At 69.7% G+C, this 56,024-nt stretch carries 48 protein-coding genes (1 of these 48 running past the window's edge); 18 read left to right on the top strand and 30 right to left on the bottom strand.

The window, feature by feature from the left end:
• Positions 1–219 carry the final stretch of a S1C family serine protease gene (locus tag ACFOD4_RS19850; RefSeq protein ID WP_379599283.1) on the top strand. It extends 762 nt beyond the left edge of the window, so the window shows 219 of its 981 coding nt (coding positions 763–981); the start codon falls outside the window, past its left edge; the stop codon is at positions 217–219.
• Between the two features lie 30 nt (positions 220–249).
• On the opposite strand, the gene glpD is transcribed toward ACFOD4_RS19850, so the two are convergent.
• Genes glpD through ACFOD4_RS19815 form a run of 7 tightly spaced genes read right to left on the bottom strand, consistent with a single transcriptional unit; the run spans position 250 to position 6,956 of the window.
• A complete protein-coding gene (glpD, locus tag ACFOD4_RS19845) occupies positions 250–1,743 on the bottom strand; it encodes a glycerol-3-phosphate dehydrogenase (protein ID WP_379599281.1) in 1,494 nt (497 codons plus the stop codon).
• Positions 1,743–2,582 carry a phosphonate ABC transporter, permease protein PhnE gene (phnE, locus tag ACFOD4_RS19840; RefSeq protein ID WP_379599278.1) on the bottom strand — a complete coding sequence of 280 codons (840 nt, stop codon included), beginning with the start codon at positions 2,580–2,582 and terminating at the stop codon, positions 1,743–1,745. The genes glpD and phnE (ACFOD4_RS19840) overlap by 1 nt, the downstream gene beginning before the upstream one ends.
• On the bottom strand, positions 2,579–3,364 hold the full coding sequence (gene phnE / locus ACFOD4_RS19835) for a phosphonate ABC transporter, permease protein PhnE (RefSeq protein ID WP_379599276.1): 786 nt from the start codon (positions 3,362–3,364) through the stop codon (positions 2,579–2,581). Before phnE (ACFOD4_RS19835) ends, phnE (ACFOD4_RS19840) begins: the two co-directional genes overlap by 4 nt.
• Positions 3,361–4,161 carry a phosphonate ABC transporter ATP-binding protein gene (gene phnC, locus ACFOD4_RS19830; RefSeq protein WP_379599274.1) on the bottom strand — a complete coding sequence of 267 codons (801 nt, stop codon included), beginning with the start codon at positions 4,159–4,161 and terminating at the stop codon, positions 3,361–3,363. Before phnC ends, phnE (ACFOD4_RS19835) begins: the two co-directional genes overlap by 4 nt.
• Before the next feature lie 20 nt (positions 4,162–4,181).
• A complete protein-coding gene (phnD, locus tag ACFOD4_RS19825; RefSeq protein WP_379599272.1) occupies positions 4,182–5,273 on the bottom strand; it encodes a phosphate/phosphite/phosphonate ABC transporter substrate-binding protein in 1,092 nt (363 codons plus the stop codon).
• Positions 5,270–6,118 carry an HAD-IIB family hydrolase gene (locus ACFOD4_RS19820; protein ID WP_379599270.1) on the bottom strand — a complete coding sequence of 283 codons (849 nt, stop codon included), beginning with the start codon at positions 6,116–6,118 and terminating at the stop codon, positions 5,270–5,272. Before ACFOD4_RS19820 ends, phnD begins: the two co-directional genes overlap by 4 nt.
• Positions 6,119–6,161: 43 nt before the next feature.
• Complete coding sequence (locus ACFOD4_RS19815; protein ID WP_379599268.1) at positions 6,162–6,956, bottom strand: DeoR/GlpR family DNA-binding transcription regulator; 795 nt, start codon at positions 6,954–6,956, stop codon at positions 6,162–6,164.
• A 354-nt stretch (positions 6,957–7,310) separates the two neighbouring features.
• Here ACFOD4_RS19815 and ACFOD4_RS19810 point away from each other — a divergent pair, with 354 nt between their 5' ends.
• The 3 genes from ACFOD4_RS19810 to ACFOD4_RS19800 are packed head-to-tail and all read left to right on the top strand — an operon-like array spanning position 7,311 to position 12,197.
• Entirely contained in the window at positions 7,311–9,353 is a 2,043-nt protein-coding gene (locus ACFOD4_RS19810; RefSeq protein ID WP_379599266.1) for an ATP-binding protein, read from the top strand.
• A gap of 56 nt (positions 9,354–9,409) precedes the next feature.
• Positions 9,410–11,734, top strand: coding sequence for an ATP-binding protein (locus ACFOD4_RS19805; protein ID WP_379599264.1), 2,325 nt, complete (start codon positions 9,410–9,412; stop codon positions 11,732–11,734).
• Between the two features lie 7 nt (positions 11,735–11,741).
• The gene (locus ACFOD4_RS19800) at positions 11,742–12,197 is read left to right on the top strand and encodes a response regulator (protein ID WP_379599262.1); all 456 of its coding nucleotides are present in this window, start codon (positions 11,742–11,744) and stop codon (positions 12,195–12,197) included.
• A gap of 66 nt (positions 12,198–12,263) precedes the next feature.
• Here the strand turns inward: ACFOD4_RS19800 and ACFOD4_RS19795 are convergent, their stop codons facing one another.
• Positions 12,264–13,520 (bottom strand): MFS transporter, encoded by a 1,257-nt coding sequence (locus tag ACFOD4_RS19795; RefSeq protein ID WP_379599260.1) that lies wholly within the window; start codon positions 13,518–13,520, stop codon positions 12,264–12,266.
• 241 nt (positions 13,521–13,761) lie between these two features.
• The gene (locus ACFOD4_RS19790; RefSeq protein WP_379599258.1) at positions 13,762–14,676 is read right to left on the bottom strand and encodes an MBL fold metallo-hydrolase; all 915 of its coding nucleotides are present in this window, start codon (positions 14,674–14,676) and stop codon (positions 13,762–13,764) included.
• 322 nt (positions 14,677–14,998) lie between these two features.
• Here ACFOD4_RS19790 and ACFOD4_RS19785 point away from each other — a divergent pair, with 322 nt between their 5' ends.
• Genes ACFOD4_RS19785 through ACFOD4_RS19775 form a run of 3 tightly spaced genes read left to right on the top strand, consistent with a single transcriptional unit; the run spans position 14,999 to position 16,827 of the window.
• Positions 14,999–15,667 carry a peroxiredoxin gene (locus tag ACFOD4_RS19785; RefSeq protein ID WP_379599256.1) on the top strand — a complete coding sequence of 223 codons (669 nt, stop codon included), beginning with the start codon at positions 14,999–15,001 and terminating at the stop codon, positions 15,665–15,667.
• The gene (locus ACFOD4_RS19780) at positions 15,664–16,032 is read left to right on the top strand and encodes an ArsR/SmtB family transcription factor (protein ID WP_379599254.1); all 369 of its coding nucleotides are present in this window, start codon (positions 15,664–15,666) and stop codon (positions 16,030–16,032) included. The genes ACFOD4_RS19785 and ACFOD4_RS19780 overlap by 4 nt, the downstream gene beginning before the upstream one ends.
• 3 nt (positions 16,033–16,035) lie before the next feature.
• The gene (locus ACFOD4_RS19775) at positions 16,036–16,827 is read left to right on the top strand and encodes a sulfite exporter TauE/SafE family protein (protein ID WP_456316915.1); all 792 of its coding nucleotides are present in this window, start codon (positions 16,036–16,038) and stop codon (positions 16,825–16,827) included.
• 50 nt (positions 16,828–16,877) lie between these two features.
• On the opposite strand, the gene ACFOD4_RS19770 is transcribed toward ACFOD4_RS19775, so the two are convergent.
• The 3 genes from ACFOD4_RS19770 to ACFOD4_RS19760 form a co-directional block, all read right to left on the bottom strand.
• On the bottom strand, positions 16,878–18,173 hold the full coding sequence (locus ACFOD4_RS19770; RefSeq protein WP_379599252.1) for a CaiB/BaiF CoA transferase family protein: 1,296 nt from the start codon (positions 18,171–18,173) through the stop codon (positions 16,878–16,880).
• 8 nt (positions 18,174–18,181) lie between these two features.
• A complete protein-coding gene (locus tag ACFOD4_RS19765; protein WP_379599250.1) occupies positions 18,182–19,177 on the bottom strand; it encodes a Bug family tripartite tricarboxylate transporter substrate binding protein in 996 nt (331 codons plus the stop codon).
• 115 nt (positions 19,178–19,292) lie between these two features.
• The gene (locus ACFOD4_RS19760; RefSeq protein ID WP_379599248.1) at positions 19,293–20,183 is read right to left on the bottom strand and encodes a LysR substrate-binding domain-containing protein; all 891 of its coding nucleotides are present in this window, start codon (positions 20,181–20,183) and stop codon (positions 19,293–19,295) included.
• A 160-nt stretch (positions 20,184–20,343) separates the two neighbouring features.
• Between ACFOD4_RS19760 and ACFOD4_RS19755 the strand changes: the two genes are divergently transcribed.
• On the top strand, positions 20,344–21,234 hold the full coding sequence (locus tag ACFOD4_RS19755; protein WP_379599246.1) for a hydroxymethylglutaryl-CoA lyase: 891 nt from the start codon (positions 20,344–20,346) through the stop codon (positions 21,232–21,234).
• Here the strand turns inward: ACFOD4_RS19755 and ACFOD4_RS19750 are convergent.
• The 3 genes from ACFOD4_RS19750 to ACFOD4_RS19740 all read right to left on the bottom strand — a co-directional run bounded on the left by ACFOD4_RS19750 (position 21,231) and on the right by ACFOD4_RS19740 (position 24,747).
• Positions 21,231–22,151, bottom strand: a complete 921-nt coding sequence (locus ACFOD4_RS19750) for an NAD(P)-dependent oxidoreductase (RefSeq protein ID WP_379599244.1) — start codon at positions 22,149–22,151, stop codon at positions 21,231–21,233. The two genes, ACFOD4_RS19755 and ACFOD4_RS19750, sit on opposite strands and share 4 nt — an antisense overlap.
• On the bottom strand, positions 22,148–23,734 hold the full coding sequence (locus tag ACFOD4_RS19745; RefSeq protein ID WP_379599242.1) for an ABC transporter substrate-binding protein: 1,587 nt from the start codon (positions 23,732–23,734) through the stop codon (positions 22,148–22,150). Before ACFOD4_RS19745 ends, ACFOD4_RS19750 begins: the two co-directional genes overlap by 4 nt.
• Before the next feature lie 266 nt (positions 23,735–24,000).
• Complete coding sequence (locus ACFOD4_RS19740) at positions 24,001–24,747, bottom strand: TetR/AcrR family transcriptional regulator C-terminal domain-containing protein (RefSeq protein WP_379599240.1); 747 nt, start codon at positions 24,745–24,747, stop codon at positions 24,001–24,003.
• 173 nt (positions 24,748–24,920) lie between these two features.
• Here ACFOD4_RS19740 and ACFOD4_RS19735 point away from each other — a divergent pair, with 173 nt between their 5' ends.
• From ACFOD4_RS19735 to ACFOD4_RS19720, 4 genes are all read left to right on the top strand, one after another.
• Entirely contained in the window at positions 24,921–26,303 is a 1,383-nt protein-coding gene (locus ACFOD4_RS19735) for an aminotransferase family protein (protein WP_379599238.1), read from the top strand.
• 25 nt (positions 26,304–26,328) lie between these two features.
• Positions 26,329–27,921, top strand: coding sequence for an ABC transporter substrate-binding protein (locus ACFOD4_RS19730; protein ID WP_379599236.1), 1,593 nt, complete (start codon positions 26,329–26,331; stop codon positions 27,919–27,921).
• A complete protein-coding gene (locus ACFOD4_RS19725) occupies positions 27,918–30,092 on the top strand; it encodes a N,N-dimethylformamidase beta subunit family domain-containing protein (RefSeq protein ID WP_379599234.1) in 2,175 nt (724 codons plus the stop codon). The genes ACFOD4_RS19730 and ACFOD4_RS19725 overlap by 4 nt, the downstream gene beginning before the upstream one ends.
• A 76-nt stretch (positions 30,093–30,168) precedes the next feature.
• Positions 30,169–31,131, top strand: a complete 963-nt coding sequence (locus ACFOD4_RS19720; RefSeq protein WP_379599232.1) for an alpha/beta hydrolase fold domain-containing protein — start codon at positions 30,169–30,171, stop codon at positions 31,129–31,131.
• 16 nt (positions 31,132–31,147) lie between these two features.
• Here ACFOD4_RS19720 and ACFOD4_RS19715 read toward each other — a convergent pair whose 3' ends face one another.
• The 4 genes from ACFOD4_RS19715 to ACFOD4_RS19700 all read right to left on the bottom strand — a co-directional run bounded on the left by ACFOD4_RS19715 (position 31,148) and on the right by ACFOD4_RS19700 (position 35,446).
• A complete protein-coding gene (locus ACFOD4_RS19715) occupies positions 31,148–32,749 on the bottom strand; it encodes an ABC transporter substrate-binding protein (protein ID WP_379599230.1) in 1,602 nt (533 codons plus the stop codon).
• Positions 32,750–32,894: 145 nt separating this feature from the next.
• Positions 32,895–33,911, bottom strand: a complete 1,017-nt coding sequence (locus ACFOD4_RS19710) for a Bug family tripartite tricarboxylate transporter substrate binding protein (RefSeq protein ID WP_379599228.1) — start codon at positions 33,909–33,911, stop codon at positions 32,895–32,897.
• Between the two features lie 66 nt (positions 33,912–33,977).
• Entirely contained in the window at positions 33,978–34,736 is a 759-nt protein-coding gene (locus tag ACFOD4_RS19705; protein WP_379599226.1) for an SDR family NAD(P)-dependent oxidoreductase, read from the bottom strand.
• Entirely contained in the window at positions 34,733–35,446 is a 714-nt protein-coding gene (locus tag ACFOD4_RS19700) for a GntR family transcriptional regulator (RefSeq protein ID WP_379599224.1), read from the bottom strand. The genes ACFOD4_RS19705 and ACFOD4_RS19700 overlap by 4 nt, the downstream gene beginning before the upstream one ends.
• Positions 35,447–35,543: 97 nt before the next feature.
• Here ACFOD4_RS19700 and ACFOD4_RS19695 point away from each other — a divergent pair, with 97 nt between their 5' ends.
• Positions 35,544–36,566, top strand: a complete 1,023-nt coding sequence (locus ACFOD4_RS19695) for a ketopantoate reductase family protein (protein ID WP_379599222.1) — start codon at positions 35,544–35,546, stop codon at positions 36,564–36,566.
• Between the two features lie 17 nt (positions 36,567–36,583).
• The gene (locus ACFOD4_RS19690; protein WP_379599220.1) at positions 36,584–37,492 is read left to right on the top strand and encodes a polysaccharide deacetylase family protein; all 909 of its coding nucleotides are present in this window, start codon (positions 36,584–36,586) and stop codon (positions 37,490–37,492) included.
• A gap of 38 nt (positions 37,493–37,530) precedes the next feature.
• Here the strand turns inward: ACFOD4_RS19690 and ACFOD4_RS19685 are convergent, their stop codons facing one another.
• From ACFOD4_RS19685 to ACFOD4_RS19665, 5 genes are all read right to left on the bottom strand, one after another.
• Positions 37,531–40,788: an EAL domain-containing protein gene (locus ACFOD4_RS19685; protein WP_379599218.1), complete on the bottom strand. Its 3,258-nt coding sequence runs from the start codon at positions 40,786–40,788 to the stop codon at positions 37,531–37,533.
• 309 nt (positions 40,789–41,097) lie between these two features.
• A complete protein-coding gene (locus tag ACFOD4_RS19680; RefSeq protein WP_379599216.1) occupies positions 41,098–44,379 on the bottom strand; it encodes a DEAD/DEAH box helicase in 3,282 nt (1,093 codons plus the stop codon).
• A 184-nt stretch (positions 44,380–44,563) separates the two neighbouring features.
• Complete coding sequence (locus tag ACFOD4_RS19675) at positions 44,564–45,286, bottom strand: haloacid dehalogenase type II (RefSeq protein WP_379599214.1); 723 nt, start codon at positions 45,284–45,286, stop codon at positions 44,564–44,566.
• A 121-nt stretch (positions 45,287–45,407) separates the two neighbouring features.
• Positions 45,408–46,388 (bottom strand): tripartite tricarboxylate transporter substrate binding protein, encoded by a 981-nt coding sequence (locus ACFOD4_RS19670; RefSeq protein ID WP_379599212.1) that lies wholly within the window; start codon positions 46,386–46,388, stop codon positions 45,408–45,410.
• Positions 46,389–46,456: 68 nt separating this feature from the next.
• Positions 46,457–47,401, bottom strand: coding sequence for a fumarylacetoacetate hydrolase family protein (locus tag ACFOD4_RS19665; RefSeq protein ID WP_379599210.1), 945 nt, complete (start codon positions 47,399–47,401; stop codon positions 46,457–46,459).
• A gap of 34 nt (positions 47,402–47,435) precedes the next feature.
• Here ACFOD4_RS19665 and ACFOD4_RS19660 point away from each other — a divergent pair, with 34 nt between their 5' ends.
• Entirely contained in the window at positions 47,436–48,125 is a 690-nt protein-coding gene (locus ACFOD4_RS19660; RefSeq protein ID WP_379599208.1) for a FadR/GntR family transcriptional regulator, read from the top strand.
• Positions 48,126–48,309: 184 nt separating this feature from the next.
• On the top strand, positions 48,310–48,639 hold the full coding sequence (locus ACFOD4_RS19655; RefSeq protein ID WP_379599206.1) for an NIPSNAP family protein: 330 nt from the start codon (positions 48,310–48,312) through the stop codon (positions 48,637–48,639).
• Positions 48,640–48,733: 94 nt separating this feature from the next.
• On the opposite strand, the gene ACFOD4_RS19650 is transcribed toward ACFOD4_RS19655, so the two are convergent.
• The 6 genes from ACFOD4_RS19650 to ACFOD4_RS19625 are packed head-to-tail and all read right to left on the bottom strand — an operon-like array spanning position 48,734 to position 55,021.
• Positions 48,734–49,723, bottom strand: coding sequence for a Bug family tripartite tricarboxylate transporter substrate binding protein (locus ACFOD4_RS19650; protein ID WP_379599205.1), 990 nt, complete (start codon positions 49,721–49,723; stop codon positions 48,734–48,736).
• A gap of 58 nt (positions 49,724–49,781) precedes the next feature.
• A complete protein-coding gene (locus ACFOD4_RS19645) occupies positions 49,782–50,921 on the bottom strand; it encodes a mandelate racemase/muconate lactonizing enzyme family protein (RefSeq protein WP_379599203.1) in 1,140 nt (379 codons plus the stop codon).
• Positions 50,918–52,093 (bottom strand): mandelate racemase/muconate lactonizing enzyme family protein, encoded by a 1,176-nt coding sequence (locus tag ACFOD4_RS19640; RefSeq protein ID WP_379599201.1) that lies wholly within the window; start codon positions 52,091–52,093, stop codon positions 50,918–50,920. Before ACFOD4_RS19640 ends, ACFOD4_RS19645 begins: the two co-directional genes overlap by 4 nt.
• On the bottom strand, positions 52,090–53,082 hold the full coding sequence (locus tag ACFOD4_RS19635) for a hydroxyacid dehydrogenase (protein ID WP_379599199.1): 993 nt from the start codon (positions 53,080–53,082) through the stop codon (positions 52,090–52,092). Before ACFOD4_RS19635 ends, ACFOD4_RS19640 begins: the two co-directional genes overlap by 4 nt.
• 3 nt (positions 53,083–53,085) lie before the next feature.
• A complete protein-coding gene (locus ACFOD4_RS19630) occupies positions 53,086–54,225 on the bottom strand; it encodes a mandelate racemase/muconate lactonizing enzyme family protein (protein ID WP_379599197.1) in 1,140 nt (379 codons plus the stop codon).
• A 37-nt stretch (positions 54,226–54,262) separates the two neighbouring features.
• On the bottom strand, positions 54,263–55,021 hold the full coding sequence (locus tag ACFOD4_RS19625) for a FadR/GntR family transcriptional regulator (RefSeq protein ID WP_379599196.1): 759 nt from the start codon (positions 55,019–55,021) through the stop codon (positions 54,263–54,265).
• A gap of 245 nt (positions 55,022–55,266) precedes the next feature.
• Between ACFOD4_RS19625 and ACFOD4_RS19620 the strand changes: the two genes are divergently transcribed.
• Both ACFOD4_RS19620 and ACFOD4_RS19615 read left to right on the top strand, forming a co-directional pair.
• Complete coding sequence (locus ACFOD4_RS19620) at positions 55,267–55,506, top strand: hypothetical protein (RefSeq protein WP_379599194.1); 240 nt, start codon at positions 55,267–55,269, stop codon at positions 55,504–55,506.
• Positions 55,503–56,024, top strand: a 522-nt coding sequence (locus ACFOD4_RS19615) for a hypothetical protein (RefSeq protein WP_379599192.1), incomplete at its 3' end; no start/stop codon positions are given. The genes ACFOD4_RS19620 and ACFOD4_RS19615, both read left to right, overlap by 4 nt.

The following is a 56,024-nucleotide window of genomic DNA, read 5'->3' as shown; positions in this document are numbered from 1 at the left end:
GGGCCGGGCGACCGGGCCGGGTTGCGCAAGGGGGATATCGTGCTCGCCGTGGGGCGTGACGTGCCGGCCGATGAGGCCAGCTTCTTCCGGGCCGTGTGGGCGCGGGGGGAGGCGGGAACCGATATTCCCCTGCTGCTGGAGCGCGACGGCGACCGGTTCGAGGTCCATGTCACCTCCGGCGACCGGCATCGCTTCCTGAAGGCGGCACCGTTGCAGTAGGCGGGGGCCGAACCTCCGCCCCCGCAGGGATCAGGCTGCGTGGCTGGCCACGGTGAACGCCTCGGCAAAGGACAGCCGCTCGCCCTGGCTCATGTGCAGGCCCCGCTTGCTGCGACGCCACAGCGCGTCATCCGCGCTTCGCACCCATTCCTTGTCCACCATCCAGGCCAGCTCGCGTTCGGTGATGCCGCCGCCAAGATCGCGGCCCAGCGCGGCTGCCGAGCGCGCATGGTCCAGAACGGCATCCAGCTCGGCGCCGTAGCAGCGGAACAGGCGCCCCAGCGTCGCCGCATCCAGAAAGGGGAAGCGCCGCCCCGCCTCGCTCAGGTACTGTGCCGGCGTCAGCCCGCCAAGGTCTCCGCCCGGCAAGGTGCTGCCGGCGGTCCAGGGCCTGCCGCCCTTGCCAAGCGCCGCGCAGAGCTGCGTGGCCGCATCCTCTGCCAGCCGGCGGAAGGTGGTGATCTTGCCGCCAAAGACGGACAACATCGGCGCAGCGCTACGGTCGAGTTTCAGCACATAGTCCCGCGTCACGGCCGAGGGGTTCTCCGCCCCGTCGTCATGCAGCGGGCGCACGCCCGAATAGGTCCACACAATATCGCGCGGCGAAACCGCCCGGCGGAACTGCCGCGACACGGCATCGCAGAGATAGGTCGCCTCCTCGTCGGTGCAGCGCGGTGGGCCGGAGGCGGGATCGTGCGGCACGTCCGTGGTGCCGATCAGGGTGAAGCGTCCCTCGTACGGGATCACGAAAACGACGCGGCGATCGTGGTTCTGCAGGATGTAGGCCTGGTCGCCCTCATACAGCCTGGGGACGATGATGTGGCTGCCGCGGACCAGACGGATGCGGTCCGGCGCGGGAATGCCCGCACCGTCCAGCGCCTGCATGACCCAGGGACCCGCCGCATTGGCGATGGCGCGGGCCCGCACGGTCTCCGTCCGGCCTTCTGGCCCCGTCAGCGTCGCCGTCCACCCCTGCGCGTCCCGGCTGGCGCCGGCGAAGCTGGTACGGACCCGGATCTCGGCTCCGCGCAGGGCGGCATCGCGGGCATTCAGCACCACCATGCGCGAATCCTCGATCCACGCATCCGAATAGGCGAAGCCATGGCTTGCCGCGCCGTTCAGCGGTGCGCCCCAGGGATGGTTGCGGAAGTTTAGCGCCTCGCTGCCCGGCAGCGTCACCCGCTTCGCCAGGTGGTCGTACAGGAAAAGCCCCGCGCGCAGCATCCAGCGCGAGCGCATGTCCGGCACATGGGGAAGCACGAAGCGCATCGGCCAGACGATATGCGGCGCGAGGCGCAGCAGCACCTCGCGTTCGGCCAGTGCCTCCCGCACCAGGCGGAACTCGCGGTGCTCCAGATAGCGGAGCCCGCCATGCACCAGCTTTGACGAGGAGGACGAGGTGGCGCCGCCCAGGTCGCCGCGCTCCACCAGCATCACGGACAATCCGCGGCCGGCGGCATCGCGCGCGATGCCGGCGCCGTTGATGCCGCCGCCGATGACCAGGAGATCCACCGCGTCGCGCATCAGATCAGCCTCGCCCGAATACGGGTGACAATGACTTCGGCCAGCAGCACAACGACCAGGATGGCGAGCAGCACCGTCGCCACCCGGTCCCACTGGAAGAAGTTGATGGCGTCGTCCAGCACCAGGCCGATGCCGCCGGCACCGACCAGGCCGAGAACGGCGCTTTCGCGCACATTGATGTCCCAGCGGAACAGCGCGATGCCCCAGAAGGCCGGCTGCACCTGCGGCCAGACGCCCTTGAGCATCTCGGCACCCCAGGGCGAGCCTGCGGCGCGCAGCGCTTCCCGCGGACCAGGGTTGGTTTCCTCAAGCGCCTCGGCCAGCAGCTTGCCGACGAAGCCGACGGAGCGGAAGGCGATGGCGAAAACGCCCGCCGCAGCGCCAGGGCCGAAGATGGCGACGAAGAGCAGCGCCCAGACCAGCGAGTTCACCGAGCGCGACGCCACCAGCCCGAACTGCGCCGCGACGTTCAGCGGCCGGATCGTGCAGACATTGCGCGCGGCCATCAGCGCCAACGGCACGGCCAGAACAAAGCAGAACACGGTGCCGAGCGTCGCGATGTGAAGCGTCTCGATCAGCGCGTTGTGCACCTCCGGGTAGTAGTGCGCGAGGTTGGGCGGCCACATGCGCACCAGCATGTCGGCCATCTGTTCCGGCGCATCGACCAGGAACTCGGGGATGATGTCGATGCTGCGCACCGCCCACACCACGGCGGCGACGCAGAGGAGCCAGACCAGCCAGCGCGAAACGCGCTGCGCCGGGGTGAAGCGGTGCCATTCGCGCCGCAATGGCGCCACGGGGTCGCCGCCCTGAGGCGGTGTCATGGTCATGCTGTTCATCGCAGGGCCGCCCGGACACGGCCGGAGATGATCTCGGCCAGGAAGATGAGGGCAATGATGGCGAGCAGGATCGCGGCGACGAAGTCGTAGTCGAAGCGCTTGAACGCCGCGAACAGCGTGCCGCCGATGCCGCCGGCGCCAACAATGCCGACCAGGGTCGAGTTTCGCAGGTTGCTGTCGAGCTGGTAGAGGCAGAAGCCGATGAAGCGCGATGCCACCTGCGGCAGCACCGCGTAGGCCAGCACCTTCATCACGCTGGCACCCGTGGCGCGGATCGCCTCGACCTGCTTCATCGAGATTTCCTCGATGGCCTCAGCGAACAGCTTGGCGATGAAGCCGACGGAGGCCACCACCAGCGCCGCCGTGCCGGCCAGCGCACCGAAGCCGATGGCCTTCACGAACAGGATGGCGACGATCACGTAGTGCAGCGAGCGGCAGATCGCGATGATCCCCCGCACAGGCGCCGAGATCCACACCGGCGACAGGTTCCGCGCGGCCAGCACGCCGAGCGGCAGCGAGATCGCGATGCCGATGGCCGAGGCCAGCACGGCGATCTGCAGGCTTTCCAGCATGCCTTCCAGCAGCAGCTGCCAGCGCTCGAAATTCGGCGGCACCATGCGGCCCAGCAGCCGCGCGCCTTCACCGAGACCGTGCGCGAGGCGGTCTCCGCTCAAGCCCAATCGGCTGGACGCCCACACCGTGTAGGCTGCAAGCGCCAGCAGCGCGATGCGCATCGGCCAATTCGGCGCGAAGGCGGCGCGTTGTGGAGAGGTGGTGCTCACAGCCAGTCCTCGCCGCCGTAAATGGCGCGCAGGTGGTGTGCCTCGAGCTTCTCGGGCGGACCGTCGAAGATGACGGTGCCACCCGACATGCCGATGATGCGGCGGGCGAAGCGCTTGGCCAGGTCAACATTGTGGATGTTGATGATAACGGGCACGCCCTCGGCGGCCGTCAGCCTGGTCAGCAGCTCCAACACCTCAACCGCCGTGCGGGGATCGAGCGACGAGGTCGGCTCATCGGCCAGCAGGATCTCCGGCCGCTGCATCAGGGCGCGGGCAATGCCGACGCGCTGGCGCTGGCCCCCCGAAAGCGCGTCGGCGCGCCGGGTCGCGTGTTCCGGAAGCCCCACCGCATCCAGCAGCATGAAGGCGCGCTGGATGTCCGCCTCGGGATACCTGCGCATCCACGCGCGCCAGAGCGGCACATAGCCGAGCCGTCCGCTCAGCACGTTCTCCATCACGGAGAGCCGCTCCACCAGGTTGTATTCCTGGAACACCATGCCGATACGGCGCCGAGCGAGGCGCAGCGCCTTGCCCCGCAGCCCGGTCAGCTCCGTGCCGTGCAACCGGATGGAGCCGCGCGTCGGCTCCACCAGGCGGTTGATGCAACGGATCAGCGTCGACTTGCCGGTGCCCGACGGGCCGATGATCGCCGTGATGCCCTCGGCGGGCACCGCGATGTCGATGCCCTTCAGCACGGGCTTGCCGGGCGCGTATTCCTTGACCAGGCCCCGGATCTCCAGGGCGGTGGCCAGCGGACCGGCGGCACCCGGTCGTGTTTCGGTCATGGTGGCAGACATGGTTCCGCTTTCGTCGCTGCTCAGCGGGCCGGCTGTGCCGGGCTGCCGGTCGGCGCCACATGGGTCGGTGCCGCGGGGTTCTGCGCGGCGCGCTTGCGGGCTTCCGCTTCCAGCTCGCGGCGGGACTCGGCGTCAAAGGCCGCCCGGTTGTACGGCGCGTTCACGGCATCGGCGACGGCGCGCACGGGGGCCCAATTCTCGGCATAGGTCGCGGGCCAGAAGCGGTCATTGCCGCCAAGGTCCTTGGCCATCTGTTCCGGGAAGCGATAGTCCAGGAAGCATTCGCGGATCTTCTGCGACACTTCTGGCTTCAGGTCGTGCGCCACGGCGAAGCCGCTGGTCGGGAACGGATCGCTTTCCCAGATGACGCGGAAATTGTCGCCCTTGACCTGACCGCGCGCCACCATGCGGGTGTAGACGTCGGATGCGACCGGCGCGGCGTCGTAATCCCCGGCATTGACGCCCATCACGCTGCGGTCATGGCCACCGGAGTAGACGACCTGATAGTCCTCGTCGGGCTTCAGCCCGAGGCCGGGAAAGAAGGCGCGGGGCGCGAGGTTGCCGGAGTTCGAGGTTGCGGAGGTGTGCGCCACCCGCTTGCCTTTCAGATCCGCCACCGTCTTGTAGGGGCTGTCGGCCTTCACCAGCATGACAACCTTGTAGCTCTCATAGCCATCGGCGTTGCCCTTCACCGCGAAGGGAACGGCCCCGGCGAGATTGACGGCAAAGGCTGTCGGTCCGGTCGAGAAGCCTGCGACATGCAGCCGTCCCGAACGCATCGCCTCCACCTGTGCCGCGTTCGACGTCACCTGGAAATACACTGCGCGCTTGCCGGTGCACTTGCCGAGATAATCCAGGAACGGTTTGAACTGGCTGGCGTAGAGGGCCGGGTCCTCGACGGGCGTGTAGGTGAAGACGATGGTGGAGGGATCGCGCAGCCGGGCGGGGTCGGTCGGCGTGTCGGCCACCATGTTCCGATCGGTGTCGCAGAAAGCTTCGTCCAGCGCGCCGCGGAAGGCGCAGGCCGCGCCCTGGGCGGCTGCCGGCACGGATGCGGCGCCCAGGCCAAAAGCCAGGCCCAGCGCGGTGCCAGCCAGATACAAGGTCTTCATGCGGCGTTCTCCTCCAGGGACAAGAGGCCGCGCGCCTTCAGCAGCGCGTCGGCGAATTCGGCGAAGCCCGTGCCACCTTCGGCGCGGGTGACATAGGCGGGCGGCGTTGCCATGCCCGCCAGAAAGGGTGCGACGTTGGCAACGCCGATGGAGCATGGCACAGCCCCAAACAGCGGGGCGTCATTGGCGCTGTCGCCAACAAAGGCGATCTGGTCGCGCACCGAGGCAAAAGGCGCGAAGCGCGCCGCGAAAAGCGCCTCGATCCCGGCGCGTTTGTCCCACTCGCCGATCCAGGCATTGACGTGGATGGACGACAGCTTCGCCTCCGCGCCGCCCGCGCGGAACACCGCCGCGATGCGCTCGGCCGCTTGCAGACCGAGCGGCCCGGCATCCTCGCAGAAATCCACGGCAACATCGAACAGGCGGAAGGGCTGGTCGGCGGCAAGGGCGCTGCCGGGCACGGCGTCAAGCGCCCGCTGCGCCAGCGCGTGCAGCCTGGCGTGATTGGCCAGACGCGCTTCCTCCGGCTGGGCTTGCCAGCGGCGCATGCGGCGTGCGTCGCGGTCCAGCCCGTACCACAGCGCGCCGTTCTCCCCGACCACGGCGGCCACGGGCCAATGCCGGGCGATGGCATCGCACCACCCTGCCGGACGGCCGGTGACGGGGATCACCGCGATTCCGGCCGCATCCAGCGCTTCCAACGCCGCGTAGGCGGCGGCGGGCAGCCGGCCATCCAATGTCAGCGTGTCGTCGATGTCGGTCAGCACCCAGCGCAGCTGCGCGAGTTGCTCGGCGGGGGCTTCGGCCAGGGGACGGGGCCGGGCGAGGTCTTGTGTCATATACATGTTGTAAGTGCCACTTATCGATGTGGCAGGTCAAACATGATCTCTACACTTTTGTGGCAATGTCCAGCCGCAGCCCGTGGCGCCCTAATGCGGCGGCCAGTGGCGGCGGCGGGGCTGCGTCGGTGATCAGGTCGGTGATCTGCTCGGCCGGGCAGACCTGTTCCAGGAAGGCCCTGCCGAATTTGGAGGAATCGGCCAGCAGAAGCCGCCGCGGCGCCCGCTCCAGCATCGCGCGCTTGACCCAGGCGGCGCGACTTTCGGCCTCGCTCGGCCCTTCCTCGGTAAGGCCTGAAGCACCGATCACCGCCATGTCCACATGGAACCGGCGCAGAAACGCCGCCGTTTCCGGACCGTAAAGGCCGCGCTCCACGGCGCTGAACTCTCCGGGTGCCAGCAGGACCCGCAGGCCGTCGCTGCTGCCGGCGGCGAGGGCGGCATCGATGCTGTTGGTCAACAGCGTGGCGCGCACGCCGCGCCCCGCCAGGGCGCGCGCGAAATGGGTGGTGGTGCTGCCAGCATCCACCATGATCACGGCGCCTTCCTCCACCAGCGCTGCCCCCACCTCTCCGATGCGCCGCCGCTCGTTCACGAGAACCAGCTCACGTTCCGACAGGCGCGGCTGACTGGCCGGATGGGAAACGGAGGCGCCGCCATAGGTCCGCCGCACCATGCCACGGGCGGACAGGGCCTCGATGTCGCGCCGCACCGTTTCGGTTGAAACGCCGAACTTGCCGGCCAGGGTGCTGATGCGAACGGTGGGGTCGTTCGCCAGCGCCCCGAGAATGGCGTTGTGGCGCGCTTCTTTGCCCAGGGCCGGGACGGAACGTTGTTTCAACATGATGTTGGAAGGTGCCACATCCCCGCGTGCCGGCAAAGGGCAACGGCGCAGCGGACCGGTTCCGCATCGATGACCTTCCGGTGACGTTTCGGCGTCATCCCGGGAAAGGCCGAGCTCTGCCCAGGCCGCCGCGATCGAAAGCGGCATGGCCGCACGCGCCAGGGCGGTTGAAGAGGTCCCATCCGCACTATATGCCGTGGTCATGGTTGTTCGTCGCATCACCGCCATCACGCCGGCTGCATCGGGGAGAACGTGCGTCCCGGATATTTGGCGCGTGCTCCGCCGGGCAGGTTGCGCAGGCTTCCATCGTCGCGCCCGAGTGTCGGGAGCATAGGCCCGAGGGTGCCGAGCTCCTTGTCCAACACCCAGGGCGGCTGCGGCATGCGCTCCCTGATCGGCGCAGCGGACTGGGGCAACTCCCCTCTCGGCCGCCGGGCGGAATGGCCGTCGGCGCTGCGGGCCGGCGTCGACCTGATGCTCGACAGCATCGGGCCGACCTGGCTGGCCTGGGGGCCGGAGCTGACCTTTCTCTACAACGATGCCTACCGTCCCCTGCTTGGCGACAAGCACCCGGCGGCACTGGGCAGCGCGCTGGCCGAGGTCTGGGCCGAGATCTGGCCGGATGTCGGGCCTATGGTGGCCAGCGCTCTGCGGGGCGATCCCGTGATCGCGCATGACCTGCCACTTCGCGTTGAGCGGGGCGACGGGCCGGAGGATGCCTTCTTCACCTTCTCCTATGCGCCCCTGCGTGACGATGGCGGCGCTGTTCTCGGGCTCTTCTGCCATGTTCTGGAAACCACCGCCGGAGTGCTGGCGGCGCGGCGGCGCGACAGTGCCGAGAGCGTCATGCGGGCGACCAACACCAGCCTGGGCCGGCAGGTCGCGGAACGCACCGCGTCGCTGCGCCTCTACCGCGACATCATCGAGTCCTCCGCCGATCCCATCTGCGCCTTCGACACGGAGCTGCGGCTGACCGCCTTCAACCAGGCGCACAGCAACGAGTTCCGGCGCATCTTCGGCATCACGGTGCATGTTGGCGACGTGCTTCCCGAACAGCTGCCCGAAGACCAGGCGAGGATCATGCGGAGCACCATGTCCCGCGCGCTCGCCGGCGAAAGCTTCAGCATGGTGGCGGAGTTCGGCGATCCGGCCCTGGCCAAGCCATTCTGGGAAGTTTCCCTCGCCCCGCTGCGCGACGAGGCCGGCCGGGTGGTCGGGGGGTTCCATTTCGCCAGGGACATTTCCGAGCGCATCGGGCAGGAAGCGCAGCTGGCTGCGACGCAGGAAGCCCTCCGCCAGGCCCAGAAGATGGAGGCGGTGGGTCAGCTTACCGGGGGCGTGGCGCATGACTTCAACAACCTGCTGACGGTTGTGCTGGGCAGCCTGGAGTTGCTGCGGCGGCGGATGCCGCCCGATCCTGTGCTGCTGCGCTTCGTGTCCTCGGCCGAGGAGGCAGCACAGCGCGGTGCGCAGGTCAACGCTCAGTTGCTGGCTTTCTCCAGGCGGCAACCCCTGCGGGCTGTCACGGTTGACGTCGGGGAGGTGATCCACGGCATCTCCGAGCTGATGAAGCAGACGGTCAATGGTGCGGCGGAGTTCGAGATCTCGCTGCCGGACAAGGCATTGCCGATCCACGTCGATCGCAACCAGCTCGAGATGGCGCTGCTCAACCTCGTCGTGAATGCGCGGGACGCATCCCGCGAAGGCGGCCGCATCCGCGTGGAGGTCCGCGATGGCGGCGGCTCGGCGCAGGATGCCTGGATCTCGGTGGTGGATGAAGGAGAGGGCATGCCGCCGGAAGTGGTTGAGCGGATCTTCGAGCCGTTCTTCACCACCAAGGAAGCGGGCGTCGGCACGGGGCTGGGCCTCAGCATGGTGTATGGCTTCGTGCGCCAGTCCGGTGGCGAGATCGATGTGGAGAGCGTGCCCGGCCAGGGAACACGGGTCCGGCTGCGCCTGCCCTCCGGCCGGCCCGGTGCCGCCATGGCCCAGGAGGAAAGGCGCCTTCCCGTCCGCACCGCGGATGGCGAGCGCATCCTGGTGGTGGAGGACGACCCGGCGGTGCGCGCCATCGCGCTCGGGGCGCTGGGCCAGCTCGGCTACCCGGTTCACGAGGCGGCGAATGGCGACCAGGCCCTCAGAATGCTTCAAGACGGGCTGGCGGTTGACCTGCTCTTCACCGATGTGAGCATGCCGGGAAGCCTGGACGGCGTCTCACTGGCGCAACAGGCCAGTGCCCTGTGCCCGGGCCTTCGCATCCTGGTGACCTCCGGACGGCTGCCGGAAGGGCTGGACCTGGATGCGGTCGGAACGGTGGGCGGCGCGTTTCTTCCCAAGCCGTACCAGCCCATCGACCTTGCACTGGCGATCCAGTCCATCTTCGATGGGGTATCCTGAATGCCGGGAAACACCCGTCCCGGCCAAGCTGCCGATACCGTCTCAGAGAGTGCGTGATGACCGTCGCGAAGGACTTGCCGGAAGCTCCGCTTCCGCTGCACCAGCAGCCCGGGGTGGACCTGACCAATTGCGACCGTGAGCCGATCCACATCCCGGGCAGCATCCAGCCGCACGGCATGATCTGCGTGCTGGCGGAACCCGAGCTGACGATCCGCTCGGTCAGCGCCAACATGGCCGAGGCGACAGGCCGGCCGGCCGCGGCCTTCGGTGGCGAGCCGGTTGATTGCTTGCTGCACGATGAAAGCGTCGCCGTTCTGCGGGAAGCCCTGCGGCAGCCCGATCCGACCCACGGCAATCCCTACACGCTCCATCTCCGGCACGAGCAGGCCGGGCCGGGCTGGAACGGCGTGCTGCACCGGCACGATGGCCTGTTGCTACTGGAGCTGGAGCGCAATGACGGGGTCGGGCCATCCTACCGGGCCTGTTTCGACCATGTCCGTGCCCTGACGCAGCGCCTCCAGGCGTCCAGGTCGTTGGCGGATGCCTGCGCTGCCACCGTGGCCGAGGTCCGGCGCATGACCGGTTACGCCTTCGTCATGGTTTACCGTTTCCTGCCGGATGCGGCCGGGCAGGTGATCGCCGAGGACCGGGCGGAGAACATGCCCTCCTATATCGGCCTCCATTTTCCCGCCAGCGACATCCCTGCCCAGGCCCGCGCGCTCTACGTTCGCAACCCCAGCCGCAACATCCCGGATGCCGCCTACGAGCCGTCGCCCCTGGTGCCGGAGACCGACAGCCGCACGGGCCGCCCGATCGACCTGAGCCAAGCCGCCCTGCGCAGCGTGTCTCCGATCCATGTCGAGTACCTGTTCAACATGGGGATGCGGGCCTCCATGTCGGCCTCCATCATCCGCGACGGGCAGCTCTGGGGCCTGATCTCCTGCATGGACCGTGTTCCGCGCTACCCGAGCTACGAGGTACGCCAAGCCTGCGAGCTGATGGCCCATGCCCTGGCCTGGCAGATCGGCGTGCTGGCGGAGGTCGACGCGGCGCATTACCGGCTACGGCTGCAGACCCTGCAGACGAGGCTGGCCCTCGACATGGGCACCGCCCCGGACGCGCATGCGGTGCTGCGCCAGCACAGCCCCGCGCTGCTGGAGGCGGTGGATGCTTCCGGCGCCGTGCTCTGGGCGGCTGGCGCCGTGACGCCGGTCGGCCGCGTCCCGGCGGAAAAGGAGCTGGAGGGCCTTCTGGCATGGGTGGGCCGCTCCATGCGGGGCGAGATCTTTCACACCGACAACCTGTCCGCCGATTACCCTGGCGGCGCGGCCCTGGCGGCCGAAGCGAGTGGGTTGCTGGCGGTGCCGCTGTCCCGCTCGGGGGGCGACATGATGCTGTGGTTCCGCCCCGAACTGCCGCGCACCGTGCAGTGGGGCGGTGATCCGAACAAGGCCGCCAGCCCCCAGGATGCCGACGGACGCATCCATCCCCGCAAATCCTTCGCGGCCTGGGCGGAGCAGCTCCGCGGCCGCTCCCGCCCCTGGGAAGCCTACGAAATCTCCGCTGCCATGGAGTTCCGGGACGTCACGGTGGACGCCATCGTGCGTCGCGCGGCCGAGCTGGAACGCAGCAACGCGGCCATCCGCCGCTCTGCCGAGCAGCTGGAAACCTTTGTTCACGTGGCCTCGCATGACCTGCTGGAGCCCGCACGGCAGGTGGAAACGCTGACCGGCATTCTGCGCACCATGATCCCGGCCGAGATCGCCGCGGACGAGGACACGCAGGAGGTCATGGACGGCATTCGCGGTGTGTCCGGCCGCCTGCGCCGCATGATCGGCGACCTGTCCGACTATTCGCAGGTGGGACGCGAGGCACAGCCCTTCGAGCCGGCCGACCTGGACGAGGTGCTGCACGAGGTGCGGGAGATGCTGGCGCGTCCCATCGCCGAGGCGAAGGCCCGCATCGTGGCGGAAAGCCTGCCGACCGTTGTATGCGACAAGCGGCAGATCCGGCACGTCTTTCTCAACCTGCTGTCCAACGCGCTGAAATACCGCTCTCCCACCCGCCAGTCGGTGATCCGCGTCTTCGAGGGTTCCGATCCGGCGGCCGCCGGCGCCGCGCCAGATGCCGAGCGGATGGTGACCATCTGCGTCGAGGACAATGGCATCGGCTTCGATCCCGGCCAGGCCGATGGCATTTTCGAACCCTTCCGCCGCCTGCACGGCTCGACGCGCTACGAAGGCAGTGGCGTCGGGTTGGCGATTTGCCGCAAGGTGATCGAGCGGCACGGCGGCACCATCCGGGCCGACGCACAGGAAGGCCAAGGCGCGACCTTCCACTTCGCCCTGCCGGTGCGAGGCTCCTATCCTTCCAATGCTTGAGGCCACAATGCCAAGCGAAGCTCTTGTCGCGACGGATCAGGCCTCTGTCCTCATCGCCGAGGATGACCGCTTCGATCAGCTCATTCTGAAGCGCGCCTTCAAGGCGTCGCAGCTCGGTGTTTCCGTGCGCTTCGTCGACCATGGCGAGGACCTGCTCAACTACCTGCGCGGCGGCGTGCCCGGCGGCGGAAAGGACGTGCCGCTGCCCGCCGTGATCTTTCTCGACCTGAACATGCCGGTGGTGGATGGCTGGGGCGCGCTGCGGCAGCTGCGCGCCGAGCCGCAATGGTCCGAGATCCCGATCATCGTCATGTCCACGCTGGTGGATGAGAGCGAGATCGCCCGCCTCTATGCCAGCGGTGCCAACGCCTACTTCACCAAGCCAACAAGCTTCGAGGACATGGTGGCCGCCATCCGGGCTTCCGCCGCACGCTGGCTGGTTGCCCCGGAACCGACTGCATAACCGCGATGGGCATGCCTGCTCCGCAGCGGGCCATGGCAGGGTCGGGGTGCTGCGCCGGACTGTTGCTCACCGCTGGGGGGGCCCGGCGGCGTTCTCGCGGCCCTTGCTGCGGCGGGTGATCGCGATAAAGCTGATCAGGCCGAGAGCCGGGCCAGGCAGAAGCAGCCAGAGGGCGGACGGCCCCGACCGTTCCAGCAACGCGGCGGCGGCGGGAATGGACAGCATGGTGATGGCGAAGCCGATCGCGTTCTGCACCGCCAACGCCCCGCCCAGCACCTCCCGCGGGCAGGCGCCGGCCGAGAGAGCGGAGAATTGCGGAGAGTCGGCCACCACCGCCGCGCCCCAGACCAGCAGCAGGAGCAGCAGCAGAACAGGCGGCAGGCTTTGCCAGGCCAGCACGAAGATCAGCGCGCAGCTCCCGGAAAGCGCCAGCGCACCCAGCGCCACCTTTTCGCTGCCGACCACGGGCGAAAGCCTGCCGCCCATCAGACATCCGGCCGCGCCTGCCGCGATCACCGCGAAAGCGATCCCGGAGGTGCCGAGCGCAGGATAGCGCGCGGCCAGCCCGGTCGCGCCGGCCAGGAAGGGCAGGGCGGCCCAAAAGGCGTAGAGCTCCCACATGTGACCGAAATAGCCGCAGGCCGCGGCCCGGAACCTCCTGATCCGGAACGCGGACAAGGGTGAGGTGCGCCGGCTCCGGGGGGCTGCCTGGGTGGCATGGGGCCCATCCCCCAGGCGGCCGATCATCACGGCGCCCAGCACCGCCAGGGCCGAGGATGCTGCGATGATGTGCTGCCACGGGGCCGCGCCTCCCATTGCCCGGAGAAGGTGGGGCAGGGCCGTGCCCAGGGTCAGCATGGCCACCAGCAGCGCCAGCGCCCTTCCGGTGCGCTGCGGGTCCCATCCCACCACGAGCTTCATGCCGATGGGATAGATCCCGGCCAGGCTGACCCCTACCAGGAACCGGTACACGGCTCCATCGCCCACGCCGGAGGCGCCATAGGCGAAGCCGAGGTTCAGTGCCGCGCCAGCGGACGCCGAGATCACGAAGATGCGGCTGGGGCGGTAGCGATCCGCGATGCCGGTGAAGGACAGGCCCAGGGTTCCGGCAATGAACCCGCCCTGCACCGCGGTGGTCAGCCAGGCGATGTCCGCCGCATCCGCGCCCCAGGATCGCATCAGCCCGTCGGCGGCGCTGTTGGCGCTGAACCAGAGCGATGTCCCGAAGAGCTGCGCGATCGCGATCACCGCCGCCGGGCCCGGCCAGGCCCATCCTGGCAGCCGACCGGTGCCCTGGCCATGGCGCGGCGCGGGCCTGGCCATTGTCAGGACCTGGCAGCCGGGCGGGCTGCCCGGCTGAGCCTGGACGGCGGAGTTGGCGAATCTGCTTCGGGCTTTGTCACGGCGTGTTCCGGGTGCGATGCCTGGCGCCCTGTGCCGGCAGGGCGCGTCCCGAAAACAGATACACGATTTTCACCGTTCCACCGCCGTCGGCAGGCATCGAGAGGCCGACCCCTTCGCCTTCCGGCTTGGCCTCGCAGCCCTTTGGGGCTCGCCGACCCGCCTAGTCCCAGGGCACGTCGCCAAAGGCGTCCAGGGGGATCTTGAGGTATCGGCGGCCATCGTCCTCAGGCTCCGGAAGCCTGCCGCCCGCGATGTTGACCTGGAGCGATGGCAGGATGAGCCGGGGCATGGGCAGTGTCCGGTCCCGCTCCTTGCGCAGCTTCACGAAGCTCGCCTCGTCCTGCCCCCGGACATGCTCGTTCTCGGCCTTCTGCTGCGCCACGGTGCTTTCCCAGGCCACCGCACGGCCGCCGGGCTGGTAGTCATGCCCCGTGAAAAGCCGTGTTTCGGCGGGAAGCGACAGGATGCGCTGGATGCTACGCCAAAGCATGCCGGCATCGCCGCCGGGAAAATCCGCCCGCGCGGTGCCGCCATCCGGCATGAACAGAGTGTCGTGAACAAAGGCGGCATCGCCCACCACGTAGGTGATGGAGGCCATGGTGTGCCCGGGCGAGAACATGACCTGAGCATCCAGCGCGCCGATGCGGAACCGTTCGCCATCCGCGAACAGCCTGTTCCACTGAGACCCGTCGGTGCGGAAGCTGTCCGGCAGGTTGTAGAGTTCCTTCCAGAGGCGCTGCACCTTCACCACATGTTCGCCCATAGCCGTGGGCGCCCCGGTGCGGCGTCCGAGGTAACCGGCCGCCGAGAAATGGTCGGCGTGCGGATGGGTGTCCAGGATCCAATCCAGCCGCAATCCGGCGCGGTGGATGAAGTCCAGAATGGCATCCGCCGACCACGTCGCCGTGGCGCCGGATTTCTCGTCGAAATCCAGCACTGGGTCGACCACGGCGCAGGCGCCGGTTTGCGGATCGGCCACCACGTATTGCACGCTGAAGCTGCGCCGATCGAAGAAGGCGGTCACCTCCGGGCGGCCGGCGGCCGGCGCGGCGTGCCGGACTGGCGTGCCGCTCATGCCGCGAAGACCTTCGTGAACCAATGCGCCCCAGGTGTTCCGCTGCTCCGCGGCACTCTGCTGCGCTCTGGGAAAGGCAGGGCGCTTTCGATGATCCGGCGGTTTCCTGGTCCTGCAACGGTCTGCATCCGGCCTCCACGTCAGCTTCCGGCCCGGCTGTGGCCAAGCCTTGCCGTACCATACTTGCGATCCGGGGATATGATACATCGCCTAAGTGACTTATTATTACTGGGAAGCCAAGCTGCAGCCATTCGCAGGCCTCTCCCGCCGTCCTGCAGCAGCTCCGTCGGCGGCGGCCATCCTCCAACCGGCAGGAACCCCCATGCAGCCCTCCCCGTCCAGCCCGGCCGGCCCGCCCTTGCTGCACGATCCGGCCCCTGGCTTCCACGCCCGCACCACGCTGGGCGACCGCGCCCTGGCCGATTACCGCGGAAGCTGGCTTTTGTTTTTCTCGCACCCGGCCGACTTCACCCCGGTCTGCACGAGCGAGTTCATCGCTTTTTCCCGCGCCGCGGATCGTTTCGCCGCCCTGGGCTGTGCCCTGCTGGCGCTCTCGGTGGACAGCCTGTTCTCGCATTTCGCCTGGATTCGCAGCATCCACCGCCAATTCGGGGTGAAGGTCGCGTTTCCCATCGTCGAGGACCCGTCCATGGCAATCGCACGGGCCTACGGCATGATCGCGCCGCACGCGCCGGATGCCTCGATGGTGCGGGCCGCCTTTGTGATCGATCCCGACGGCATCATCCGCGCCATCAGCTGGTATCCGATGACCACCGGCCGCAATGTCGAAGAGCTGCTGCGCCTGGTCGAGGCGCTGCAGACGGCCGATGCGCACGATGTGTCCACGCCGGAAGGCTGGCGCCCAGGCGACGACGTGATCCTGCCGCCCGAGCTGAATGCCGGGCTGGCCTTCGGCGAGCCTGAGGCAGGGGGCGACTGGTATTTCCGCACCGGCCCGCTCCCTAGCCTTCCGAAAGCGCCTCGCGGGTGATCGCCGAGGCTGACATCGCCGCAGCGGCAGGGTTGCTGCGGGTGCTCGCCAACCCGGCGCGCCTGCGCATTGCGCTGCATCTGCTGGAGGGAGAATGCCCGGTGGGCCGGATCGAGGCGGAGCTGGGCCTGAAGCAGCCCAATCTGTCGCAGCATCTGGGCGAGCTGCGCGACGCCGGCCTGCTTGTCGCCCGGCGTGAGTCGCGCCAGGTGTTCTACCGGGTGGCTCCGGGCCGGGCGTCCCATCTGCTGGCCAGCCTGCGCCATGGGCTGGGCGATGCGGGGCCGGCGCGTCCCGCGGCGCCGCGGCAGTCCGGGTGGAGCGGCAGCGCAGCCGCGACCTTCGCCGTGGTCAGGCAGGGCTGAGCCGTGCTGCAATCGATCCTGGCCGTGCTTTCGGGCAGCGTGGTGGGCTTTACCCTGGGTCTGATCGGCGGCGGCGGCTCCATCATGGCGACGCCGTTGCTGCTGTATGTTGTGGGGCTGCAACCGCATGTGGCGATCGGGACCGGCGCGCTCGCCGTGTCGGTCAATGCCTTCGCCAACTTCGCCGGGCATGCGCGGGCGGGCAATGTCCGCTGGCGGGAGGCCGTCATCTTCGCCGCCATCGGCATGGCGGGCGCGTCCATCGGCTCGTGGTTCGGCAAGAGCTTCGACGGCGAGCGCCTGCTTTTCCTGTTCGCCCTGCTCATGATCGTTGTCGGCGTGCTGACGCTTCGGCGAAGCGGCGCAAGGGACTCTTCGCCGGCTGGTGTTGGGAGGCCGGTGCCGTCCGGCCGCGCCATGCTCGTGGCGGCCTGTGCGCTGGCCGTGGGCCTGCTGGCGGGCTTCTTCGGCATCGGCGGCGGCTTCCTGATCGTGCCGGGGCTGCTTCTTTCCACCGGCATGCCCATGCTCGCCGCCATCGGCTCCTCGCTGCTGGCGGTTGGCGCCCTCGGCTTCGCGACCGCGGCCAGCTATGCCGCGTCCGGCCTCGTGGACTGGCCGGTGGCGGCCCAGTACGTAACAGGCGGATTGGCGGGGGGCTGCCTCGGCATGCAACTGGCCTGCCGGCTGGGTGCCCGCAAGGCCACGCTGAACCGCATCTTCGCCGGCATCATCTTCGCGGTCGCCCTCTACATGCTCTTCCGGAACGCGGCCGCGTTCGGGCTCGCGGGCTGAGCGCCGGGGGCCTTGCCGCCGCCGCTCCCGATCCCATCCGCCGAGGCGGGCTAGATGACCCCTCCGGCCCGGAGCGTCTCGATGGCACCCGCATCCAGGCCGAGCAGATCTCGCAGCACCGCCTCGTTATCCGCGCCAACAGCCGGGCCTGTGGAGCGTGGCGGAAAGCCCGCGCCATCGACCCGCGGCACCACGCCCGGGTGCAGCACCTCGCCATGCAGCGGGTCCTGCACCGCGCGCACCATTCCCCGCGCCAGGAACTGCGGATCGGCCGCGCAATCGGCGATGTTGAAGACGCGCGTGCAGGGGATGCCGGCCTGCGTCACCAGTTCCTCAAGCGCCGCGCCGTCGAAGCCTGCGGTCCAGCCGCCGATGAGCGCATCCAGCTCCCGCACATGCGCCACGCGTGCCTGGTTGCCGCTGAAGCGCGGGTCCTCCAGCAGGTCCGGCTGTCCCATCGCCATGGCCAGGCGGCGGAACAGCGGGTCCGAATTGGCGGCGATCAGGACCCGAATTCCGTCCCGCGCTCGGTAGGCATTGGTTGGCGCGGCGGTCGCGATCCCGCCGCCCGCCGGCTGGCGGATGCTGCCCAGCGTGCCGTATTCCGGCAGCGCGCCTTCCAGCAGGCTGAACACGCTTTCCGTCAGGGCAACGTCGATCTCGGTGCCGGGGCGCTGAGTAGGCGCCTGATCCGGCGCCGGCCCGTCACCGCCCGCCTTGTCGCGGCGCCACAGCGCCGACACCACGCCCAGCGCCGCATAGATGCCGGCTACCGAATCCCCCAGGCTGACGCCGACCCGCACGGGCGGCAGGTCGGACGTGCCGGGCGGATGGTCGGTCAGGTGGCGCAGCCCGCCAATGGCCTCGCCGATCACGCCGAAGGCTGGCTTGTCGCGGTACGGCCCATCCTGGCCGTAGCCGGAGATGCGGGCGATCACCAGCCCTGGACGGGCCTTCAACAGCGCTTCGCGCCCCAGCCCCAGCTTGTCCAGCTGGCCGGGCCGGAAATTCTCCACCAGCGCGTCGCACTGGCGTACGAGGCCGAGCACGATGGCCACCGCTTCCGGCTTCTTCAAGTCCAGCGTGATGCAGCGCTTGTTGCGAGCGTGGACAGACCACCAGGGGGCGTGGCCCTGGTGCCGCGCTCCCCATTGCCGGACCGGATCGCCGCCCGGCGGCTCGATCTTGATGATCTCGGCGCCCAGATCACCCAGCAGGCGCGTGGCAAAGGGGGCGGCCACGAAATGCCCCAGCTCCAGGACGCGCAATCCGGCGAGGGGGCCCGTCCCTGCGGGCAGCGCGGTTCCCGGCATGGCATCGGAACCCTGGGGCGTGGTGTCGGACATGGTCGGCGTCACTCCGGCTTGATGTTCGCGGCCTGCACCACGCGGGTCCATTCCGTCAGCTCGCGATCCACCCGCTCGCCCAGCTCCGCCGGGGTCAGCAGGCGGATCACGGCGCCCTGATCCTCCGTGCGGCGGCGGAAATCCGCCTCCTCCGTCACCGCCCGCACGGCATCGGCCAGGCGGCGCGTCACCGGCTCGGACATTCCGGCCGGGCCGAACACGGCGAACCAGGCCACCAGCACGAAATCATCCAGGCCCGATTGCGCCATGGTCGGCACGTCGGGCAGGGCGGGATGGCGCTCCGCGGAGGTGATGGCCAGGGCCCGCAGCGAGCCGTCGCGCACATAGGGCATCAGGGGTGGCGGCGTGGTCATGAACATCTCGACCCGGCCGCTCAGCAGGTCCTGCGTCGCCGGCCCGGTGCCGCGATAGGGCACATGGGCGATGTCGATGCCGGCCTTCTGCTTCAGCAGCTCGGTGCCGAGATGCTGGATCGAGCCATTGCCGGAGGAGGCGTAGTTCAGCTTGCCCGGCCGCTCCTTGGCATAGGCCACCAGCTCCGCGACGGTTTTGACCGGCACGGAAGGATGCAGGAACAGCACCTGCGGCGAATCCATCAGCAACCCGATCGGAGTGAAGTCCTTGCGCACATCGTAGCCGATGTTGGGCACCACGGCGGGCGAGCCGACATGGTAGCCGGAATACTGCACCAGCAGGGTGTTGCCGTCCGGACGCGCCCGGGCCACCGCGCCGGTGCCGATGGCGCCATTGGCGCCCGCCCGGTTCTCCACCACCACCGTCTGGCCAAGCCGACGCGCCAGCGGCTCCGCGAGCAGCCGCGCTGCGAAATCGGTGGTGCCGGCGGGTGCGGTGGGCACGATCAGCGTGATGGCGCTGGCCTGGGCCTGCCCGATGCGGGGAACGCCAAGGGCCGCCGCCGCCAGGGCGGCGGGTGCCGCGCGCAACAAGGTGCGCCGCCGCGGCCCGGATCGATCGGTGAACATGGGGTGGAGCCTCCTCCAGCTCGGTTTCTTTGCCGCCAGGATGCTGCCGGGACAGGCAAACCGAAAGCCGCGTTTGGTGAGGCAAGCCATCGCGGATGGCGATGGCGAGGGGCTCTCACTCCTCGAGCCGCGCCGCCTGCTGGACGAAAAGCCGCGCCGGGACCGGCAGGCTGGCGCGGTCCCGCACGCACAGCTTCAGCGCGCGCCGCGCCCACCGATCCCGCAGCGGGATGCCGCGCAGCCGGAGCGCCGAGGCAAACGGCGCAATGCAGTTTTCCGGCAGCACCGCCAGGCCGATGCCCACCTGCACCAGCCGGCGCAGCACGTCGAAGCTGTTCACGTGCACGCGGCAATCGATCTCGCGGCCGAGCTGCGCCGCCACGCCCGACAGCAGGTTCTGGATGGAGGATTGCCGCGCCAGCCCTACCTGCGGGTAATCCAGCGTTTCGGCGAAGTCGATGCCGTCCCGTGCGGCCAGCGGGTGGTCCAGCGGCACCACCGCCTGCAGCACATCCTCCTTGTAGGGCAAGCTTTCCAACCCCTCCGCGACCACGCCGGCGGCCATCACGCCGACATCCGCCAGCCCGTCCCGCACCGCGCGGACGATCTCCAGGCTCAACAATTCCTGCATCTCGACCCGGATGCCGGGCCAGCGCGCCATGAAGACCGCCAGCTCCTCTGGCAGGAACTCGGCGAGGGAGGAGGTGTTGGCGGCGATCCGCACATGCCCGCGCACGCCATGCGCGTATTCCTGCATTTCGTCCCGCGCCCGGCCCAGCAGGCCGAACAAGCTGCGGGCATGACGCAGCAACGCTTCCCCCGCCGGGGTCAGGCTGACACCGCGCGCATGCCGTTGCAGCAGGGCGGTGTCCATGTCCAGCTCCAGCTCCTGCAGTCGGCGGCTGACGGCGGAGGCCGCGATGTTTCGCCGCGTCGCTGTGGCGGCGATGCTGCCATCTTCGGCCACGGCCATGAACAGGTCGAGCGTCACCAGATCGAACCGCATGTTCTTGGCCCCCTACCAATCCCCGAACAGTTCACCCGTGCCGCACGGTCAGGGCAAGCGGTGCAGCCATCGCCGGGCGCGATGCGTCGGGCCGCCCATCGGCACTGGTCCGGCGGGCGGGAAGGCCGCACCCTGGGGGCAAGCGGAAGGGAGGCACGTCATGTCCAGCATCACCATTGTCGAGGTCGGGCCGCGCGACGGGTTCCAGCCCATCGGCCCATTCATCCCGACAGCCCGCAAGCTCGCCATCATCCGCGGCTGCGCGGAGGCGGGGATCCGCCGCGTGGAGGCCGGCGCCTTTGTGGGTGCCGCCGCCGTGCCGCAGATGGCCGATGCCGGGGATATCCTGGCCGGCCTCGCCGATCTGCCGGAACTGGACGCGCAGATGCTGGTACCCAATCCCCGGCATGTCCGCCGGGCCCTCCAGGCCGGGGCGCGGCACCTTTGCTACGTGATCTCGGTGTCGGAGGCGCACAACCGCAGCAATGTCCGTCGCAGCGTGGCGGAATCCGTTGCCGAGTTTGCCGAGCTGGTGCCGGAGCTGCAAGGCGTCGCGCTGCGCATGAACATCGCCACGGCCTTTGACTGCCCCTTCGATGGCCCCGTCGACGACGCTGCCACGCTGGACCTGGTCGGTCGCCTGGCTGCGTTGCGGCCGGATGCGGAATTCTGCCTGTGCGACACGACGGGCCGCGCCGATCCGGTGCACGTCGCCAGGCTGCACACCGCCTGCGCCGAGGCTTTTCCGGCCGTCCGGCACTGGGCCTTCCACGGGCATGACACCTATGGGCTGGGCCTTGCCAATGTGCATGGTGCCTTCCAGGCCGGAGTGCGGGTCTTCGATGCTGCCATCGCCGGGCTCGGCGGCTGTCCCTTCGCGCCTGGCGCGACCGGAAATGTGGCGACCGAGGACGTGGCCTGGATGTTTCACCGCATGGGCATCGAGACGGGCATCGATCTCGGCGCCTTGCTGCCGGTCGCCGTGGAGGCGGCGGGCCTGCCGGGCGGCACCCCCGGCGGCCGCGTGCGTGAGGCGCTGGGGCGCCGCTAGCCGCGCTGCCCGCCGGCCTGGCCGTCGGCGATCCGCGCTTCCATGGCTTCCAGCGCGGCTTCGCTGTCCGGGATCCTGCCCGCGAAATGCTCCTTGAGCGCCAGCGCATCGACCCATCGCAGCCGTTCCGCCGTGGAGCGCGTCATGATCGGCTCGATACCCACATCCGCCAGCGCCTCGGCTGCCATGGCGGCTTCTTCCGAACGGCGCCGGGCATGGATGACCCCCGTGGCGATCAGGTTGCCGGCGAAATCCGTGAAGGGGCGCTTCATCAGCGTCGCCGCCGCGGATTGCAGCACCTGGTCGCCCAGGCCGTAGCGCCTGGCGCCCAGCATCATCTCGTGCGTCAGCCCCTCGATGCCCTTGATCAGCACGGAGCGCAGGATCTTGATGGCGGAGGCGGTGCCGAGATCCGGACCGACCGCGTCGATCTTCATGCCCCAGGGCACCAGCGCGTCGCGCGCCGCCTCGGCCGCCGGGCCGCTGGCCAGGATCGGCAGGGCCAGCCCGTCGCGCGGCGTGCCGACGATGGAGCCATCGGCGACCAGGGCGCCGGTGCCGCGCAGCGCATCCTCCACCGCGCGCTTCACCCTGGGCGTCGCGGATGCAATGTCGATGAACACATGCCGCTCCGCCAGGTGCGGCGCGAGGGCCTCCGCGCTGGCCACTGAGGCGGAACCCGGCGTTACGCCGATGATGATGTCGGACGCCTCGGCCAGTGCCGCCAGAGAGTCCAGCAGCCGCACCCCCGCCGCCTCGGCGCGGCTCTGGATCAGCGCCGCATACGGTCCTTCAAAGGCCGCGATGTCGAAGGCCGCCACCTGTTCCACACCGCGCTCGCGCAGGCCGGCGCCCAGCGTGCTGCCGATCTCGCCATAGCCGACGAAGCCTATCCGCCATTGCCGCATCCCGTTCATGCCCGCCTCACATTCCAGAACTTCACGAAACCGTCGAGCACGCCGTCAATGTCGCGGCGCCAGGCCATCGGCTGGAAGATCTGCCCCGTCGGGATGAACGTCGCATCCTGCCAGGCCTGAAGCTGGATCTGCTCGGCCAGCTTCTGCTGCGCGCCCAAGTCCCGCTCCTCCAGCCAGGCATCGCGCAGGCGCTCGCCCTCCGGGCTTTCCGGCCAGCCGTACCAGCCCTTCAGCCCGTTGCCGCGCGCCACGCTGGTCACGGCAGGGTCGAGGATGTTGAGGCCCGATACCATGGAGGGGAACACGCTCCACCCGCCCTTCTCCACCGGCTCGCGCGAGTTGCGCCGCTGGAACAGCGTCCCGGTATCCACCGCCTGCACCTCGACATTCAGGCCGATGCGCTGCAGCAGATCGGCACCGACCTGGCCGATAGGCGCGCTGACGGGATGGTCCATCGGCAGCATGAACGCGACCTTCTCGCCCTTGTAGCCCGAGGCCTGCACGGCGGCGCGTGCGGCGGCGAGGTTGGTCTCGCCGAACAGCTTCTCCATGCCGGCATCGTTGGCCATGGGGGTGCCCGGGCAGAACATGCCGAGCTTGATGCGCCACGTCTCGGGATCGCTGCTGTAGGCCTGCATGAAATCCGCCTGGCTGACGGCACCCAGCACGGCGCGGCGCAGCGCGACATTGTCGAAGGGCGGCTGGATGCAGTTGAAGCGCAGGATCGGCGTCAGCCCCTGCCGGTCCTTCACCTCCACCCGCACGTTGCGGTTGCGCTTCAGCAGCGGCACCAGGTCGGGCGAGGGGGTTTCCCACCAATCCGCCTCGCCGGCCTGCAGGGCACCGGCCGCGGCCGAGACATCGGGCATGACGATCCACTCGACGCGCTCGAAATGCACGACCTTGGGCCCTGCGGTACCGGAGGGTGTGCCGCCCTGCCGCGGCACGTAGCCATCGAACCGCGCATAGGCGGCGCGTGCCCCTGCCATGTGCTGGTCGTGCAGGAAGCGGAACGGACCGGAGCCCACCATCTCGCTCACCTGCTTGGCCGCATCGGTCTTCGCCAGCCGCTCCGGCATGATGGCGCAGATGCTGGGCGAGGCCTTGGCCAAGGCCGCCGGCAGCAGCGGAAAGGGCTTGCTCAGCCGGAAAACGATTGTTCTGTCATCGGCGGCCGAAAGATCCTCCGTCACCGCCATCATGGCCTGCCCGAAGGAATCGCGCGCGGCCCAGCGGCGGATGCTGGCGATGCAGTCCCGTGCCAGCACCGGCTCCCCGTCGTGGAAGCGCAGGCCCTCGCGCAGCGTCAGTCGCCACAGCTTGCCGTCATTCTCGACCACATGTCCGTCCACCATCTGCGGCTGGGGCCGGAAATCGCCATCCAGGCCGTAGAGGGTGTCGAACACCATCATGGCGTGGTTGCGCGTCGGCGTGGCCGTGGTCGCGATGGGGTCCAGCAGCGACAGATCCACGAAGGGCACGAAGCGCAGGGTGCTGCCCGCCTGCGCATGGCCGATGCGGGGCATAGCGAGGGGGGCGAAGGCGAGGGCGGACGCGCCGCCGAGGAACTGGCGTCGATTCAAGATATGCTTCTCCCGAGTAGCCTGTCTGCGCAGGCATTCTGGCCGGCGTTTCCACCGGGATTGATGGAGGTAGCATATCGCAACGTCGTTTCAAAACAACCGCGCCAGCCCGCCGTAGGTCCGCCAAGGCCGAAGCCGTGCCTTCATGACCATCTGAGCCGTCCCAGGCAACATCGGAGGGCGTCGCCTGGCGACCGGCGCCGTGATCCTGCTCTCCGTCCTCCGCAAGGGGGGACGACGCCGTTTCGCCGGCCCAGCCGGTGGCGTTATGCCCTGGCCGGCCGCCGCCGCATCTTCGGCCCCGGCGCCGCGCGCCGGGGCAGCGAAGCCTCCAGCCCGGCGATGACGTGGTCCACGAAGATGCCGAAGCTCCCGTCCATCGGCATGGCGGCACCGTTCTGCCAGCGCAGGATAAAGGCCCGGTTGGTCATGCGCGGCAGCAGCCGCACCAGGTGCGGGTACCGCGCGGCATCCACCCCGGCCAGATTGGCCTGGATGCCGGCCTGCCAGGATGGAAGGTCCTCGGTCGGCAATTGCGCCAGTTCCTGCGTCACGAAGCCGACCAGGGCGGCCTGCACGGCATTGTAGGTGTCGCACAGCCGGTCCTCGGGCACCCCAGCATCCGACAGCGCCGCCAGGATGCCCTCCACCAGCTCGAAATCGGGGCGCAGGTTGGACACCGTGTCGGCACCGATCAGCGGCGCCGTGTTGGGATGCCGCCGCACCGCCGCGCGGAACCGGACGAAAAGCTCGCGCAGCCAGCCGCGCCAGTCCTGGCCGGACCGTCGCGCCGGCAGCGTGTCGTGCAGAACAAGCTGCAGCACCTCGGCCATCAACGTGTCGCGGTCGCCGACATGCCAGACAATGACATTGGTGTTGACGCCGAGCGATCGCGCCAGTCCGCGCAGGCTGAAATTCCTGAGTCCCCCGCTGTCGATTTCCGCCAGGGCCGCGGCAATGATGGCCTCGCGGCTCAACCCCACGGCGACAGGGGCTGCGCGTTTCGGTTGCAAGCTCCTCGGCACGCGGATGCTGCCCTCCCGGGCTGTTGGTGGGGTGCAGCTTTATCAACTCGGGGGACCACCCGAAAGCCTCTTGCGCAGCGTTCAAGAGTGGGATCAACTCGCCGCCCAGCAGAGATGAAACGAGCGTGCCGCCCGCCGGGCAGGCCGCAGGCGAGGCTCTCATGGACAGTGCACGGCAACCTGCCGAGATCGGCTTTGGGCTGCAGGCCTTCGCCCGCCCGCCCGGTGCGCCGCGCTTGCCACGCATCGCGCGGGGCGAAGGCGTCTGGCTGATCGACACGGAGGGGAACCGCTACCTCGACGCTTCTTCCGGACCGGTTGCGAGCAACCTCGGCCATGGTCACCCTCGCATCCTGGCGGCAATGGAGGCGCAGGCGCGCAAGGCCGTGTTCGCCTATCCCAGCCAGTTCGAGAGCGAAGCCAATCTGGAGTTCGCGGAGCGCCTCGGCCGCCTCGCCGGGCCCGGCCTTGACCGCGCCTTCATCGTCTCCGGTGGCTCGGAGGCGGTGGAAAGCGCCATCAAGTTCGCCCGGCAGCACGCCGTGGTCATCGGGCAGGGCTCACGCTGGAAGGTGATCGGCCGGCAGCCTGGCTACCACGGCAACACATTGGGAGCGCTGGCCGTTTCCGGCGACGAGCACGCGCACGAGATCTTCGGCCCGATGATGCGTGCTGTCCCGCGCGTGCCGGCGCCGCTGAGCTACCGCCTACCACCCAACCATACGGTCGAGAGCCATGCGCGCGCATGCGCCGCCGCGCTGGAGGAGGCGATCCTGCGCGAAGGGCCGGAAACCGTTCTGGCCTTCATCATGGAGCCGGTGGGCGGCCTCGCGACCGGCGCGCTGGTGGCACCGGATTCCTACTACGAGGCGGTGCGGCAGATCTGCACGCGCCACGGCATCAAGCTGATCTTCGACGAGGTGATGAGCGGCGCCGGTCGCACCGGCCGCTTTCTGGCCGCCGATCACTGGCCCTCGGCCCGCCCCGACATCGCGGTGCTGGCAAAGGGACTGTCCGCCGGCTACGCGCCGCTCGGCGCCGCGCTGGTGTCCGCCGAGATGGTGGGCACGGTGGCCGCGGCGGGCGGCTTCATGCACGGCTTCACCTACAACGCGCATGTCATGGGCTGCGCCGTCGGAGCCGCCGTGCTGCGCGAGGTGGAGGAGGCCGATCTGGCGGGCAATTCCGCTCGCATGGGCGCGCTGCTGCGACAACGGCTGGAAGCGCTTGCGGCGCATAATCCGCTCCTGGGGGATGTGCGCGGCCTCGGCCTGTTGCTGGCGGTGGAGTTGGTGGCTGACCAGAACAGCCGGCAGATGATCCCGCTGGAGAAGGTGGCGCCGTCGCGGGTGCAGCAGATCGCGCTGCGCCACGGTCTGGCGTTGTATTGCCGGCGGACCTCTCGCGGCGCCTATGGCGACTGGCTGATGCTGTCACCGCCGCTGACCATCACGGCGGAGGAGGTCGGGATCCTGGCCACCCGCCTGGGCGCCGTGCTGGACGACTATGCCAATGAATTGCGGAGCGAGGGCGTCCTCCGCTGATTTCAGCCACACAGGGGAACAGGCTATGCGTCAGTTGATCACGCGCCGCGGCGCACTCCTGCTGGGTGGCGCGGCGCTCGCGGCACCCTCGGTGTCCCGCGCGCAGCGCATCGATCCGCGCGTGCTGCGCTTCGTGCCGCAGGCGGCGCTGTCCATCACCGATCCGGTGTCGTCGCTGGCATCCGTGGCCGTGAACCACAGCTTCTATGTGCACGACACGCTCTATGGCGTGGATGCGCAAATGCGTCCGAAGCCGCAGATGGCCGAAGGCCACAGCCTTTCCGACGATGGCCTGACATGGACCATCCGGTTGCGCGAAGGTCTTCTCTTTCATGATGGCGAGCCGGTCCGCTCGCGCGATTGCGTGGCCAGCCTGCGCCGCTGGTGCAGCCGCGACACCTTCGGCAGGACGCTTGGCGCAGCCGTGGCGGAATGGCAGACGCCGGATGACCGTACCCTGCTGATCAAGCTGTCCCGCCCCTTCCCCCTGCTGCTGGAAGCCCTGGCCAAGCCCGGCACCAGCCCGGCCTTCGTCATGCCCGAGCGTTTCGCGGCCACGGAAGCCACGAAGCCGATCACCGAGGTGGTCGGCTGCGGCCCCTACCGCTTCGTGGCGGATGAGTTCGTGCCCGGCACCCGCGCCGCCTACCGCAAGTTCGATCGCTACCGCCCGCGCGACGAGGCGCCCGAATGGACATCGGGGGGCAAGGTCGCGCATTTCGAGCGTGTCGAATGGATTGTGATGCCGGACCAGGCGACCGCCGCCGCCGCCCTGCAAGCTGGCGAGGTGGATTGGTGGGAACAGGTCGGAGCCGATCTCATCCCCGTGCTGCGCCGGCACCGCGACGTCACCATCGGCAATGGCGATCCGGGCGGCTACATGGGCGTGCTGCGGTTCAACCAGCTGCATCCGCCCTTCAACAACGTGAAGGCGCGGGAGGCCGTGCTGGTTGCCATCCAGCAGGCCGACTTCATGGGAGCCGTCACCAACAGCGACGAGACGGCCTACCGGATCTGCCATTCCTTCTTCCCCTGCACGACTCCCTATGGCCGCGCCCCAACACCCGATCCGATGGCCTCGCCCAGCATGGAGCGGGCCAAGGCCCTGTTGAAGGAAAGCGGCTATGCCGGCGAGAAGGTGGTTCTGCTGAACCCTTCCGACTTCGCTTCCATCACGCCCTTCGCGCTGATCGCCAACGACTTGCTGCAACGCATCGGCTTCAACGTGGAGCTGGTGACGACGGACTGGGGCAGCGTGCTCGGCCGCGTCGCGCAACGCAGGCCGCCAGCCGAAGGCGGATGGAACGTGTACCCGGTCTGGTGGACCGGCATGGGCATCGTGACGCCTGGTCAGAACGCGCTGATCCGCGGCCAGGGCGATGCCGGCTGGGCAGGCTGGTACGACAGCAAGCCGATGGAGGCGCTGAACGACCGCTGGCTGTCCGTGCCGACCGAGGAGGAACGCATGCGCATCGGCGCCGAAATGCAGGACCTCGCCTTCCGCGATGTGCCGACCGTGCCGCTCGGGCAGTTCTTCATCCGCACCGCGTACCGCAAGTCGCTGACCGGCATGGTGGAAGGGCCGCGGCCGGTGCCCTGGAACCTGCGCCGGGCATGAGCGGGGTGTTGCCGCCCGTCACGGGCTATCTCGATCGCCTTTCCCGCCGTCCGGGGGAGCGCATTACCGCCCATGTCAGCCTGCGCCGTCCAGGCGCCTGCCGCGCAGGGATGGTTCGCGTGGTTTCGGCCGATCCCAACCCGGCCGGCCCAGGCCTCGACCTGCGGCCCGTTGCCTTTGAGCGGAGCTTCGAGGGCGAGCACCAGCCGGTGCGGCTCGGTTCCTGGGGGGTGGTGCGCGGCGGGCCCCGTTTGGGCGCGCGGGAGCCGCGCTGCTGGGGCGTGCTGGTTCAGGTCCTGGCGGATCTGCCGCCTGCAACGGTGCTGTCGGCGCAGGCTGACGAGGGCGGCGTCGCGATCCGTGCCGGAGCCAGCGGCGCCGAGGCCGAGATCCGGGTAGCCGGCACCGTCGCCACGCTGCGCACGGCGATCCCCCTGCAAGCCGCGACCTGGTATCGCCTGTGGCTGTCGCACGATCCGGCGACAGGGCGGGTGGTGCTGGGCCAGCGTTCGCTGGGAACCGCGCCGGATGGGTCGGTCCCGGCGAATGTCCCTGTGGCCGAGTCAGGGCTTTTCTCGGCCGTGACCTTTGCCGCGCGGGATGCCGACGCGCCCAGCGACCATTTCACCGGCAAGGTCGAGGACCCGGTCGCACTGGCGGCCTTTGTGGAGGCGTGGCCCGATCCCCGGCAAGTGCCGGTGCCGGCGGACCGGGTCCGGGCACGGTGGGATTTCTCTGCCGGCATCAGCACGGATGGCCTGTTCGACACCGGTCCCGACGCGCTGCACGGCACGCTGTTCAACATGCCCGCGCGCGGCGTGGTCGGTGCCGGCTGGACCGGGCGCGAAACCTGCTGGCGCCACGCTCCGGCAGAGTATGCCGCCATCCATTTCCACGCCGACGACCTGGATGATTGCGGCTGGCAGCCCTCCTTCACCTTCGACGTGCCGGAAGGAATGAAGAGCGGGGCCTATGCCTTCCACCTCACCTGCGAGGACGGCGAGGACTGGCTGCCCTTCTACATCCTGCCGCCCAGGGGCGAGACGCGGGCACCTGTCGCCTTCCTGGCCTCCACCTTCACCTACCAGGCCTACGCCAACCATGCGCGCGGCAACGCCGATGCGGCCTACAAGCAGCGCGTCGACGCCTGGGGCGCCTATCCGCACAACCCGGACGACGTGCACGCCTTCAGCCACTCCACCTACAACCGCCACCCCGACAACAGCGGCATCTCGCTGTCCTCACGCTTGCGGCCAATGCTGACGATGCGCCCGGGATTCCTGACCTTCAACGACACGAAAGGCTCCGGCCTGCGGCACTACCCGGCGGATTCGCACCTGCTGGCCTGGATGGAGGCGCGGGGCATCGACTTCGATGTCCTGACCGACGAGGATCTGGACGATGAAGGCGCGGCGTTGCTCGCCCCCTACAGCGTGGTGCTCACCGGCTCGCATCCCGAATACCATACGGAACGGATGCTGGACGCGCTGACGGCCTACCGCGATGGCGGCGGGCGGCTCTGCTATCTCGGCGGCAATGGCTTCTATTGGCGCATCGCGCGCGACCCGGCGCGGCCGCACATGATCGAGATCCGCCGTGCCGAAGGCGGCATCCGCGCCTGGGCCGCCGAGGCGGGGGAGTATTACCACCAGATCGACGGCGCGCTGGGCGGGCTCTGGCGCCGCAACCGCAGGCCGCCCCAGGCCCTGGCTGGTGTCGGCTTCAGCGCCCAGGGCCTGTTCGAAGGCACCTTCTACCGCCGCCTGCCGGCCTCCGAGGATCCACGCCATGCCTGGATGTTCGAGGGAGTGCCCGAGATCATCGGCGATTACGGCCTGTCGGGCGGCGGCGCCGCGGGGTTCGAGCTGGACCGCGCCGATCCACGCCTGGGCACGCCCCCCGGCACTGTTATCCTGGCCCGTTCCGAACAGCCGCCGGCTTCCTTCGTCACGGTGCCGGAGGAGCTGCTGTCGCACATCGCCACGGTCACCGGCGAGGATCCTGAAGCGCTGAAGCGCGCGGAAATCGTGTACTTCGAGGTGCCGGGCGGCGGCGCAGTGTTTGCCGTCGGCTCCATCACCTTCTGCGGCAGCCTGTGGAACGGCACGGCGTTCGACGGGCCGGTGTCGCGCCTGCTGGAGAACGTGGTGCGCCGTTTCTCCGGCTCCTGAACCGGCGGAGGGTGCCCTTGCGCCCTCCGCCGATCGCGGTTCAATGCTCGGCCGCAGCAGCAGGAAAGGCCCGCACATGGCCGACGCGCCGACAACGCCCCGCATGGACCCGGAGATGGCCGCCTTTCAGGCGATGATGGAGGCACGGGCGCGCGACTTCCCGCCCATCCGGCTGGAGCGACCCTTCGATGCCGCCCGGGCAAGCAACGACGCGCTGAACCTGACGCTGCCCCGCGGCCCCGACATGGCCGAAAGCCGCGATGTGTGGTTGCCCGTGCGGGGCCGCCGGATCGCCTGCCGGCTGCACCGGCCGGTCACCGCGGACGGCCCGCTGCCGGTGCTGGTCTACCTGCATGGCGGCGGCTGGGTGTGGAACAGCATCGACACGCATGACCGTACCATGCGGGAATACGCGGCCGCGTCCGGTTGCGCCGTGCTGGGGCCGGATTACGCCCTGAGCCCGGAGGCGGTGTTTCCGCAGGCGCTGGAGGAATGCGCCGGCGTGGCGCGGCAGCTCGCCGTGCGGGGCGGGGAATGGGGGCTCGACGCCGGGCGCATGGTGCTCGGCGGTGATTCGGCCGGCGCGAACCTTGCCCTTGGAGCTGCCCTGCTGCTGCGCGAACAGGCGCCGGAAATCGCGCTGCGCGGCCTGCTGCTGAATTATGGTGTGTACGACTGCCGCTTCGACACCCCGTCCTACGAGGCCTTCGCCGAGGGCTTCGGGCTGACGCGGGAACGGATGCGCTTCTACTGGGATTGCTACGCGCCGCAGCAGGCAGACCGCTTCAGCCCCTTCGCGTCACCGCTCCGCGCCGATCTGCGCGGCCTGCCGCCGGTGCACATGACCCTGACGGAGCTGGACGTGCTGGCGAGCGAAAACCACGCCATGGCGGCGCGGCTGCGCGACGCCGGGGTGGCGGTGAGTGAGGCCGCCTTTCCCGGCACGGTGCACGGCTTTCTGCGCGCCGCGGGCCATGTTGGCGCCGCCGACCGCGCCTTTGCCGAGGCAGGGGCCTGGCTGCGGCGCGTTTCGGCGTGACGGGCGCCGCGCTGCCTCAGCCGCGGCGTACGCCCCATGCATAGGGCATGCTGCCCTTGACGAAGCCGCTGAGGTCGCTGCGATAGGCCGTGCGGGCCACGAACTGGCCGAGCGGGATGGTGCCCACATCGTCCTGCGCCAGCTTGTTGATGCGATCGGCGATCGATGTGCGCTGCGCTTCCTCGGGTGCTTCCAGCCAGGACTGGATCAGCCCCTCGACCTCCGCGCTCTCGTACCAGCCGAACCAGCCCGTGCCGCCGCCGCCCTTGACCAGCGAGGAAACGCCGGGATTGCTGTAGGCCATGGAGGAGCCGAAGGTGTGGAAGATGCTCCACCCGCCGCGCTCCACCGGCTCCTTGCTCACCCGCCGCTGCACCACCGTGCCCCAGTCGGATTCCGCCAGCTCCACATTCATGCCGAGGCGCCGCAGCAGGTCGGCGGTGACCTGGCCGTGGGGTCCGATCAGCGGGAAGTCGGTGGGGTTGATGATCACCACCTTTTCGCCGGCATAGCCGGAATCCGCCAGCATCGCCTTGGCGCGGTTGAGGTCGCGCGGCGGCCTGGCCAACTCCGACAGATCCTCGGTGCCATAGGGCGTGCCGCAGGGAAACAGGCTGCGGCATTCGCGCCACAGGCTCTGGTCGCCGCCGATGGTGGCCGACATGTAGTCCGACTGGTTGACCGCCAGGGCCACCGCCTGCCGCACCTTCAGCTTGTTGAAAGGCGGCTGCAGGTGGTTGAGGCGCATCACGCTCAGCGAGCCGGCGGGGAACAGCGTTTCGAGACGCACGTTGCGGTTGCGCTCCAGCACCGGCTGCAGGTCGATCAGTGGCTGCTCCACCCAGTCCACCTCGCCCGATTGCAGGGCGGCGGCGGCTGTCGCGGGGTCGGGCAGGATGTGCCATTCGATGCGGTCGAAATTCGCGACCTTGGCGCCGCTGGCCCATTCGGGCGCTTCCTGGCGGGGAACGTAGCCCTCGAACTTGGTGTAGGCCGCCCGGCTGCCAGCGACGAATTCGTCGCCCTTGAAGCGGAACGGGCCGGAGCCCACCACTTCGGTCACCGCCGCGTTGGCGTCGGTGCGCGCCAGGCGCTCGGGCATGATGAAGGCCACATTCGCATCGGGCTTGGCGATGGCGTCCAGCAGCATGGGGAAGGGCCGCGTCAGGCGGATCTCCACCGTGCGGTCATCCGCGGTGCCCCAGCGCTCCACCACCCGGGCCAGCAGCTGGCCGAAGGGATCACGCTTCGACCAGCGCTCCAGGCTGGCGGCGGCGTCCTGCGCGCGCACCGGCTCGCCATCGTGGAAGCGCAGGCCTTCCCGCAGCCGGATGCGCCAGACGCGGCCATCATCCGAGACGGTGTGGCCCTCGGCCATCTGCGGCTGCGGCCGCTGCGCCGCGTTCACCGCGTAGAGCGTGTCGAAAACGTGGTAGCCGTGGATCTGGGTGACGATGGCGGAGGTCCAGATCGGGTCCAGCGCCGTGAGGTTGGCCTGCGGCACGAAGCGCAGCGTGCCGGCGCGGCTGTTCTGCCCCAGCGAAGGCGCGGCGAGCGGCGGCAGCGTGGCGGCGAGCCCGCCCAGGCCGGCGCCCCGCAGAAGCGTGCGACGTTGCATAACCATTTCCTTCCCTCATTCTCCCCGGGGGGCGGCAGGCTAGGCAGCAGGTCGCGGGGGGGTCAACCGCATGTGGCGCCCCGCCGCACGAATCATGCCGGGCCAGGGGGGCGGCGCGGCAGGAGGCCGCCGCGCCGTATCCTGCTCAGTCGACCGAGGCGCCCGACGCCTTGACGATCGGCACCCACAGGTCGACCTCGTCCTTGACGTACTGGGCGAAGCGTTCGGGCGTATAGCCGCGCATGGTCGGCGTTCCCATCTCCTCCAGACGCTGGTTGATCGTGGCATCGCCAAGTGCCTCGTCCACCGCCGCCGCCATGCGCTCGACAATGGGTTCGGGCAGCCCGGCGGGGCCGAAGATGCCGTACCAGGAATAGGCCTTGTAATCTGTCAGCCCGACCTCGGCCGCGGTGGGCACGTCCGGCATCAGCTTGGAACGTTCATCCGTGGCGACGAACAGCGTCCGCACCTGCCCTTCGCGGTTGTAGGGCAGCATCAGGCTGGGGATGTCGCTGTTGAACTGGATCTCGCCGGACAACATGGCGGAGAAGACCTGGCCGGCGCCGCGATACGGCACGTGCTCGGCCCGCGCGCCGATGCGCTGCAGGAAGTTGGCCGAGGCGAGGTGGCCGGTGGAGCCGATGCCGCTGCTGCCATAGGAATACTTGTTCGGATTGGCCTTCAGCTGCGCGATCCAGTCCGCCGTGTCGCGCACTGTCAGCCCTCGGGTGATGACGCTGTGGCAGATGGGGATGAAGTTGGTCGGCGCGATCGCCGTCAGGTCCTTCACGGGATCATAGGGCAGGCTCTTGAAAAGCCCTGCCGCCACGCCGGTGGAGGACAAGGTCGCGAGCACCAGGGTGTAGCCGTCCGGGCGCGCCTTGGCGACGAAATCCGTGCCAAGGGTGCTGCCTGCCCCGGGCTTGTTCTCAACGATGACATTCTGTCCCAGCAGCTGGGACAGCTTGGGCGCCAGCAGGCGCACGGTGATGTCGGTGCCGCCGCCCGGGCCGAAGGGCACGATCAGGCTGATCGGCCGCGCGGGCCACGCGCCGCTCTGCGCGCGCGACACCGCAGGCCCCATCAGCGCCGCGCCTGCCAGCGCCGCCAGGCCGCGCCGGCCTGTCGGCGGAAGGGATGAGGCTGTGCGTGTCTTGCTCATGGTCTTGCACTCCTGCGTGTTCGCAGTGTTCGGGGCGTTTCCGCCGGCACTTTGTCCGGCAGGCTGTCAGAAGGAGCCACCATTCACGGGCAGCAACTGCCCGGTGACGAACTTGGCGAGGCCGGAGGCGAAGAACATGGTCGCGTCGGCGATGTCCTGCGGCTCGCCCAATCGGCCCAGCGCAATGCCGGACAGCGTGGCGGCGCGCCGCTCCTCCGTTTGCGCCTGCCAGCCGCCCTGCTTGTCGGGATCGGTCAGCACCAGGCCGGGTGCCACGCTGTTCACGGTGATGCCGTACGGACCCAGTTCCATCGCCATCTGCCGCGTCAGGCCCAGCACCGCGTGCTTCGCCGTGCAGTAGGCCTGGATGCGGGTGCGCGAGGGGCGAAAGGCGGCGCCGGAGCTGATGTTGACGATGCGCCCGCCTCCTGCCCGCTTCATGCCCGGCGCGGCGGCGCGGATGGTGGCGAAGCTGGCGCCGAGGTTGAGCGCCATGATGGCGTCCCACTCGGCGTCCGGCACTTCCTCCACGGGGCGGTGATGCTGTCCCATCATGCCGCCGGCATTGTTCACCAGGATGTCGATGGCACGGCCCGCCGCGGCTTCCACCTCGGCAATCCAGGCCGCTGCCGCGGCGCGGTCGGTCAGGTCGGCCGTGGCCGTGCGGATGGTGCTGCCCGCCGCCGTTGCTTCCAGCCCGGCGCGGTCGATATCGGTCGCGTGGACCTCCGCGCCTCGCTCCGCGAAGCTGCGGGCAATGGCGCGGCCGAAGCCCATCGCCGCGCCGGTCACCGCCACCACTTTGCCCTCGAAATCCAGTGTCATCCCGTTCTCGCCTCCCGACGGGCCGTTTCGGCTTCCGTTTCTTCCAGGATGCGCAGCGCCAGCGCGGCACCGGCATCATTGTGGTCCAGGCACCGCGCCTCCGCCTCCGCAGGCTGGCCGGCGGCAATCGCGTCGCGGATGGCGGCATAGGCGGCCAGCCCTTCCCGCACCCGATGCGGCAGCGCCATGGACAGGTTGCGCAGCAGCGCCAGCCGGTTGTGCATGGAAGCCAGCATCTGCTGCAGCACCACATTGCCGCTGCCCTCGCCGATGGCGGCATGGAAGGCATCGCCGGCCCGAACAATGGCGCGGTGGTCTTCCGCCGCCGCCCCCCGGCCCAAGGCTTCCGTAGCTGCGGCAATGGCGTCCAGCGCGGGCGCCGGGCGCGCCTCGGCGCAGAGCCGGGCGGCGTAGCCGAGCAGCACGCCACGCACGCCATAAACCTGCCGCGCATCCGCCGCCGTCATGGCCGTGACGAAGGGCCCGCGATGCGGGCGCAGCACCACCAGCCCTTCGGCCTCCAGCTGCCGCAGCGCCTCTCGCACCGAGGCCCGGCTGGCCCCGGTCAGCGTGCAGAGCTGGCGTTCCACCAGCTTCTGCCCTGGCGCGAACCGGCCGGACACGATCGCACCCCGCAAGATGTCGCTGAGTGCCGTGCGCAGGGTAACGATCTGCGGCGCCGCCTGCAGATCAGGGCTGTCGCTGTTCATCGCCGCACTATGCTGGATTGTCAGACAAACCGTCAATCCATTGACGCGGCGCCACCCTTGGCGAAGACTGACGGCCTGAGCGGTGGAGGAAACAGCAATGGCTGGACCCGTGGTGATCTGGGGTGCGGGAGCGATCGGCGGCACGATCGGCGCTTTCCTGCGACGCGCCGGGCATGAGGTTCTGTTCGTGGACGTGGTGCCGGAGCATGTGGCTGCCATTCGCGCCGGCGGGCTGCGGATCGAGGGCCCGGTGGCCGACTTCACCATCGGTGGCCCGGCTGTTCTTCCGCAGGAGGTGCAGGGACAGCACAAGCTGGTCATCCTGGCCGTCAAGGCGCACCACACGGAAGCGGCGACCCGCGCCATCGCGCCGCACCTCGCGGCGGATGGGGCCGTGGTTTCCTGCCAGAACGGGCTCAACGAGCTGACCATCGCCGGCATTGTCGGTCGCGAGCGTACGATCGGCGCCTTCGTGAACTTCTACGCCGACTACATGGCGCCCGGGCATATCGCCTACGCCAAGCGCGGCGCCGTGGTGGTGGGAGAGCTGGATGGCAGCCGCACCCCGCGGCTGGAAGCGCTGCACGCCCTGCTGCGGGATTTCGACGCGGATGCCGTGCTGAGCGACAATGTGTTCGGCTACCTGTGGGGCAAGGCGGGCTACGGGGCCATCCTCAAGGCCTCGGCCCTGACCAACGACACCATCGCCGACTTCATCGCCGCCCCGGCCCGGCAGGTGCTGATCCGGCGGCTGGTGCGGGAGATCCTGGCCGTGGCCGCGGCGGAAGGCGTCACGCCGCTCGGCTTCGATGGCTTCGACCCGCTGGCCTTTATGCGCGGGGACGAGGCGGCCATCGCCGCCTGCATGCGGAGGATGGAGGCTTTCAACCGGGGTTCGGCCAAGCCACGCAGCGGCATCTGGCGCGACCTCGCCGTGCGGAAGCGGCAAACCGATGTGGCGGCGCAACTCGCTCCCGTGCGGGCCGCCGCGCGCGGCCATGGCCTCGCCACTCCCATCGCCGACGAGCTGGTCCGTCTGGTGGGCGAGATCGAGCAGGGGCGCCGGGCCATCGACGAGGAAGCGGCAGACCGGCTGAGCCAGGTCGCCGCGCGGCAGTGACAGCGAGGAAGACGAAGATGACCAACAAGCAGCCCCACCCGGCCGGCGACCCCTGGGACTGGCCTGAGCCCGTGTGGCGCGGCGTGGTGGAGCGCGCGCGGGCCGGGCGCAGCCTGCGGCCGCGCACCTGGCCGGGTGGCGCGCGTTGCGCCGTCGCGCTGTCTTTCGACGCGGACCACGAGACCATTCCGCTGCGGGACGCGGATGAAAGCCCCATGCGCATCAGCCAGGGCCAGTACGGATCCCGCGCCGCCATGCCGCGCATCCGCGCGCTGCTGCGGCGGGAAGGCATCAGGGCCAGCTTCTTCTATCCCGCGGTCGCCGCCTTGCTGCATCCGGAAGAAGCCCGGGGCGTCGCCGCCGAGGGGCATGAAATCGGCATCCATTCCTGGATCCACGAGCGCAACACCATCCTGCCCTACGAGGTGGAACGCGATCTCGCCTTTCGTGCGCGCGACACGCTGGAACAGGTGACGGGACAGCGCCCGGTCGGCATGCGCACGGCGAGCTGGGATTTTTCCCTGCGCACGCTCGACATCATCCGCGAGATGGGGCTGCTCTACGACAGTTCCCTGATGGCCGACGACGATCCCTACGAGCTGACGGCGGGCGGCGAGCCCACGGGCATCGTCGAGCTGCCGCCGGAATGGATCCGCGACGACGCAGTGTACTTCAACATGAACCGCTTCGGCGGGCTGCGCCCCTACACCCCGCCTTCGGCCGTGGCCGAGATCTTTCTCGCCGAGCTGGAAGGCGCGCATGCCGAGGGCGGGCTCTACCTGCTGACCATGCACCCGCACCATATCGGCCACCGCAGCCGCATGCCGGTGCTGGAACAGGTGATCGCCGCTGCCAAGGCGAAGGGCGATTGCTGGTTCGCCACGCATGCCGAGGTCGCCGCCTGGTGCCGCGATAACGCGGCCTGAGCGCCGTCTGCGGCGCCGGAAAGCGCCGCGGGCCTCGCTCAGGACTGTTCCGCCAGGCGGTGATCCAGCAGCAGCACCCGGCCGACATGCTGCGCCGACACCGGCCTGCCGAACAGGTAGCCCTGCGCCATGTCGCAGCCCTGGGCTTCCAGGATCGCCAGCTGCTGCCGTGTTTCCACGCCCTCGGCCAGGGTGACGATGCCGAGGTTGCGGCCCAGCGCGGTCACCGCCTGGATGATGGCGAGCGACTGGATGCCGTCCGGCAGGTCCGAGGTGAAGGACCGGTCGATCTTGATCTTGTCGAATGGAAAGCTGCGCAGGTAGCCCAGGCTGGAATAGCCCGTGCCGAAATCGTCCATGGCGATCCGGACGCCGAGGCCGCGCAGCTCGTGCAGCTGCGACAGGTTGCCCTCGCTGTGGTGCAGCAGGACGGATTCCGTGATCTCGAGTTCCAGCCGCGACGCGTCAAGCCCGGAGGCGGCCAGTGCTGCGCCGACCGCATCCACCAGGCCAGGCTTCCGGAACTGCAGCGGCGACAGGTTCACCGCCACGCCCACCCCGTCCGGCCACCCGGCGGCTTCCCGGCAGGCCTCGTGCAACACCCATTCGCCGATCGGCACGATCAGCCCGGTTTCCTCGGCCACCGGGATGAACTCGGCCGGCGGGATCAGCCCCCGCTTCGGATGGCGCCAGCGCAGCAGCGCCTCGAAGCCCGCCACCCGGGCCGCGCGCAGATCCAGCAGCGGCTGGTAGGCCAGCTCCAGCTCGCCCTGGGCAAGGGCCCGGCGCAGCTCCATCTTCAGCGCCTGGCGGGCCTGCAGCGGCTGGTCCATGCCGGCCTCGTAGAAGCGCTGCATGCCCCGCCCGTCGAACTTGGCGCGGTAGAGCGCCAGATCGGCTGCCTTGAGCAAGCCATCCGCGTCGCTTCCATGCTCGGGCGCCAGGGCGATGCCGATGCTGGCGCTGACGGCAATGCATTGGCCCGCCAGCTCCATTGGCTCCGCGAGCGCCTCCAGCAGCCGCTGGCCCAGCAGCGCCGCGTCCGCCCGCCCGGCAGGCCCGGCCTGCACGATGGCGAACTCGTCGCCGCCCAGCCGGGCGACCGTGTCCGCTTCCCGCACATGCTGCTTCAGCCGCCTGGCGATCTCGCGGAGCAACTCATCCCCCGCCGGATGCCCCAGCGTGTCGTTGACCGCCTTCAGCCCGTCCAGGTCCAGGCAATGCACGGCCACCCTCTCCCCGTGCGCCACGTCGCCCAGCGCCTGGTCCAGCCGTTCCTGGAACAGGGTGCGGTTGGGAAGGTCGGTCAGCGCGTCGTGCCGCGCCATGTGGGCGAGGCGCTGCTGCACCAGCAGCTGTTCCTGATGCGCCCGGCGCTGCTCCGTAATGTCGCGGAAGAAAATGGAGAGTCCGCCTTCCGCCGTGGGATAGGCGTGCACCTCCAGCCAGAGGCCGTGCGCGGTGAGCTGCTCCTCGAAGGCGACCGGCACCTGCTCGGCCAGTGCCCGCCGGTAGTTCCGGTCGAAGGGGCCACCGACCTCGTCGGGAAAGGCTTCCCAGAGATTGGTGCCCGCGCGCAGCTTCTCGTCCAGCGGCAGGGCGGCGGCCTGGGCGTTGAGGTAGGTCACCTGCCAATGGCGGTCGATCACCACAACGCTGTCGGTGGTGCTTTCCAGCACGCCCGAGAGGCGCGCCGCCGCTGCCTGCGCCTCGGCGCGCGCGGCCTCGACCGCCCGCTGCCCCCGTCGGGCTTCCGTCACATCGCGGGAAAGGACCAGCAGGCGCTCCGGTCCGGCGCCGCCATCCGGAATCGGGCAGACGATGTTGTCCCACCATTCCACCTCGCCGGTCGCCGCGGGGCGGGACGCCGTGAAGCTGACATGGCCGCCTCCCGCCGCATCCGCTAGGGCGGCGCGGATCCGCGGCCGCTCTTCCTGCGGCCAGCCTGCCTCCCAGAGCGCCCCGCCGGCCCCCGAGCCGCCCTCGGCGCCGAAGCGCGGGAAGCCTGTGCCGTTCTGGAAGATCAGGCGGCCCTGCGGGTCCAGGACCTTCACCTCGTCGGGCGTCGCTTCCAGGATCTGGCGCGAGAACTTCTCGCTTTCCCGCAGGGCCTGTTCTGCGAGCTTGCGGTCCTGCACATCCTCCACCGTCCCGTACCAGCGCAGGATCCGGCCTCCTTCATCGCGCCGCGCCGCGGCCCGGGCGCGGAACCAGCGATAGCTTCCATCGGCCAGACGCAGGCGGTATTCCACATCCACCGGTTCCCCCGTTCGCAGGCTGTGCGCCCAGAGCTTCGCCGTGCCCGCCACGTCGTTGGGATGCAGGGCCTTCAGCCAGCCGGAGCCGAGCGTCTCGTTTCGCGTCATCCCCATCACCGCGAGCCAGCGCGGGCCGACTTCCAGGATGTTGCCGTCGCTGTCGGCCGTCCAGGGGATTTGCGGGCTCAGCTCGATGGTATGGCGGTAATGTTCCTCGCTTTCGCGCAACGCCTGTTCGGTCCGCTTGCGCCGGTCGATGTCGGAGGCGCTGCCGTACCAGCGGATGATGCGGCCTTCCACGTCGTGGCGGGCCGCTGCCCGGGCGCGGATCCAGCGCCAGCCACCATTGCCGAGCCGGATGCGGTACTCGATGTCGTAGGGCTCGCCCGTGCGCAGGGCCTGCTCCCAGGCGGGAAGAACAACCGCGCGGTCCTGCGGGTGCACCGCCGCTGCCCAGCCGCCCTCCCGGGCCTCCCGCAGGGACATGCCGAGCCCTGCGAGGCCCCGCCCATCGATGGTGAGGATGCATCCGGCCGGATCCGCGGTCCAGGCAATGTGGGGGCTGTGCTGAACCAGGTAGCGGTAGTGATCCTCTTCATCCCGCCGCGCCTGTTCCGACTGCGCCCGGGCCTCGGCGGCCGGACCGGGCAGGGGCTGGAAGGCGAGGGCGATCACAGGGGCGCCGTCACCTGGCCCGGGATGGCCTTGCAGCGTCACCAGAAGCGTTTCATCCGGGCCCGGCGCGGGAAGAAGCTTCGCCGGCACTTCCACCGCGTGCGCCGTGCCGCCGACAAGGCTGTGCCGCAGCATGGGCTGCAGCCTGCAAAAGAGATCCGGTGCGAGCCCGGCCAGCTCCCCGCCCCGGCACTCCTCCGCAGCCTTGCCCAGAAGCGCCGCGCAGCGCCTGTTGGCCAGGATGAGGCGCAGATCCGCGCCGAGAAGGCACCAGGCCACCGGCACCAGATCGATCATGCCGGCAAACTCGCCGGCATCCTGCTCGCTCCTCAGCTGTGAAAGCATCCCGACAGGCAGATCCATCCAGAGTTTCTCGCTCGCACCGCGGCTCGTGGACGGCGGTGATGTTCCCGTCAAGTTCCTGGCTGTGGGAGGAGCTTGTTTCCCACACGACATCGCCGCAATGCTAGAACGCGAGGTATTTCACGCAAGTTTCTATTTTCAGTTGATCAGAGCCTGGTGCGTCCATGACGTCGTTGCACTGCCGACCGACCGGCAGGGTCCACGGAATCCTGTTCTTTGTTATCGGCGATACAAACCCGTTTCTTTCGCGAATGACCTGATCTCTGGACGCGTCTGCGTGGGAGCAGCAGATCCTCCCTACAGGCGGGATCAAGCTGAGCGACGCTCGGCCTGTGGGTCGCGCCGATGCCGCCGGACATTGAGCAGCAGGCGGTCCAGCAAGGCCAGGCGTTCTTCCGGCGTGCGGCTCGGCTTGCGCAGCAGCAGCTTCTCCCCGTCCAGCTGCGCCGCCACGCCCTGCGGCCCGGCTTCGAGGCGGTGGACCCCCAGCCTCCGGCACAGCAGCCGCAGCCGCGCCAGGGCCAGCCAATGCCGCACCGGCTCCGGCGGCGGGCCGAACCGGTCGGCGATCTCCTCCGCCAGCTCTTCCAGCGCTCCGCGGTCGCCGCGCCGCAGGATGCCGCCCAGGCGGGCATGGGTTTCAACACGCAGTGCATCCTCGGCGATGTAGTCGTCGGGAATGCCGGCGCTGATGCCCACCGCCAGGGTGGGCGCCGCCTCGGCCCGCGGGGCTTCGCCGCGTGCCAGGCGCAGGGCACTGTCCAGCAGGTGCTGGTACAGCCCGATGCCGATCAGCTTCAGATGCCCCGCCTGGTCATCGCCCAGCAGGTCGCCGGCGCCGCGCAGGTCCATGTCGCGTGCGCTGATGCTGAAGCCGGCGCCGACGCGGTCAAAGGCTTCCAGCGTCCGCAGCCGGCGCGCGGCAGCAGGGGAGGGTGGTGCCTCGGGATCGGTCAGGAGCAGGATGGAGCCGCGGGCACGGCCCCGCCCGACCCGGCCGCGCAGCTGGTGCAGCTGCGCCAGCCCGAACTGGTCCGGATGCCAGACCAGCATGGTGTTGGCGCGCGGCACGTCGAGCCCGGTTTCGACGATGTTGGTGGACAGCAGCGCATCGGCCCCGCCTTCGGCGAAACGCACCATGACGCTGTCGATCTCTTCCGGAGGCATGTCGCCATGCGCTTCCGCCAGCCTGAGGCGCGGCAGCAGGCGGCGGATGCGGGCGCGTAGCGGCGCGATGTCGGCGATGCGCGGGCAAACGATGAAGCTTTGCCCGCCGCGCCGATGTTCGCGCTGCAACGCTTCCTTCAGCAGCACGTCATCCGCCGGGACCTGCAGGGTGCGGATGGGTTGCCGCCGCGCCGGCGGCGTGGCGATGACGCTGAGGTCCTGCAGGCCGATCAGCGCCGATTGCAGCGTGCGCGGGATCGGCGTGGCCGTGAGCGAGAGGGTGTGCGCGCCCGTCGACAGGCGGCGCAGCATCTCCTTCTGCCGCGTGCCGAAGCGCTGCTCCTCGTCGATGATGACGAGGCCGAGCTTCGCGAAACGGACGTCCCTTGCCGCCAGGGCCTGGGTGCCGATGGCGATCCGCACCGAGGCATCCGCCAGCCCCGCCCGCGTGGCGCGCGCCTCCGCCGCCGGGACCAGTCGCGACAGCGCCTCCACCCGGACGCCCAGCGCCGCGAAACGGCGGCGGAAGGTGGAGAGGTGCTGCCGCACCAGCACGGTGGTGGGCGCCAGCACGGCCACCTGGTGACCGGCCAGCACCGCCGCGGCGGCGGCCCGCAGCGCCACCTCGGTCTTACCGAAGCCCACATCGCCGCAGACCAGCCGGTCCATGGGCCGCCCGGCCGCAAGGTCGCGCAGCGTGGCGGCGATGGCGCTGTCCTGGTCGGGGGTCAGGGCATGGCCGAAGCCCTGCGCGAAACGTTCCAGCGCGGCGCGCGGGGCCTTCAGCACCGGAGCGCCCCTCTTTTCTCGCTCCCGCGCCAGGCGCAGCAGGGCCGCCGCCGTTTCTTCCAGCTGCGCCTCCACCTCGGCGCGCCGTTTCGGCCAGGCCTCGCCGCCCAGGCGGTCCAGCGACACGCTTTCGGCATCGGCGCCATAGCGCCAGAGCCGATCGGTCTCGTCCGCCGGCACCAGTTGCGAGGCGCCGCCGGCATATTCCAGCCGCAGCCGGTCCTCGTCGACACCGTCCACCGTCAGCGTTTCCACGCCGCGCAGAGCACCGAGCCCGTGGTCCAGATGCACCACCGCATCGCCCGGCTGCAGCAGCGCCGCATCAAAGGCGAGGTCCGGCGCCGGCGCGCCCCGCTCCCGTGCCAGCGCCGGGCGCACATCCGCCAGCGCCACCACGGATGCCTTCTCCGTACGGAACCCCGCCGCGAGCGCACCGTCGATCCGCGCGAAGCAGGAAGGGCGGGCTTTGCGCAGGGCCAGCCAGCCAGGCAGCGGGGTGGCCGCCTCGCCCAGCCTGGCCTCGGCCAGCCGCAGCAGGGACCGCGCGGCGGCGGGAGGTCCGGCCAGCGCCACGGAACGGCCCGCCGCGCGCTCCTCTTCCAGAAAGTCCAGAAAGGCTTCCTCCGGCTCTTCCATCCCCGCGAAGGGCGGCAGTGCCCCGCGTGCATCCTCCGGCTCATCCTCCCGCGCATGGTCCAGCACCAGCACGTCGCGGCCGGAGCGTGCCTGCTTCCACGCCGCCCCATCGAGGTAAAGCGCGGCGGGCTCGCTGATCGGCGGCGCATCCGGTTCTGACTGTCCCCTGGCCAGACGCGTGCGAAAGGCTTCCGCGATCTCCGCGTCGCGCCTTTGCCGCAGATCGGCGACCTCCGGCTCCTCCACCAGCCGGGCTTCCGGCATCATCTCGAACAGCGACACCAGGGCGGGGTAGGCGTTGGCCAACCCGTGCTCGGAGCCCGGCGACAAGGGCTGGAGTGCTTCTTCCTCTTCTCCGCCGCCGCCGGGGCGCACGATCTCGGAGGCCGGGTGGAGCACAACTTCCGCCACCTCGTCCGTGCTCCGCTGGGTCAGGGGGTCGTACAGGCGGAGAGCGGTGACGCGCCCCTCCACATGCTCGACCCGGCAGGGGCTGGCCTGTTCCAAGGCCGGGAAGATGTCCAGCACGGCACCGCGCAACGCGGCCTCCCCGGGCTCGTCCACGCGCGCATCCAGGCGGTAGCCCAGCCGGATCAGTTCGTTCTCCAGCGCTTCCAGCTCCAGCGCCTCGCCCTGGCGCAGCGTGACGGATTGCTCGGCCGCCATGGATGGCGGCAGGCGCTGCATGGCCGCGCCAGGCCCCGCGATCAGCAGGCGTGGCCGTTCCGCAGGGGCGGCGAGGGCCCGAACCACCGCCATGCGGCCGCCCATCACCGCCAGGGACGGCGAGGCGCGGTCATAGGGCAGGCAATCCCAGCCCGGCAGCAGCAGCACCTCCACTTCCGGCGCGAGGGCCCGGGCCGCGCGGAACAGCCTGCCGGCACGGGCTTCCGACCGGGCCAGGTGGATCACCCCCGCCTTGCCCGCCGCCGCCGCCGCTTCCAGAAGCCGCGCCGCCAGCAGGCCTTCCGGCTCCAGCTCCATCCCGTCCATCCGCATCCATCCATCCCAAGGCCGATCGCGGCCGCTGCGGGGGGGTTAACGCGGCGACAGGCCGTCCGGGTGCCTCGTCCGTTCGAGGCGCGGGGCGGTGCCGGAATCTATGCGGTGTCGGCTGGTTCCGCCGCGCTGTGGAGGGCGATGAACGCGCCCGAGCAATGCCCCGTCGATCGGCGCAGGGCGCTCAAAGGCCGAGGCGTTCCGCCAGGTCTTCCATGTCGGCCGCGACCACGTCCCACTCGCCTTCCGCGCGGAGGTCGGTCGCCTGATCCGGCCCATGCTCGGCGGCGCGCGGGATGAAGGCGGTCCGCAATCCGCAACGCTGCGCCGCAGCCAGGTCGCCGTTATGCGCCGCCACCAGGCAGAGCTCCGCGGGCTTCAGCATCAGCACCTCGGCGGTTCGCAGATAAGCTTCGGGCGTGGGCTTGTAGGCCTGCGCGACCTCGGCGCCCAGGATGGCGTCCCAGGGCAGGCCAGCCCGCTTCGCCATGTCCAGCATCAGCCGGATATTGCCGTTGGACAGGGGCGCGATGATGAAGCGGCGCTTCAGGCGCGCAAGGCCCGGAATCGAATCCGGCCATGGATCGAGGCGGTGCCAGGCGAGGTTGAGCGCATCCAGCTCGGCGGGCGGCACGCCGGCCGCGTCGATGCCGAATTGCGGCAGCACGGCCTCCAGGTTCTCGCGGTGCAGCACATCCAGCCGCGTGAAGGGGCGGCGGCCGGATCGCACCTCCTCCATGGCGGGGGAATAGCGCCGGCGCCACGCATCGGCGAAGGCGGAGGGTTCGACGCCCGGTGCGTGGCGCGCGAGAAACGCGCCGGCTTCCCGCGCCACGCCGCGCCGCCAATCCACCACCGTGCCGAAAACATCGAAGACAAGCGCCTGAACATCCGCGAAGGACTGCATGCCGTTCTTCCTGCCCACCGGTTTCCGCGGGCCAGTGGACCGGCACGCCGGAAGCCTGTCAAGCAAGCGCCGGGTTGCGGCAGGGGCGCTGCCCTCCGGCGAGCGGCCGGTCGGGCACGCGCTACTCGACGCGGCCGATGCGCTGCACGGCGCGGGTGAGGCGGGCCGTGTCGTCGCGGAAGAACTCCCTGAACTCCTCGCCATCCTGGTAGGCGACCGGGCTGCCCGCGGCCTCCAGAGCGCGCCGCAACGGCTCGTCCTCCGCACAGATCTGCCGCAGCGCCTGCCGCCAGCGCTCCTGCACGGCGGCTGGCGTTGCGGCGGGCAGGAACACGCCGGACCAGATGTAGAACTCCACCTCGGGATGGCCCTGCTCGATAAAGGTCGGCACATCCTCGAAGCCCGGGATGCGCTGCCGCCCCCAGCAGCCGAGAGCCCGCAGCCGGCCTTCGCGAACATGCGGCAGGGCGGGGCCGGGCCCGGAGGCCAGTGCGTTCACGGTGCCGGAAAGCAGCGCCGTCAGGGCCGGCCCGCCGCCCTGGAACGGCACATGCAAAAGGTCAATGTTGGCCGAGCCGGTCAGCATCGCCATCGCCACATGCAGCGTGGAATAGTTGCCGGCCGAGCCGTAGGAGATTGTGCCCGGCGCGCGTTTTGCCGCGGCAAGGAAGTCCTGAAGGCTGCGCCAAGGGGCGCTGGCGGGCACCACCAGCACCGTGGGGTCGGCGGTGACACGGGCAACCGGCACCAGCTGATCCACCGTGTAGGCCGGCGTGCGGCCCATGATCCGCTCGCTTTCCGGCAGCACCCCCAGCGACGACAGCGCCATCAGGGCCGTGTAGCCATCAGGCGCCGCGCGGGCGACGCTGGCACTGCCGAGGATGCCGCCGGCGCCCGGCCGGTTCACCACCGGCATGGCATGTCCGAGCACCCGCTCCAGCGCCGCCGCGACCGGCCGGGCGGCCACGTCGGCCTGCCCGCCGGGCGGAAAGGCGACCACCATCTGGATCGCGCGGTCAGGCCATTGTTCCTGCGGCCAGGCTGCGGCGGGAAGGAGCCCGGCCGCGCCGAGCGCCGTGAGAAGTCGTCTGCGAGCCAGCACCACATATCCTCCCTGGATGGTTTGCCCATCCTGTTCTTCGGAATGGTCGGCACCCCGCGGCGGCCGGTTCAGCCGCCTGTCTTGCGAAGCCTGTTGCGAATGCGGCCGATCCCCTCGATGGCGCATTCCACCACGTCGCCGTCGCGCAGGAAGCGTGGTGGCTTGAAGCCAATGCCAACGCCCTCCGGCGTGCCCGTGGCGATCACGTCGCCCGGCAGCAGCGCCATGCTGCGGGAAATGGTCGCGATCAGCTCCGGCACGTCGAAGATCAGGTCGGCGGTGGAGGCGTCCTGCCGCGCCTCGCCATTGACGCTGCAGGTGACGCGCATCGGCCGGTCGCCGATCTCGTCGGCCGTGACGATCCAGGGCCCCATGGGGCAGAAGCCGTCGATGCCCTTGGCCAGCAGCCACTGCTTGTGGGTGCCTTGCAGGTCGCGAGCTGTCACGTCGTTCACCACGGTGTAGCCGAACACATGCGACAGGGCGTCGGCGCGGGTGATGTCGCGGCCGCCGCGGCCGATGATCACTGCCAGCTCGGCCTCGTAATCCACCGCGGCATCGATCCCCGGATGCAGCGGAATGTCGTCACTAGGTCCGGAAATGGCCGTGAACGGCTTGCTGAAGATAATGGGCGCCTGGGGAATGGCATCCGCCGCCCCGGTCGAGGAGGAATCGTAGCCGCTGCCGGCGAATTCCCGTGCATGGGCGTGGTAGTTCTTGCCGACGCAGAAGATGTTGCGCGGCGGGTTCGGCAGCGGCGCGAGCAGCATGCTCTCCGCCACCGGCACGCCCTCGCCCTCGGGCTCAGGCACGATGGCGCCGCCGGCCATGGCGGCGATCAGTCCGGCCATGTCGGCCGGCAGATGCGGCGCCAGGGCCGCGAGTGGCCAGCAATGCCGCCCTTCCGCATCCACCCGGGCAAGACGGGGCGACCCCTGCAACATCACCATGGCCAGCCGCATAAGAACTTTCCCCTCGCGCCCCATGGGATCAGGATTGAACCAATCGGGCATTGATCTATACCAATAGCCCGATATGGTTCATGGTATGGTTGATCCAGTCAAGACGGAAGAGTCGGCGCCCCAGGCCATGGCGGCGTCGCGACTGCAGGCGGCGTTGGAACAGGCACTGCGCTCCGGCGAGTGGAAGGCAGGCGAGAAGCTGCCCACGGAGCGGGTGCTGAGCCTTCGGTACGGCGTGGCGCGGAACACGCTGCGCCGAGCCCTGGATGGGCTGGAACGGCAGGGCCTGATCCGGCGCCATGTGGGCCGGGGCACCTTCCGCAGCGCATCCGACCCGGCGGCACCGGAGGATGCGGCGCTGAGCCCGGCCGCCGTGGTGGAGTGCCGCCTGATCCTGGAGCCCGAGATGATCGCCCTTGCGGTGACACGGGCCACCCCGGGCGATCTGGCCCGGATGGAGGAATGCCTGCGCGGCACCGATGCCGCCGCGGACCTTGCCGCCTTCGAGGGTTGGGATGCCGCGCTGCACGACGCGTTCGCGCTCGGCACGCACAACGCTGCCGTGATCGGCATGAGCCGCTCGCTCGCGCGCGTTCGGGAGCGTACGGATTGGGGACATCTCAAGGCGCACGGCAACACGCCGGAGCACCGCGCCACCTTGCAGGCGCAGCATCATGCCATGGTGGAGGCTGTGCGGCAGCGCGACCGCGACACCGCGCGCCAGACCATGCGCGCGCACATCCTGTTCGTGCAGAACTACATGTTCGGAGAATAGATCGGCGCGAAGCTGCTGAGCGGCCCTGCGGGAGCGCCGCGGCGAAAGGTGGCACGCCGCCCCGGATTCCAGAACTCCGAATTGCCAGTGGCCGCGCGATATGCTGCGATCCCATCCAGCCGCGCGGCGAAGCGGCCACCAACGCGCCCATCACCGACATTGCTGATCAGGAGACGTGTCCATCATGTTGATCGACCATCGCACCTACATCTGCCGCCCAGGCACCATCCGCAAGCATCTCGCGCTGTACGAGGAGCATGGCTGGGCGGTGCAGCGCCGCCATCTGGGAGAGCCGGTTGCCTACCTGACAACGGAAACCGGCGATGTGAACTGCTATGTCCACATCTGGGCCTATGCCGATGCGGCCGATCGCGCGACCAAGCGCGCCGCCCTCCAGGCGGATCCGGGATGGCAGCGCTACCTGGAGATCAGCGCGCAGGCGGGCTACCTGATCTCGCAACGGAACAGCCTGATGGTGCCAGCCGCCTTCGCCCCAAGCCCGGTGCGGGGCTGAGCTCCGCGCGGGGCCGGACGCCGCCGCGCCCGGCCCCACACCGAACAGGCCGGATGGTGCGGGCCTGACTTAGCCCATCCACCGGCCCGCGCCTTCAGTCCGCGCGGATGTTGTGCTCGCGTATGATATCGCCCCAGCGTGCCCGATCGGTGGCGATCTGGCCCATGAAGTCGTCGCGCGAGCCGCCGATCCGTTGCAATCCGTTCTCGGTGAAACGCCGCTGCACCTCGGGCGCTTCCAGCGCGCGGTTCAGCTCGGCGTTCCAGCGGTCCACCATGGGCTGCGGCGTGCCGCCTGGCAGCACGACGCCGAACCAGCTCGGGATCACGAATTTCGGCAGCCCGTCCTGCGAAATCACTGGCAGGTCCGGGATCAGGGGCGAGGCCGCGGGTGCGCCATAGGCGATGGCCCGCAATCCGCCATCGCGGATCTGCCCCAGGAATTCCGGCATGTTGCCGAACATCACATCTACCCGGCCGCCGGAAATGTCGAGAATGGCCGGTGCACCGCCGCGATACGGAACCTGCGTGATCTGCGAACCGGTCAGCGCGGAGAACAGGATGCAGGAGAGTTGCTGGCTGGATCCGGCGCCAACGGTGGCGCAGCTGACCGCCCGGCCGCCGCCCTTGCCGAGCCGCGCCAGATCCTGCCAGCTGCGGATGTCCGATCGCGGCCCGGTGACGAGGATGTTGTACACGGAAGCGATGTTCGTGACCGGGATGAGGTCCTTTCCGACGTCGTAGGGCACGCTCTGCATCTGCGGCGTGATGGTCATGATCCCCATGGAAGCCAGCAGCAGCGTGTGGCCATTGGGTGCGCTGCGCACCAGCTCCTGCGTGGCGATGACGCCGCCGCCGCCGGTTCGGTTCTCCACCACCACGTTCTGCCCCACCTGCTTGGCGAGCTGTTCGGCCAGGATCCGCCCGATCAGGTCGGACGTGCCGCCCGGCGCGAAGGCGTTGAGGAACCGTACCTCATGGTTCAGGAACGGTGCCTCCGCGGCGGCGGCCGCGCCCGAAAGGCAGCCGGCCATGGCGACGGCGGCGGAATGGCGGAGCAGGCTCCGCCTGGTGTGCTGTGACATGAACGCCTCCTGTTGCAGCGGTGCCGCCCTCTGCCGGGGCGGTCACTGCGGGATTGGATCAGACGTAGCCCGGGCCCTCCATCGCGGGATGGGCGCGGAGCCAGCCCTCATCCACCTCGACGCCGAGGCCGGGGGCCTCCAGCGGCCAGACGCAACCATCCGGACCGATGCGCCAGGGCTTGCTGACCAGTGCGTCACGGAACAGGTTGCCTCGCGACACGTCGGCCTCGAAATACCCGGCATTGTCGATGGCGCAGAGGAAATGGATGCTGGCCGCCTGGTTCAGCCCGGTCATCGAGCTGTGCGGATGCACCGCGATCTTGTGCGCCGAGGCGATGGCGGCGATGCGCAGCGCCTCGGTGATGCCACCGCATTTCGACAGATCCGGTTGCCAGATGCCGATGGCGCGGTCCTCCAGCAGCGGTGCGAACTCGAAGCGGGTGAAATGATTCTCACCCACCGCGAGCGGCGTGGTGCCATAGCTTCGCGCCACGGCGTAGTCGTGCCGGTCATGCGGCGGAAAGGGCTCCTCCAGCCAGCCCATCCGCAGCGCCTCCATGGCCGGCATCACGCGGCGCACATCGGCCAGGCTGTAGGCGGTGTTTGCGTCGGCCAGCATGTCGATGCCGTCGCCCACGGCCTTCCGCACCGCCTCCATGCGGGCGATGTCCTTCGGCACGGTGTCGCCGATGCGCAGCTTCAGCGCTCGGTATCCCGCATCAAGATGCGGCCGCGCCTCTTCCACCAGCTCCTCCGGCGGCTGGTAGCCCAGCGCGACGCCCCCCGCATAGGCAGGCACCGCCCGCGCCGCACCGCCCATCAGCTTGTAGAGCGGCAACCCCGCCGCCTTGCCGCGGATATCCCACAACGCCATGTCGAGTCCGGACATGGCGAGCGCGCAGCCCGCGCCCATGCCGTGGCTGGCGAGCTGCCCGCGATAGATCCTTGCCCATACTCCCACCGTGTCGGCCGCATCCATGCCGAGGACGAGGCTCCGCAAGGTTGTGCGCAGCAGGGCAGCCACGGCCGTGTGGGCGCGGCCATGGTGGCTTTCGCCCCAGCCGACCAAGCCATCATCGGTGGTGACCTTGACCACCACCGCATCGCGCTTCACCGCCCGTCCGACGCCAAGTGCAACCCGGGCGCCCTCCGGCACCGGAAAGGAGGTCGGGAAGGCCTCGATCTCGGCGATCTTCATGCGATGCTCCTTTGTCCGAATTCGCGCAGAAAGGTGTCCCGCACGGTGATGCCGAGACCAGGTCGATCCGGGATGGCCACATGGCCGTCCTCCACGGGGAAATCCTCCTCGATCAGGTCATGAAGCATCGGGTTGTGGCCCAGCGAGTATTCCAGGATGAAGCCGGCGCTCTGCGTCGCCGCCAGATGCAGCCCGGCGGCGAAGGCCGGCGCCCCGGACCACAGGTGCGGCGCAAGGCGGAGATTGTAGGCCGAGGCGATGGCGGAGATGCGCAGCCCTTCGGTGATGCCGCCGGCGATGGCAAGGTCGGGCTGCATGACGTCGACCGCGCGCAGCTCCGCCAGCTCACGGAAATCATGCCGGGTAAATTCGCTCTCGCCCGCGCTGATCGGCACGGTGGAGCAGCGCCGCACCTCGGCCAGCCCGGCCTTGTCGTCGGCGCTGCACGGCTCCTCGAACCAGAACAGGTCGAGATCCTCCACCATGCGGCAGAAGGCGCGTGCCTCGGCCACGGTCCAGGTGCCGTGCGCATCGGCCATCAGCCGGATGTCCGGCCCCAGCGCCTCCCGCGCCGCGCGTACGCGGGCGGCGGAGCGGGCGGGAGAGCCATCCATGACGCCGACGCGCATCTTCACCGCGCGGAAGCCCGCCCTGTCGCAGTACCCCTTGAGTTGGGCGCCGATCTTCGACGCGTCGGCCCAGCCGCCGGAGGCATAGGCCGGCATGCGCGCCAATCGCCGTCCCCCCAGCAACCGCCAGACCGGCACGTCCAGCGACTTGCCGAGGATGTCCCACAGCGCGATGTCCACGCCGGCGATGGCGGAGATGGACAGGCCGCGCCGGCCGAGCTGCGGCAGGCCGTGGCCATCGGCGATGGCGTAGCCCTCACGCGGGGTGTTGTACATCACGTCCCACAGGCGGGAGATGTCGCGCGGATCCTGGCCCCGCAGCAGCGGCGCGTAATCAAGGTTGATGATGGCGGCGAGGCCGGCGCAGGCGGCAGCGCTGCCCACTCCCGCCTTGGCCTCGCCCCAGCCGGTGAGGCCGCATTCGGTGTCCACGCGGACAATTACGGAGTCGAAAGTGGAGACCAGGCCGAAATCGCTGGTGAAGCGCCGCTCCTCGGGGATCGGCACGCGGCACCATGTGGCCTCGACGCGGGAAATCTTCATGCCGTGACGGCCTCCGGATGGCCGAGGCCCTGGCGCCGCGCGCGCGAGGCCGCCCAGGCTTCGGGATTGACGAAGCTGCGCGGCCGCTCGCCACGCAGGATGCGCACCACCTCCTCGGCGGCGCCGGTGCTCATGCGCAGCACCGCCTCCCGGCTGAGGCCGGCGGCATGCGGCGTCAGCAGCACGTTGGGCAGCGCGCGCAGCGGATGGTCCGGCGCGAGGGGCTGGCTGGCGTACACATCGAGCGCCGCACCGCCGATGCGGCTCGTGCGCAGCGCCTCCAGCAGCGCCGCTTCCTGCACCACGGCGCCCCGCGCCAGGTTGAGCAGCCAGGCGCTCGGCTTCATCCGCGCCAGCAGCGCCGCGGAAACGAGGCCGCGCGTTTCCTCCGTCAGCGGGCAGGCGAGAACGACGAAATCGCTGGCGGCGAACAGCTCTTCCAGCGATGCGTAGGCCACCTCCGGCGGCAGCGCGGCACGGTCACGCCGGTGACCGAGCACGTGCATGCGGAAGCCGGCTCCGGCGATCTCCGCCAGGCGCTGCCCCACCGCGCCGACGCCGACAATGCCGAGGGTGCGGCCGCGCAGCTCGAAAGCCTCCGCCGTGCGGCCACGGGAGAAGTTCCATCCCTCGGCCAGCAGCGCATTGTGCATCGTCTCGGCGCGGCGGGCGACCCCCAGCATCTGGGCGATGGCGAACTCGGCCACGGAGTCAGCGTTGGCTCCGGGCACGTTGGCGACCAGCACTCCGTGTGCCGTGCAGTCGGGAATAGGGATCATGTCGACGCCGACACCCTGGCGTACCGCCGCCAGCAGGCGCGGAGCGCGGGCGCAGAGATCGTCCGGCAACTGGCGGCGCACCACCACGGCTTCGGCGTGAAGCAGCAGCGCGTCGAGCCCACCGGGCGTGGCCTGCTCCATATCGTGGCCGGCAGCGCGCAGCACCGCCTCGCCCGCCGGGTCGATGGGATCGGTAAGGGCGACCAGCATCGCTCAACCCACCTTGTACTGCGCCAGCACGGCACGATCGACATCGATGCCGAGGCCCGGACCATCCGGCACGCGTACCATGCCGCGATGCTGCACGATCGGCTCCTTGGCCAGATGGTCGCGCAGCGGATTGGGCGTCTGCTCGAATTCCAGCATGGGCGGCATGGGCCGGAACGCCGGCGGCATGTCGGGCAGGGCGGCGATGAACTGCACCGTGGCGGCCAGTCCGATCGCCGAGCCCCAGGCATGCGGCACGCATTCCACGCCATGGGCCGAAGCCATGGCGGCGATCTTGCGGCACTCGCTGATGCCACCCGCGGCGCATACATCAGGCTGCACGATGTCCATCGCCTTTCGCGCGATGACGTCGCGAAAGCCCCATCGGGTGAAGTCGTTCTCGCCGCCCGCAACGGCCATATCGAGCGCCCGCGTCACCTCGACATAGCCATCATGATCCTCGGGACTGATCGGCTCCTCGAACCACAGCAGGTCCAATTCCTCCATGGCGCGGCCGAGGCGGATGGCCTGCGGCACGGTGAAGCAGTGATTCGCGTCCACAGCGAGCTTCACGTCGGGGCCGATGGCCTTGCGCACCGCCGCCACGCGCCGCAGGTCGAGCTTCGGGTCCCCTAGCCCGATCTTCATCTTGATGGCCCGGAAGCCTCCTTCGACATACTCCTGCGCTTCCTCGACCGCTTCCTCGACCAGGCGGTCCATGTCGATGAAGTAGAGGCCGGTGGCATAGGCCTGCACCTCCGTGCGGTGCGCGCCGCCGATCAGCTTGTGCACCGGCTTGCCCACGGCGCGGCCGATGATGTCCCATAGTGCGATGTCGATGCCCGACAGCGCGGCGATGGTCATGCCGGTCAGGCCGTAATCCTTGATGCGGTTGTAGAGGTCTTCCCAAACCACCTCGACATCGAACGGATCGCGGCCGATGACGCGGCTGCGGTACTGCGTCTCGATGATGGTCTTGTTCACCGCCGCCGGGCCGTAGCATTCGCCCCAGCCGGTGATGCCGGCATCGGTCGAGACCTCGACGATGCAGGAGGCGCGGGTGGTGTAGAGCCAGCCACGCGCCGAGGTGAACGGCTGCTCCACCTTGCTTTGCAGCACGTGGCAGGTGATGTCGGTCACTTTCATTCTTTTGTCTTTCCTCCCCTGGCGCCTGTTGGCGCCGCTATTCTTCCCGCGTGCGGCGCTCCAGCAGCTCGAGCCAGTAGCTTTCGACGCCGCGCAGATGCCCGCCCATTGCGGCCTCGGCACGGTCCGGGTCACCCGCCGCCACGGCGTCGCGCATCGCCACATGCTGGGCATGCGACAGCGGCGCCCGCTGCCCGTCGGCGAAGTAGGCGCGGCGGCGGTTGCGCGACATCAGGTAGAAGGCGTGCACCACGCGCAGAAAGACGTGGTTGCCGGTGGCCTCGACCATGGCCAAGTGGAACGCCGCATCGTAGTCGGCGAGCTGCGTGCCGTCGCCGGCGGCCACTGCCGCCGCGCCGTTGGCCAGAATGGCATCCAGACGCGCGATGTCCTCCGCGTGCCGCCGCTCGGCGGCCAGGCGCATGGCCTGCATCTCCAGGATGCGGCGTAGCTCGACCACCTCGCGCACTTCCGCCCCGGTCAGCGGGATGCCCAGCTCCGCCTGCAGCACAATGGCCTCGATGGAGCCCTGCTTCTCCACCGCGCGCAGATAGATGCCGGAGTTCGGCCGACGTTCCACCATGCGCAGCGTTTCCAGCACCACCAGCGCCTCCCGCACCGCGCCACGCCCCACACCAAAGCGCTCGGCAAGGTCGCGCTCGGCCGGCAGCCGGTCGCCGGGGCGCAGGCGATGGAAGGCGATCAGGCTCAGCAACCGGCCCAGCAAGTTGCTTCGCTCGTCCGGCTGCGGGATCGGTCCATCTGCCGGTGTCTGCTCAGGTAGAAGAGTGGTCATACCAAATTGGTACTACCAATATTGTGGGGCTGGCAAGGGCTTGGCATCCACTGCGTCCGTGCCGCTTCGGCGGGGCGGATAGCGAGGCATGAGGCGGCGCCGCAGCGTTCTCGGGTCGCGAGCCACTGGGCATCCAGCCAGGATGCGCAACTTCGTGATATCGTGTGATGCCCCTGTGATCCGCTCGTGACACGGCTGAGATCCGCGTCCTCCAGCCTGGTGCCCAGCAAGCGAAAGCTGGGTAGATGACGCAGGATGAGTCAAAACGCGCCGCTGTTTTCGTGGTGAGCGTCTTCCCGGCGCGGCCGCCGGCGGCGTCCGGCAATCCGGGCTGGCGGGGCAGCATCGCCGCCGTGCCACCGCCAGGCCGCGAAGCGGAACCGCCCTGCTGGTTCCACAGCCTGCAACAGGTTCCGGGGATCCTGCGCGCCTTGCTGGCGCAGATCCCCCCTCACCCGAAAAATCAGGACAGGGGTGTGCCATGACCTCCTTTTCTCGACACCGCCGCGGCGCTTGTGGCTGCGGCGGCCCCGGCAGCGCCGAGGAATCGGCCGGCCAGGGCTGGACCGAACTCGAAGCCTGGCCGCTTCCACCCACGGCGCAGGCGCCGCCTGCCTTTCTGGCGGATTCCGAGGACTGGGCCCCGGTCTACAAGGCCGGCACCACCTATCAGGACGGCGTCCGCATCCTGCTGGGACCCGAGGGCGAAACGCTGACCGATCAGGAAATCGACGTTCTGCTCGACCGCATGATCGATGGTCTGTCGCCCGCCGAGGCGGAGGATTTCTTCGGGTCCATCGGCCGTGCCGTCCAGTCCGTCCTGCCCGCGGTGGGGCAGGTGGCGCAGGCCGCCCTGCCGGTGGCCGGCGCCGCGCTGGGCAGCATCGTGGCGCCGGGGCTCGGAACCGCGCTGGGCGGTGCGCTGGGCGGCATGGCCGGCAAGCTGGCCGGCCAGGCGGCGGGGGGGGCAGCCCGCCCGCGTCCGCCGCAGGCGCGCCCGGCG

Origin of the sequence: Teichococcus globiformis (assembly GCF_042646265.1) — a bacterium.
Taxonomy (GTDB): domain Bacteria; phylum Pseudomonadota; class Alphaproteobacteria; order Acetobacterales; family Acetobacteraceae; genus Pseudoroseomonas; species Pseudoroseomonas globiformis.
The sequence above is the reverse complement of the archived record's forward strand: the minus strand, read 5'-3'. Positions and strand labels throughout refer to the sequence as shown.

Excerpts from the sequence above, each read along its gene's own strand:
- ACFOD4_RS19635 (WP_379599199.1), bottom strand. The coding sequence starts at position 53,082 with ATGCTGGTCGCCCTTACCGATCCCATCGACCCGGCGGGCGAGGCGGTG.
- ACFOD4_RS19710 (WP_379599228.1), bottom strand. The coding sequence starts at position 33,911 with ATGAGCAAGACACGCACAGCCTCATCCCTTCCGCCGACAGGCCGGCGC.
- phnC (WP_379599274.1), bottom strand. The coding sequence starts at position 4,161 with ATGTCTGCCACCATGACCGAAACACGACCGGGTGCCGCCGGTCCGCTG.
- ACFOD4_RS19655 (WP_379599206.1), top strand. The coding sequence starts at position 48,310 with ATGTTGATCGACCATCGCACCTACATCTGCCGCCCAGGCACCATCCGC.
- ACFOD4_RS19620 (WP_379599194.1), top strand. The coding sequence starts at position 55,267 with ATGACGCAGGATGAGTCAAAACGCGCCGCTGTTTTCGTGGTGAGCGTC.
- ACFOD4_RS19755 (WP_379599246.1), top strand. The coding sequence starts at position 20,344 with ATGTCCAGCATCACCATTGTCGAGGTCGGGCCGCGCGACGGGTTCCAG.
- ACFOD4_RS19750 (WP_379599244.1), bottom strand. The coding sequence starts at position 22,151 with ATGAACGGGATGCGGCAATGGCGGATAGGCTTCGTCGGCTATGGCGAG.
- ACFOD4_RS19805 (WP_379599264.1), top strand. The coding sequence starts at position 9,410 with ATGACCGTCGCGAAGGACTTGCCGGAAGCTCCGCTTCCGCTGCACCAG.
- ACFOD4_RS19695 (WP_379599222.1), top strand. The coding sequence starts at position 35,544 with ATGGCTGGACCCGTGGTGATCTGGGGTGCGGGAGCGATCGGCGGCACG.
- ACFOD4_RS19690 (WP_379599220.1), top strand. The coding sequence starts at position 36,584 with ATGACCAACAAGCAGCCCCACCCGGCCGGCGACCCCTGGGACTGGCCT.
- ACFOD4_RS19820 (WP_379599270.1), bottom strand. The coding sequence starts at position 6,118 with ATGTATATGACACAAGACCTCGCCCGGCCCCGTCCCCTGGCCGAAGCC.
- ACFOD4_RS19815 (WP_379599268.1), bottom strand. The coding sequence starts at position 6,956 with ATGTTGAAACAACGTTCCGTCCCGGCCCTGGGCAAAGAAGCGCGCCAC.
- ACFOD4_RS19725 (WP_379599234.1), top strand. The coding sequence starts at position 27,918 with ATGAGCGGGGTGTTGCCGCCCGTCACGGGCTATCTCGATCGCCTTTCC.
- ACFOD4_RS19640 (WP_379599201.1), bottom strand. The coding sequence starts at position 52,093 with ATGAAGATTTCCCGCGTCGAGGCCACATGGTGCCGCGTGCCGATCCCC.
- ACFOD4_RS19735 (WP_379599238.1), top strand. The coding sequence starts at position 24,921 with ATGGACAGTGCACGGCAACCTGCCGAGATCGGCTTTGGGCTGCAGGCC.
- ACFOD4_RS19660 (WP_379599208.1), top strand. The coding sequence starts at position 47,436 with ATGGTTGATCCAGTCAAGACGGAAGAGTCGGCGCCCCAGGCCATGGCG.
- ACFOD4_RS19790 (WP_379599258.1), bottom strand. The coding sequence starts at position 14,676 with ATGAGCGGCACGCCAGTCCGGCACGCCGCGCCGGCCGCCGGCCGCCCG.
- ACFOD4_RS19795 (WP_379599260.1), bottom strand. The coding sequence starts at position 13,520 with ATGGCCAGGCCCGCGCCGCGCCATGGCCAGGGCACCGGTCGGCTGCCA.
- ACFOD4_RS19705 (WP_379599226.1), bottom strand. The coding sequence starts at position 34,736 with ATGACACTGGATTTCGAGGGCAAAGTGGTGGCGGTGACCGGCGCGGCG.
- ACFOD4_RS19765 (WP_379599250.1), bottom strand. The coding sequence starts at position 19,177 with ATGTTCACCGATCGATCCGGGCCGCGGCGGCGCACCTTGTTGCGCGCG.
- ACFOD4_RS19645 (WP_379599203.1), bottom strand. The coding sequence starts at position 50,921 with ATGAAGATCGCCGAGATCGAGGCCTTCCCGACCTCCTTTCCGGTGCCG.
- ACFOD4_RS19760 (WP_379599248.1), bottom strand. The coding sequence starts at position 20,183 with ATGCGGTTCGATCTGGTGACGCTCGACCTGTTCATGGCCGTGGCCGAA.
- phnE (WP_379599278.1), bottom strand. The coding sequence starts at position 2,582 with ATGAACAGCATGACCATGACACCGCCTCAGGGCGGCGACCCCGTGGCG.
- ACFOD4_RS19665 (WP_379599210.1), bottom strand. The coding sequence starts at position 47,401 with ATGCCCGATTGGTTCAATCCTGATCCCATGGGGCGCGAGGGGAAAGTT.
- ACFOD4_RS19800 (WP_379599262.1), top strand. The coding sequence starts at position 11,742 with ATGCCAAGCGAAGCTCTTGTCGCGACGGATCAGGCCTCTGTCCTCATC.
- ACFOD4_RS19715 (WP_379599230.1), bottom strand. The coding sequence starts at position 32,749 with ATGCAACGTCGCACGCTTCTGCGGGGCGCCGGCCTGGGCGGGCTCGCC.
- phnD (WP_379599272.1), bottom strand. The coding sequence starts at position 5,273 with ATGAAGACCTTGTATCTGGCTGGCACCGCGCTGGGCCTGGCTTTTGGC.
- ACFOD4_RS19675 (WP_379599214.1), bottom strand. The coding sequence starts at position 45,286 with ATGCAGTCCTTCGCGGATGTTCAGGCGCTTGTCTTCGATGTTTTCGGC.
- ACFOD4_RS19650 (WP_379599205.1), bottom strand. The coding sequence starts at position 49,723 with ATGTCACAGCACACCAGGCGGAGCCTGCTCCGCCATTCCGCCGCCGTC.
- glpD (WP_379599281.1), bottom strand. The coding sequence starts at position 1,743 with ATGCGCGACGCGGTGGATCTCCTGGTCATCGGCGGCGGCATCAACGGC.
- ACFOD4_RS19700 (WP_379599224.1), bottom strand. The coding sequence starts at position 35,446 with ATGAACAGCGACAGCCCTGATCTGCAGGCGGCGCCGCAGATCGTTACC.
- ACFOD4_RS19685 (WP_379599218.1), bottom strand. The coding sequence starts at position 40,788 with ATGGATCTGCCTGTCGGGATGCTTTCACAGCTGAGGAGCGAGCAGGAT.
- ACFOD4_RS19680 (WP_379599216.1), bottom strand. The coding sequence starts at position 44,379 with ATGCGGATGGACGGGATGGAGCTGGAGCCGGAAGGCCTGCTGGCGGCG.
- ACFOD4_RS19730 (WP_379599236.1), top strand. The coding sequence starts at position 26,329 with ATGCGTCAGTTGATCACGCGCCGCGGCGCACTCCTGCTGGGTGGCGCG.
- ACFOD4_RS19630 (WP_379599197.1), bottom strand. The coding sequence starts at position 54,225 with ATGAAAGTGACCGACATCACCTGCCACGTGCTGCAAAGCAAGGTGGAG.
- ACFOD4_RS19625 (WP_379599196.1), bottom strand. The coding sequence starts at position 55,021 with ATGACCACTCTTCTACCTGAGCAGACACCGGCAGATGGACCGATCCCG.
- ACFOD4_RS19720 (WP_379599232.1), top strand. The coding sequence starts at position 30,169 with ATGGCCGACGCGCCGACAACGCCCCGCATGGACCCGGAGATGGCCGCC.
- ACFOD4_RS19770 (WP_379599252.1), bottom strand. The coding sequence starts at position 18,173 with ATGTCCGACACCACGCCCCAGGGTTCCGATGCCATGCCGGGAACCGCG.
- ACFOD4_RS19785 (WP_379599256.1), top strand. The coding sequence starts at position 14,999 with ATGCAGCCCTCCCCGTCCAGCCCGGCCGGCCCGCCCTTGCTGCACGAT.